58 protein-coding genes, 3 tRNA genes and 1 pseudogene (2 of these 62 running past the window's edge) are annotated in these 54,503 nt (G+C 71.3%); 36 read left to right on the top strand and 26 right to left on the bottom strand.

From position 1 onward, the window contains the following. The 6 genes from M8542_RS22245 to M8542_RS22220 all read left to right on the top strand — a co-directional run. Positions 1-1,179 carry the 3' portion of a helix-turn-helix domain-containing protein gene (locus M8542_RS22245; protein ID WP_257922126.1) on the top strand. The gene continues 84 nt to the left of window position 1, outside the view, so the window shows 1,179 of its 1,263 coding nt (coding positions 85-1,263); its start codon lies off the left edge, out of view; its stop codon occupies positions 1,177-1,179. Positions 1,180-1,195: 16 nt separating this feature from the next. Then, positions 1,196-2,332, top strand: coding sequence for a sensor histidine kinase (locus M8542_RS22240; RefSeq protein WP_372508572.1), 1,137 nt, complete (start codon positions 1,196-1,198; stop codon positions 2,330-2,332). Then, a complete protein-coding gene (locus M8542_RS22235; RefSeq protein WP_257922124.1) occupies positions 2,329-2,961 on the top strand; it encodes a response regulator transcription factor in 633 nt (210 codons plus the stop codon). The genes M8542_RS22240 and M8542_RS22235 overlap by 4 nt, the downstream gene beginning before the upstream one ends. Positions 2,962-3,055: 94 nt before the next feature. Next, positions 3,056-4,462 carry a GlnX family signal transduction membrane protein gene (locus tag M8542_RS22230; protein ID WP_257922123.1) on the top strand — a complete coding sequence of 469 codons (1,407 nt, stop codon included), beginning with the start codon at positions 3,056-3,058 and terminating at the stop codon, positions 4,460-4,462. Then, positions 4,459-5,430, top strand: coding sequence for a glutamate ABC transporter substrate-binding protein (locus M8542_RS22225; protein WP_504970530.1), 972 nt, complete (start codon positions 4,459-4,461; stop codon positions 5,428-5,430). Before M8542_RS22230 ends, M8542_RS22225 begins: the two co-directional genes overlap by 4 nt. A gap of 43 nt (positions 5,431-5,473) precedes the next feature. After that, the gene (locus M8542_RS22220) at positions 5,474-8,134 is read left to right on the top strand and encodes a tetratricopeptide repeat protein (RefSeq protein ID WP_257922122.1); all 2,661 of its coding nucleotides are present in this window, start codon (positions 5,474-5,476) and stop codon (positions 8,132-8,134) included. A 61-nt stretch (positions 8,135-8,195) separates the two neighbouring features. On the opposite strand, the gene M8542_RS22215 is transcribed toward M8542_RS22220, so the two are convergent. Continuing rightward, entirely contained in the window at positions 8,196-8,789 is a 594-nt protein-coding gene (locus M8542_RS22215) for a PaaI family thioesterase (RefSeq protein ID WP_257922121.1), read from the bottom strand. Between the two features lie 279 nt (positions 8,790-9,068). On the opposite strand from M8542_RS22215, the gene M8542_RS22210 reads away from it, so the two are divergent. Further along, entirely contained in the window at positions 9,069-10,367 is a 1,299-nt protein-coding gene (locus M8542_RS22210) for an MFS transporter (RefSeq protein WP_257922120.1), read from the top strand. Positions 10,368-10,719: 352 nt separating this feature from the next. Here M8542_RS22210 and M8542_RS22205 read toward each other — a convergent pair whose 3' ends face one another. From M8542_RS22205 to M8542_RS22190, 4 genes are all read right to left on the bottom strand, one after another. Further along, complete coding sequence (locus M8542_RS22205; protein WP_257922119.1) at positions 10,720-11,193, bottom strand: hypothetical protein; 474 nt, start codon at positions 11,191-11,193, stop codon at positions 10,720-10,722. A 5-nt stretch (positions 11,194-11,198) separates the two neighbouring features. Continuing rightward, a complete protein-coding gene (locus M8542_RS22200) occupies positions 11,199-11,753 on the bottom strand; it encodes a SigE family RNA polymerase sigma factor (protein ID WP_257922118.1) in 555 nt (184 codons plus the stop codon). 4 nt (positions 11,754-11,757) lie between these two features. Then, a complete protein-coding gene (locus tag M8542_RS22195; protein ID WP_257922117.1) occupies positions 11,758-12,066 on the bottom strand; it encodes a hypothetical protein in 309 nt (102 codons plus the stop codon). 158 nt (positions 12,067-12,224) lie between these two features. Then, positions 12,225-13,436, bottom strand: coding sequence for a L,D-transpeptidase (locus M8542_RS22190; protein ID WP_257922116.1), 1,212 nt, complete (start codon positions 13,434-13,436; stop codon positions 12,225-12,227). Between the two features lie 456 nt (positions 13,437-13,892). Here M8542_RS22190 and M8542_RS22185 point away from each other — a divergent pair, with 456 nt between their 5' ends. Further along, entirely contained in the window at positions 13,893-14,096 is a 204-nt protein-coding gene (locus M8542_RS22185; RefSeq protein ID WP_003097368.1) for a cold-shock protein, read from the top strand. A 97-nt stretch (positions 14,097-14,193) separates the two neighbouring features. Here M8542_RS22185 and M8542_RS22180 read toward each other — a convergent pair whose 3' ends face one another. Next, positions 14,194-14,628 carry a hypothetical protein gene (locus M8542_RS22180; RefSeq protein ID WP_257922115.1) on the bottom strand — a complete coding sequence of 145 codons (435 nt, stop codon included), beginning with the start codon at positions 14,626-14,628 and terminating at the stop codon, positions 14,194-14,196. Between the two features lie 864 nt (positions 14,629-15,492). On the opposite strand from M8542_RS22180, the gene M8542_RS22175 reads away from it, so the two are divergent. From M8542_RS22175 to M8542_RS22125, 11 genes are all read left to right on the top strand, one after another. Beyond that, a complete protein-coding gene (locus M8542_RS22175; protein WP_257922114.1) occupies positions 15,493-15,747 on the top strand; it encodes a hypothetical protein in 255 nt (84 codons plus the stop codon). Positions 15,748-15,908: 161 nt separating this feature from the next. Next, positions 15,909-16,685, top strand: a complete 777-nt coding sequence (locus tag M8542_RS22170; protein ID WP_257922113.1) for an SCO6745 family protein — start codon at positions 15,909-15,911, stop codon at positions 16,683-16,685. A gap of 99 nt (positions 16,686-16,784) precedes the next feature. Then, positions 16,785-16,857, top strand: a tRNA-Glu gene (locus tag M8542_RS22165). Between the two features lie 28 nt (positions 16,858-16,885). Then, positions 16,886-16,959, top strand: a tRNA-Asp gene (locus tag M8542_RS22160). Positions 16,960-16,990: 31 nt separating this feature from the next. Further along, a tRNA-Phe gene (locus tag M8542_RS22155) sits at positions 16,991-17,064 on the top strand. Between the two features lie 283 nt (positions 17,065-17,347). Then, positions 17,348-17,557 (top strand): hypothetical protein, encoded by a 210-nt coding sequence (locus tag M8542_RS22150; protein ID WP_257922112.1) that lies wholly within the window; start codon positions 17,348-17,350, stop codon positions 17,555-17,557. A gap of 1,117 nt (positions 17,558-18,674) precedes the next feature. Beyond that, positions 18,675-19,157, top strand: coding sequence for a hypothetical protein (locus M8542_RS22145; RefSeq protein ID WP_257922111.1), 483 nt, complete (start codon positions 18,675-18,677; stop codon positions 19,155-19,157). Continuing rightward, positions 19,154-19,723, top strand: coding sequence for a class I SAM-dependent methyltransferase (locus M8542_RS22140; RefSeq protein ID WP_257922110.1), 570 nt, complete (start codon positions 19,154-19,156; stop codon positions 19,721-19,723). The genes M8542_RS22145 and M8542_RS22140 overlap by 4 nt, the downstream gene beginning before the upstream one ends. 2 nt (positions 19,724-19,725) lie before the next feature. Next, positions 19,726-20,871, top strand: coding sequence for a cytochrome P450 family protein (locus M8542_RS22135; protein ID WP_257922109.1), 1,146 nt, complete (start codon positions 19,726-19,728; stop codon positions 20,869-20,871). Between the two features lie 49 nt (positions 20,872-20,920). Further along, complete coding sequence (locus M8542_RS22130) at positions 20,921-21,271, top strand: YciI family protein (RefSeq protein WP_257922108.1); 351 nt, start codon at positions 20,921-20,923, stop codon at positions 21,269-21,271. Positions 21,272-21,304: 33 nt separating this feature from the next. Then, the gene (locus M8542_RS22125) at positions 21,305-22,102 is read left to right on the top strand and encodes an arylamine N-acetyltransferase family protein (protein ID WP_257922107.1); all 798 of its coding nucleotides are present in this window, start codon (positions 21,305-21,307) and stop codon (positions 22,100-22,102) included. Here the strand turns inward: M8542_RS22125 and M8542_RS22120 are convergent. After that, positions 22,096-24,411, bottom strand: coding sequence for a sensor domain-containing protein (locus M8542_RS22120; protein ID WP_257922106.1), 2,316 nt, complete (start codon positions 24,409-24,411; stop codon positions 22,096-22,098). The genes M8542_RS22125 and M8542_RS22120 overlap by 7 nt on opposite strands. A 41-nt stretch (positions 24,412-24,452) precedes the next feature. Next, positions 24,453-25,193 carry a rhomboid-like protein gene (locus tag M8542_RS22115; RefSeq protein WP_257922105.1) on the bottom strand — a complete coding sequence of 247 codons (741 nt, stop codon included), beginning with the start codon at positions 25,191-25,193 and terminating at the stop codon, positions 24,453-24,455. A 170-nt stretch (positions 25,194-25,363) separates the two neighbouring features. Here M8542_RS22115 and M8542_RS22110 point away from each other — a divergent pair, with 170 nt between their 5' ends. Beyond that, positions 25,364-25,867 carry a hypothetical protein gene (locus tag M8542_RS22110; protein WP_257922104.1) on the top strand — a complete coding sequence of 168 codons (504 nt, stop codon included), beginning with the start codon at positions 25,364-25,366 and terminating at the stop codon, positions 25,865-25,867. Here the strand turns inward: M8542_RS22110 and M8542_RS22105 are convergent. Both M8542_RS22105 and M8542_RS22100 read right to left on the bottom strand, forming a co-directional pair. After that, complete coding sequence (locus tag M8542_RS22105; protein WP_257922103.1) at positions 25,854-26,306, bottom strand: pyridoxamine 5'-phosphate oxidase family protein; 453 nt, start codon at positions 26,304-26,306, stop codon at positions 25,854-25,856. The genes M8542_RS22110 and M8542_RS22105 overlap by 14 nt on opposite strands. Positions 26,307-26,369: 63 nt before the next feature. Continuing rightward, the gene (locus M8542_RS22100; protein ID WP_257922102.1) at positions 26,370-27,563 is read right to left on the bottom strand and encodes an alkaline phosphatase; all 1,194 of its coding nucleotides are present in this window, start codon (positions 27,561-27,563) and stop codon (positions 26,370-26,372) included. A gap of 80 nt (positions 27,564-27,643) precedes the next feature. Here M8542_RS22100 and M8542_RS22095 point away from each other — a divergent pair, with 80 nt between their 5' ends. Continuing rightward, positions 27,644-28,210 carry a TetR/AcrR family transcriptional regulator gene (locus M8542_RS22095; RefSeq protein WP_257922101.1) on the top strand — a complete coding sequence of 189 codons (567 nt, stop codon included), beginning with the start codon at positions 27,644-27,646 and terminating at the stop codon, positions 28,208-28,210. Here M8542_RS22095 and M8542_RS22090 read toward each other — a convergent pair. Continuing rightward, positions 28,170-29,501: a nucleobase:cation symporter-2 family protein gene (locus M8542_RS22090; protein WP_257922100.1), complete on the bottom strand. Its 1,332-nt coding sequence runs from the start codon at positions 29,499-29,501 to the stop codon at positions 28,170-28,172. The two genes, M8542_RS22095 and M8542_RS22090, sit on opposite strands and share 41 nt — an antisense overlap. A gap of 90 nt (positions 29,502-29,591) precedes the next feature. On the opposite strand from M8542_RS22090, the gene M8542_RS22085 reads away from it, so the two are divergent. The 5 genes from M8542_RS22085 (at position 29,592) to M8542_RS22065 (ending at position 33,934) form a co-directional block, all read left to right on the top strand. Further along, positions 29,592-30,731, top strand: coding sequence for a 5-methyltetrahydropteroyltriglutamate--homocysteine S-methyltransferase (locus M8542_RS22085; RefSeq protein ID WP_257922099.1), 1,140 nt, complete (start codon positions 29,592-29,594; stop codon positions 30,729-30,731). Continuing rightward, positions 30,731-31,048 (top strand): NIPSNAP family protein, encoded by a 318-nt coding sequence (locus tag M8542_RS22080; RefSeq protein WP_257922098.1) that lies wholly within the window; start codon positions 30,731-30,733, stop codon positions 31,046-31,048. The genes M8542_RS22085 and M8542_RS22080 overlap by 1 nt, the downstream gene beginning before the upstream one ends. Next, complete coding sequence (locus M8542_RS22075; protein WP_257922097.1) at positions 31,045-31,830, top strand: IclR family transcriptional regulator; 786 nt, start codon at positions 31,045-31,047, stop codon at positions 31,828-31,830. The genes M8542_RS22080 and M8542_RS22075 overlap by 4 nt, the downstream gene beginning before the upstream one ends. Before the next feature lie 104 nt (positions 31,831-31,934). Further along, the gene (locus M8542_RS22070) at positions 31,935-33,164 is read left to right on the top strand and encodes an NAD(P)/FAD-dependent oxidoreductase (protein WP_257922096.1); all 1,230 of its coding nucleotides are present in this window, start codon (positions 31,935-31,937) and stop codon (positions 33,162-33,164) included. A gap of 32 nt (positions 33,165-33,196) precedes the next feature. Beyond that, positions 33,197-33,934 (top strand): Clp protease N-terminal domain-containing protein, encoded by a 738-nt coding sequence (locus M8542_RS22065; RefSeq protein WP_257922095.1) that lies wholly within the window; start codon positions 33,197-33,199, stop codon positions 33,932-33,934. Between the two features lie 96 nt (positions 33,935-34,030). On the opposite strand, the gene gnd is transcribed toward M8542_RS22065, so the two are convergent. Continuing rightward, positions 34,031-35,470 (bottom strand): NADP-dependent phosphogluconate dehydrogenase, encoded by a 1,440-nt coding sequence (gene gnd / locus M8542_RS22060; RefSeq protein ID WP_257922094.1) that lies wholly within the window; start codon positions 35,468-35,470, stop codon positions 34,031-34,033. 85 nt (positions 35,471-35,555) lie between these two features. Further along, a complete protein-coding gene (locus tag M8542_RS22055; RefSeq protein ID WP_257922093.1) occupies positions 35,556-36,476 on the bottom strand; it encodes an MBL fold metallo-hydrolase in 921 nt (306 codons plus the stop codon). 236 nt (positions 36,477-36,712) lie between these two features. On the opposite strand from M8542_RS22055, the gene M8542_RS22050 reads away from it, so the two are divergent. Genes M8542_RS22050 through M8542_RS22035 form a run of 4 tightly spaced genes read left to right on the top strand, consistent with a single transcriptional unit; the run spans position 36,713 to position 39,939 of the window. Next, positions 36,713-37,576, top strand: coding sequence for a helix-turn-helix domain-containing protein (locus M8542_RS22050; protein ID WP_155548665.1), 864 nt, complete (start codon positions 36,713-36,715; stop codon positions 37,574-37,576). A 58-nt stretch (positions 37,577-37,634) separates the two neighbouring features. Beyond that, positions 37,635-38,492: an SAM-dependent methyltransferase gene (locus M8542_RS22045; protein WP_276586804.1), complete on the top strand. Its 858-nt coding sequence runs from the start codon at positions 37,635-37,637 to the stop codon at positions 38,490-38,492. Beyond that, on the top strand, positions 38,489-39,337 hold the full coding sequence (locus tag M8542_RS22040) for an SAM-dependent methyltransferase (protein ID WP_257922092.1): 849 nt from the start codon (positions 38,489-38,491) through the stop codon (positions 39,335-39,337). The genes M8542_RS22045 and M8542_RS22040 overlap by 4 nt, the downstream gene beginning before the upstream one ends. Then, on the top strand, positions 39,334-39,939 hold the full coding sequence (locus M8542_RS22035; RefSeq protein WP_257922091.1) for a class I SAM-dependent DNA methyltransferase: 606 nt from the start codon (positions 39,334-39,336) through the stop codon (positions 39,937-39,939). The genes M8542_RS22040 and M8542_RS22035 overlap by 4 nt, the downstream gene beginning before the upstream one ends. 70 nt (positions 39,940-40,009) lie before the next feature. Here M8542_RS22035 and M8542_RS22030 read toward each other — a convergent pair whose 3' ends face one another. Together M8542_RS22030 and M8542_RS22025 are read right to left on the bottom strand one after the other, a co-directional pair. Next, a complete protein-coding gene (locus tag M8542_RS22030) occupies positions 40,010-40,264 on the bottom strand; it encodes a hypothetical protein (protein ID WP_257922090.1) in 255 nt (84 codons plus the stop codon). A gap of 3 nt (positions 40,265-40,267) precedes the next feature. Next, on the bottom strand, positions 40,268-40,399 hold the full coding sequence (locus tag M8542_RS22025; protein WP_257922089.1) for a hypothetical protein: 132 nt from the start codon (positions 40,397-40,399) through the stop codon (positions 40,268-40,270). A gap of 290 nt (positions 40,400-40,689) precedes the next feature. On the opposite strand from M8542_RS22025, the gene M8542_RS22020 reads away from it, so the two are divergent. Next, entirely contained in the window at positions 40,690-40,944 is a 255-nt protein-coding gene (locus M8542_RS22020) for a DUF397 domain-containing protein (RefSeq protein WP_257922088.1), read from the top strand. A 145-nt stretch (positions 40,945-41,089) separates the two neighbouring features. Here M8542_RS22020 and M8542_RS22015 read toward each other — a convergent pair whose 3' ends face one another. From M8542_RS22015 to M8542_RS21995, 5 genes are all read right to left on the bottom strand, one after another. Continuing rightward, positions 41,090-41,635: a hypothetical protein gene (locus M8542_RS22015; RefSeq protein ID WP_257922087.1), complete on the bottom strand. Its 546-nt coding sequence runs from the start codon at positions 41,633-41,635 to the stop codon at positions 41,090-41,092. Beyond that, entirely contained in the window at positions 41,628-42,770 is a 1,143-nt protein-coding gene (locus M8542_RS22010) for a hypothetical protein (protein WP_257922086.1), read from the bottom strand. Before M8542_RS22010 ends, M8542_RS22015 begins: the two co-directional genes overlap by 8 nt. 16 nt (positions 42,771-42,786) lie before the next feature. Continuing rightward, entirely contained in the window at positions 42,787-43,179 is a 393-nt protein-coding gene (locus tag M8542_RS22005) for a FixH family protein (RefSeq protein WP_257922085.1), read from the bottom strand. Continuing rightward, positions 43,176-44,576, bottom strand: a complete 1,401-nt coding sequence (locus M8542_RS22000; RefSeq protein WP_257922084.1) for a DUF8832 domain-containing protein — start codon at positions 44,574-44,576, stop codon at positions 43,176-43,178. Before M8542_RS22000 ends, M8542_RS22005 begins: the two co-directional genes overlap by 4 nt. 95 nt (positions 44,577-44,671) lie before the next feature. Further along, a complete protein-coding gene (locus tag M8542_RS21995) occupies positions 44,672-45,526 on the bottom strand; it encodes an alpha/beta fold hydrolase (protein ID WP_257922083.1) in 855 nt (284 codons plus the stop codon). Positions 45,527-45,579: 53 nt separating this feature from the next. Here M8542_RS21995 and M8542_RS21990 point away from each other — a divergent pair, with 53 nt between their 5' ends. After that, positions 45,580-46,125, top strand: a complete 546-nt coding sequence (locus M8542_RS21990; protein ID WP_257922082.1) for a CGNR zinc finger domain-containing protein — start codon at positions 45,580-45,582, stop codon at positions 46,123-46,125. Between the two features lie 54 nt (positions 46,126-46,179). Here the strand turns inward: M8542_RS21990 and M8542_RS21985 are convergent, their stop codons facing one another. Genes M8542_RS21985 through M8542_RS21975 form a run of 3 tightly spaced genes read right to left on the bottom strand, consistent with a single transcriptional unit; the run spans position 46,180 to position 48,964 of the window. Further along, complete coding sequence (locus M8542_RS21985) at positions 46,180-47,046, bottom strand: oxygenase MpaB family protein (protein WP_257922081.1); 867 nt, start codon at positions 47,044-47,046, stop codon at positions 46,180-46,182. Beyond that, complete coding sequence (locus M8542_RS21980) at positions 47,046-47,621, bottom strand: TetR/AcrR family transcriptional regulator (protein WP_257922080.1); 576 nt, start codon at positions 47,619-47,621, stop codon at positions 47,046-47,048. Before M8542_RS21980 ends, M8542_RS21985 begins: the two co-directional genes overlap by 1 nt. After that, positions 47,588-48,964, bottom strand: coding sequence for an amidase (locus tag M8542_RS21975; protein ID WP_257922079.1), 1,377 nt, complete (start codon positions 48,962-48,964; stop codon positions 47,588-47,590). The genes M8542_RS21980 and M8542_RS21975 overlap by 34 nt, the downstream gene beginning before the upstream one ends. A gap of 85 nt (positions 48,965-49,049) precedes the next feature. Here M8542_RS21975 and M8542_RS21970 point away from each other — a divergent pair, with 85 nt between their 5' ends. Next, positions 49,050-50,078 carry a D-cysteine desulfhydrase family protein gene (locus M8542_RS21970; protein WP_257922078.1) on the top strand — a complete coding sequence of 343 codons (1,029 nt, stop codon included), beginning with the start codon at positions 49,050-49,052 and terminating at the stop codon, positions 50,076-50,078. 84 nt (positions 50,079-50,162) lie between these two features. Here the strand turns inward: M8542_RS21970 and M8542_RS21965 are convergent. Further along, positions 50,163-50,723, bottom strand: a pseudogene (locus tag M8542_RS21965) (DUF998 domain-containing protein); the annotation flags it as partial. Between the two features lie 35 nt (positions 50,724-50,758). Beyond that, the gene (locus tag M8542_RS21960) at positions 50,759-51,544 is read right to left on the bottom strand and encodes a protein phosphatase 2C domain-containing protein (RefSeq protein WP_257922077.1); all 786 of its coding nucleotides are present in this window, start codon (positions 51,542-51,544) and stop codon (positions 50,759-50,761) included. A gap of 108 nt (positions 51,545-51,652) precedes the next feature. On the opposite strand from M8542_RS21960, the gene M8542_RS21955 reads away from it, so the two are divergent. Together M8542_RS21955 and M8542_RS21950 are read left to right on the top strand one after the other, a co-directional pair. Further along, positions 51,653-51,862 carry a sigma factor-like helix-turn-helix DNA-binding protein gene (locus M8542_RS21955; protein ID WP_257922076.1) on the top strand — a complete coding sequence of 70 codons (210 nt, stop codon included), beginning with the start codon at positions 51,653-51,655 and terminating at the stop codon, positions 51,860-51,862. Beyond that, positions 51,862-52,389, top strand: a complete 528-nt coding sequence (locus M8542_RS21950; protein ID WP_257922075.1) for a Clp protease N-terminal domain-containing protein — start codon at positions 51,862-51,864, stop codon at positions 52,387-52,389. Before M8542_RS21955 ends, M8542_RS21950 begins: the two co-directional genes overlap by 1 nt. Here M8542_RS21950 and yczE read toward each other — a convergent pair. Then, a complete protein-coding gene (gene yczE / locus M8542_RS21945; protein ID WP_257922074.1) occupies positions 52,386-53,027 on the bottom strand; it encodes a membrane protein YczE in 642 nt (213 codons plus the stop codon). The genes M8542_RS21950 and yczE overlap by 4 nt on opposite strands. 61 nt (positions 53,028-53,088) lie before the next feature. On the opposite strand from yczE, the gene yczR reads away from it, so the two are divergent. Next, positions 53,089-54,503: the 5' portion of a MocR-like transcription factor YczR gene (yczR, locus tag M8542_RS21940; RefSeq protein ID WP_257922073.1), read on the top strand. 31 nt of this gene lie beyond the right edge of the window; only the first 1,415 of its 1,446 coding nucleotides appear in the window; it begins with the start codon at positions 53,089-53,091; its stop codon lies off the right edge, out of view.

Raw genomic sequence — 54,503 nt, 5'->3', positions numbered from 1 at the left:
GCGGCGCTGACCGGCAAGACCCCGCCCAGCCGCCCGCGCGCGATCATCGGCGAGTCCTGGCAGCGGATGCGCCGGCTGGGCATGGATCCCGACAGCCGCGCCGCCGCACCCGTCCTGAACTTCGAAGAGCTCGAAGCGCGCCGCCGCACGAGTGGCCTGCTCGAAGCACTGCCGACCCTGCGCGGCGGCCTGATCAGCCTCGCCGAGCAGGCCGCGCACATCATGGTCGTCGTCGACGCGGCCGGGCAGGTCCTCTGGCGTGACGGCAGCGCCGCGGTCCGCCGCCGCGCCGACGGGCTCGGCTTCGTCGAGGGCGCCGACTGGCAGGAGACGGCCGTCGGCACCAACGCGATCGGCACCGCGCTCGTCGCGCGCCGCCCGGTCCAGGTGTACTCCGCCGAGCACTACGTCCGCGCCCAGCACTCCTGGACGTGCGCCGCCGCGCCGCTGCACGACCCGCGTGACGGCAGGCTGCTCGGCGTCGTCGACCTCTCCGGCCCGGCCTCGACCGTCCACGCGACGACGTTGGCGCTGGTCGACGCCGTGACACAGCTCGCGGAGTCTCAGCTGCGCACCACCCACCTCACCGAGCTGGAACGCCTGCGCGGCTTCGCCGTCCCGGTGCTGTCGAAGGTCGGCGGGCGGGCCGTGGTGGCCGACGAGCACGGCTGGGTCGCCGCGGCCGCCGGGCTCGCGCCGGTCGACCGGATCGCGCTGCCCACCGGCCTGGTGCCCGGCGGGGTCTGGCTGCCGGCCTACGGCAGCTGTGCGGTCGAGCCGGTGCCCGGCGGCTGGCTGATCCGGCTCGTCGACCACGAGTCCGCGCCGCCGACCCGCGCCGTGCTCGACGTCCGGTCGCCGCGCGAGCCCGAGCTCACCGTCTCGAGCGCGGCCGGGACCTGGACGCACCGGCTCAGCCCACGCCACGCCGAGATGCTGTATGTGCTGGCCAGCCACCGCGACGGCCGCTCGGCGTCCGAGCTGTCGGCCGACCTGTTCGGCGACGCGAGCCGCACGGTCACCGTCCGCGCGGAGATGTCCCGGCTGCGCCGCCACTTCGGCGGCATCCTCGGCGCCAAGCCGTACCGCTTCGCCGACGACGTCGAGGTGCTGGTCCGGCGGCCCGCGAGCCCCGGCGCCGTGCTGCCGCACTCGCTCGCGCCCGCCATCCGCGGCTGAGCCGGCCACGGGGAAGATGGACGGCGTGCCGAAACGCCCCGCGCTGCCGGACACCATCGCCCCGAGCTGGCTGGTGGTGCAGCTGCTCGGCACGCTCTTCGTCGCCGCGACGCTGCTGACCGCGCACGAGCCGGACCCGCGCATCTGGGCCGCGTACGGCGTCTCGAGCGCGTGCTGGCTCGGGTTCGTCGTCCTCGCGTCCCGGCTGCCGAAGACGGCCGCGGCGCTGCTGGCGGTGGCGAGCACCCTGCCCGCGGCGATAGTCGGCTGGGCCGGGGACTCGAGCGCGATCGTGCTCTCGGTGATCGCGCTGGGCCGGCTCGCCACGCTCACCTCGGTCGGCGTCGGCGCGATCCTCGGGATCGGCCTGCTCGACGTCGTGCTCGCGGTCGGCTCGCACCTGCTCGTCGGCGACTCCCTCCCCGACGCGCTCTCCGACGCCGGCGTGATGCTGCTGCTCGTGCTGATCGGGCTCAACCGCCGCCAGTACGAAGTCCAGGCGCGGCAAGCCGAGGCGCTGCTCGAACAGACCCGGTTCGCGCAGGCCGAGCACGCGCGTGCCGCCGCGCTCGACGAACGCACCCGGATCGCGCGCGAGATCCACGACGTCCTGGCGCATTCCCTGGGCGCGCTGGGGGTCCAGCTCGAACTGGCCGAGGCGCTGCTCGCCGAACGGTCCGATGTGGACGGTGCGCTGAAGTCCGTCCGGCGGTCGCGGCGGCTCGCCGCGGACGGGCTCGTCGAAGCCCGCAACGCCGTCACCGCGCTCCGCCAGGACATCCGGCCACTGGCCGACGCCCTCGCCGCCGCGGCCGCCGAGCACGCCACCGACCACGGGGTTTCGGTGAGCTTCGCCGCCGAAGGCGAGCCCGAGCCGCTGCCGTCCGCGGTCGTCGTCGCGCTCGTGGGCATCGCGCGTGAAGCACTGACGAACGCGGGGAAGCACGCGCCAGGGGAGGACATCCGGATGCGGCTGAGCCACGAGCCCGGCGTCGTCCGGCTCGACGTTCGCAACGCGCTCGGCGAATTCACTCGGACAGGTGAAGGTTTCGGCCTGGCCGGAATGCGCGAGCGTCTGGCCCTCGCCGGTGGCACGCTGGAATCCGGCCCGGAAGACGGCCACTGGCGGGTGCTCGCGGAGGTGCGGAGTTGATCAGGGTGGTCGTGGCCGACGACCAGCAGGCGGTGCGCGAGGGACTCGTCGCGCTGCTCGGGTTGCTCGACGACGTCGACGTGGTCGGCTCGGCGGGCAACGGCTTCGAAGCCGTCGAAACGCTGGCCTGCCACCCCGCCGACGTCGTGCTGATGGACCTGCGCATGCCGGGCCTCGACGGCGTCGCCGCCACCCGCCGGATCCGGCAGGACCACCCCGGCACCGCCGTCGTCGTCCTGACGACCTACGCCGACGACGCGTCGATCGCCGACGCCCTGCGGGCCGGCGCCCGCGGCTACCTGACCAAGAACGCCGGCCGCGCGGAGATCGCCGCCGCGCTGCGCTCGGCCGCCGCCGGCCAGGCGATGTTCACCGCCGAAGTCTCCGACCGGCTGGTCGAGGCGCTCGCCGCCCCGCCGAAGAGCACGGCGGAGCGGCCCGACGGCTTGACCGCCCGCGAAGCCGAAGTGCTCGCGTTGGTGGCCCGCGGGCTGACGAACCAGGAGATCGCGGCCGAGCTGTACATCGGGGAAGCGACGGTCAAAACGCACATCAACAACTCGTTCGCGAAGATCGGCGCCCGCCACCGCGCCGAAGCCGTCAGATACGCCTTGACGCACCGGCTGTGAGATCACGTGCTGATGACGGCGGGCGGTGCCGGTCACCGCGCGCGCGGCGACTCGGCTACCTTCTGCGGGGAAGTCTTTTGGGGAGGAATCGGGGATGACCAGCACTGCGACGGCCCCGGGTCCCTCGGCGCCCGCACCGGCGCCACCGGATGGCCCGGACCGCGGCGGGGGCCGCAGCGGCCTGCTGGGGCTGCTCGACCTGCCCGGACAGGGCGTCCGCGCGGTCGTCCGGTCCGCCGCGACCACCCCGGGCCGGCTCACCGTGATCGCCGTCGGGCTCGTGCTGCTGGCGCTGGTCGCCGGGCTGGTCGCGACGCTGTCGGTGCAGGACCGCGACGACACGATCAGCGGCGTCATCGACCACCGCGAACCGCTCGCCGCCGCCTCCCAGCAGGTCTACCGCTCGCTCTCGGACGCCGACGCGACCGCGGCCAGCGCGTTCCTCTCCATCGGCACCGAGCCGGCAGAGCTGCGGCAGCGCTACGAGCGTGACATCGCCGAAGCCGGCGCCGCGCTCGCGAAGTCGGCCTCCGACTCCTCCGACGTCGCCGCCGCGTCCGGCCCGGTCGACGTCCTGAACCAGCAGCTGCCCGTCTACACCGGGCTCGTCGAAACCGCGCGGGCGAACAACCGCCTCGGCTATCCGGTCGGCGCGTCCTACCTCCGCGAAGCGTCCGAACTCATGCGAGCCAAGATCCTGCCCGCCGCGCAGGACCTCTACCGCGTCGACACCGCGCGGCTGATCGACGAGCAGGACAGCGCGACCGGTTTCCCGTGGCTCGCCACGATCCTCGTCCTCGCGCTGCTCGCCGCGCTCGTCGTCGCGCAGGTCTACCTGACCCGGCGCACCAACCGGCTGCTCAACGTCGGGCTCGTCGTCGCCACGGTCGCCGTCGTGCTTTCGCTGCTGTGGGGCGCGGTCGCGCTCATCGTGCAGGGCAGCCTGGTCGGCAGCGGCCAGGACGACGGCTCCCACCGCGTCGACGTGCTGGTCCGCGCGCGGATCGCCGCGCTGCAGGCCCGCGCCGACGAGACGCTGACCCTGGTCGCGCGCGGCGACGGCGCGGCCTACGAGCGGGACTTCGGCGCCAACGCCGTCCAGATGCTCGGTGAGGACGGCCAAGGCGGCCTGCTCGGCGAAGCCCGCGGTCTGATCACCGACGGCGAAGGCGCCGCGAAGGTCGCCGACGCCACGAAGGCCGCGAACGACTGGATCAAGGCGCACGCGGGCGTCCGCGGCCAGGACAACGCGGGCCAGTACCAGGAAGCCGTCGACTCCGCCGTCCTGGAGGACAAGCAGGGCGGCTCGGCGCCGGCGTTCCGGCGGCTCGACGACAGCCTCCAGGCGGCCATCGACGTCGGCCGGCAGGACTTCCTCGACGACACCCACAACGGCGACCGCGCGCTGACGCTCCTCGCGCCCGGCCTGGCCGTGCTGGCGATCGTCGCCGCGGCGGGCGTCACCATGGGAATCCGCGAGCGACTGAGGGAGTACCGGTGAGCAGGCGGCGAAACACCGTCCGGGCGGGCGTGCTGGCGTTCGTCGCGCTGCTGGCGGCGTCCTGCGGCAGTCCCGGCAAGCCGATGGACCCGGCGCCGGTCAGCAACGCGGCCTGGCCGCAGCCCGCGCACGTCGGCGGGCCGGACTCGAGCGCCGGCGGCGGCGCCGACACCAGCTGCAACCCGCTGGCCAGCCTCTCGCCGAGCAGCACGAACGTCCCCGACAGCTCCACCATGGGCGACATCAAGCGCCGCGGGAAGCTGATCGCCGGCGTCGACCAGACCACCTACCTCTTCGGCTTCCGCAACCCCACCTCGGGCAACCTCGAGGGCTTCGACATCGACATGGTCAACGAGATCGCGCGCGCGATCTTCGGCTCGCCGGAAGGCCACGTGCAGTTCCGCGCGATCACGTCGGGGCAGCGCGAGGAAGTCCTGGAGAAGCACCAGGTCGACATTGTGGTCCGGACCTTCAGCATCACCTGCGCGCGCAAGAAGAACGTGCAGTTCTCGTCCGTCTACTACAAGGCGGGGCAGCGGATCCTGGTCACCAAGGAGTCGAAGGCGACCAAGCTGGCCGACCTGAGCGGCAAGAAGATCTGCGCGGCGAAGAAGTCGACGTCCGCGGCGAAGATCGCGACGGACCCGGCGAAGCCGGTGGCGATCACGGTGGACAACTGGTCGGACTGCCTGGTGATGCTCCAGCAGGGCCAGGTCGACGCGGTGTCGACCGACGACACCATCCTCGCCGGGATGGCCGCGCAGGACCCGACGCTGCAGGTCGTCGGCGGCCAGTTCACCGAGGAGAACTACGGCATCGGCGTGCCGAAGGACAACGAGGACATGGTCCGCTTCGTCAACGCCGTGCTCGACAACGTCCGCAACGGCGGCGCCTGGCAGGACAGCTACCGCCGCTGGGTCGAGCCTTCGCTGGGCGCCGCGAGCCCGCCGTCGCCGGTGTACCAGTGACTAGGATCGAACCCCGCACGTCGTCGGGGTCTGGGAGGTAGCAGTGTCGGAGGAGCCGCGCCGTCCTCGGCACGCCGCGCCGGACGACCAGCAGCAGCAGCAACCGCCGGCGCCGAGCTGGCAGCCGCCCCCACCGGTGCGGTGGGAGACGCCGGAGCCGTCGATCTCCGGCCGCCTCGACGACGGTGATCCGTCCGGCGGGCAGGAGACGGTCTTCCACGCGCCCGTGCGCCGCCCGCCGACACCGCCGCGCGGCCAGCCCGCTCGCCCGCCGATCCCCGGCGCGGAAGACCCCACCCGGCCGCCGGGCAGCATCAACCCGGTGACCCCGCCGGTCCAGGCGGTTTCGCCGGCGACGCAGGTGGTGCGCCCGGACCCGAACGCGCCGCAGCCGACGAGCGTGCTCGCCGCGCCCGCGCCGGAAACCCAGAGCATCATGCCGCCGGCGCCCCGCCCGGACAGCGGGCCGGGCCTGCCGTTGCCGGACCCGGGCACCGAAAGCGTGCTGCCCGAGCGGCCCAGCGAAGGCCGCCACACCGGCACCGGAACCGGGACGGGAACGGGCAGCGGCTCGTCGTCCGGATCCAGCTCGTTCCCCGGCACCTCGCGGCGGACGTCGTCCCGCACTTCGCGCTCGCGGCGCGGCCGGCTCGGCGCCGGGCTGGTCGAAGTCCCGCCGGTGCCCGCGCGCGACCCCGCGTCGGCGGTGCTCGCGAACCCGATGGTGTCGGAGGAAAAGCGCTTCTGCGGCAAGTGCGCCGCGAAGGTCGGCCGCGGCCAGGACGGCAATCCCGGTGCGGCGGAAGGGAAGTGCGACAACTGCGGCACGCCGTACTCGTTCCTGCCGAAGCTGCAGCCGAACGAGCTCGTCGGCGGCCAGTACGAAGTGCTCGGCGCGCTCGCCTACGGTGGCCTCGGCTGGATCTACCTGGCCCAGGACCACAACGTCAGCGACCGCTGGGTCGTCCTCAAAGGACTGATCGACTCCGGTGACCCGACGGCGCTGGCCGCCGCGGCCAACGAGCAGCGGTTCCTGGCCGAGGTCGAGCACCCGAACATCGTCAAGATCCACAACTTCGTCCAGCACCCGGACCGCCAGAGCGAGACGACCGTCGGCTACATCGTGATGGAGTACGTCGGCGGCCAGTCGCTGCGGCAGCTCGCGCTGGCGCACCACCGGGAAAGCCGCCGGCCGGAGCCGCTGCCGATCGGCCAGGTCATCGCGTACGGGCTGGAGATCCTGCCCGCCATGGGCTACCTGCACAGCCAGGGCATGCTCTACTGCGACCTCAAGCCGGACAACGTGATCCAGACCAACGAGCAGCTCAAGCTGATCGACCTGGGCGCGGTCCGCCGGATCGACGACTACGAAAGCCCGCTGTTCTTCACCACCGGCTACAGCGCGCCGGAACTGGCGACGCAGGGCGCGTCGATCGCGTCGGACCTGTTCACCGTCGGGCGCACGCTCGCCGTGCTGAGCTTCGAGTTCACCGGCTACACCAGCAAGTTCAAGACGACCCTGCCCGGCCCGGACGCGGTGCCGCTGTTCGCGCTCTTCGGGTCCTACTACCGGTTCCTGCGCCGCGCGACGCACTCCGACCCGGATCGCCGGTTCCTCTCCGCCGAGGAGATGGCCGACCAGCTCACCGGCGTCCTGCGCGAGATCATGGCGCTCGGCACCGGCAAGCCGCGGCCCGGCGCGTCGACGGTGTTCGGCCCGGAGAGCCGCACCTTCGGCGTCCAGCTGGTGGTGCCGGAGGCGGGGCAGAGCGTGCCGCTGCCCGGCGCGGCCGAGGTCGTCGCCGGCCTGCCGATCCCGCAGGTCGACACCGACGACCCGGCGGCGGGCGTGCTCGCGACGACGACCGCGCTCGACCCGCGTGGCGCCATCGAGGCGCTGGCCGGCGCACCCCGCGAGTCCATCGAGGTGCGGCTGCGGATCGTGCGCGCCCGGATCGAGCTGGGCGAGCTGGCCGAGGCGCAGCGGCAGCTGCAGGCGGCGCAGTACCTGGCGATCAAGAACGGCTTCCCGCACGACTGGCGGATCGACTGGTACCGCGGCCTGATCGAGCTGGCCGGCGGCCGCTCGCGGGTCGCGCACGTCGCGTTCGAGGCCGTGTACGACGACCTGCCGGGCGAGATCGCGCCGAAGCTGGCGCTGGGCGTCAGCGCCGAGGGCGTCGGCGACTACTTCGCAGCCGCGCGGTTCTACGAGCTGGTCTGGCGGACCGACCGCACCTACGTGAGCGCCGCGTTCGGCCTCGCACGCGTGTACCTGGCGCAGGGCGCGCGCAACAGCGCGGTCGAGGTGCTCGAAACGGTGCCGCAGTCGTCAACGCACTACGTCGACGCGCAGGTCGCGGCGATCAGGATCAAGACGACCGCGACCAAGGCGAACGGCCGCGAAACCCCGGTCACCGAGCACGACCTGCTCGACGCGTCGGGCCGCCTCGAGCGGCTCCGCCTCGACGTCGAACGCCAGACCCGGCTCACCGCCGGCGTGCTCGAGGCGTCGTACGAGTGGCTCAAGCAGGGCAAACCCACGCCGGGCGCGCGGGTGCTGGGCTGTTCGCTGGAGGAGCGTGAGCTGCGGTTCGGGCTGGAGCGCTGCTACCGCGCGCTGGCCCGGCTGGCGACCACGATCGACGAGCGTGTGCAGCTCGTCGACCGGGCCAACGCCATCCGCCCCCGCACCCTCACCTGAGCGGCACTTTCGTAGGGAAAGTGACACTTCGAGGGCGGCACTTTCCCTATGAAAGCTCCGGTCAGGGGTTGATTTCCCAGCCGCGCTCTTCGCGCTCGCGCTGGTTCTTCTCGTGCTGCGCGGCCAGCTTCTCCAGCGCTTCGGGGTCGCCGTGGGTGCTGAAGTGGTCGAACGCCACCACGATGAACAGCGCGCGAGCGCTGACCGCGATCGGGCCGTCCGCGGCGTCGAGGTGGCCGTCGGCGCTGACGTAGATCTTGCGCCCGGCGACGCCGTCCAGCCGGGTCTCGATGAACAACGTCGAACCGACCGGGACCGGACGGCGGAAGTCCGTCTCGAGCTTGCCGGTCACCGCCGGGCGGCGCATCAGGTTGCCGACCGCCGAGCCGAGCGCCTCGTCGAACGCGCAGGCCAGCAGGCCGCCGTGGGCGAGCCCGGGCGCGCCCTGGTGCGCCGCGGTGACCGTGAACCGCGAGTGCACGACCTGGCCCTCGCCGACCGTCGAGCGCAGGTGCAGCCCGGCGTCGGCCTCGTCACCGCAGCCGAAGCACTCGTTGAAGTGCACACCGAGCTCGGTGCCGGCCACGGGCGCCTTCGGGTGCGGCACCGCCGGCTCCACCGCCACCGGCGGCCAGGGTTGAGAAACACGACTCATGCGCTGACGTTAACTCGCGGGTAAACCCGCCCCGCGCGCGACCCGCGGCGTAAGCAGGCAACGTATACCTCTCAGTAGCCGGAAAGTTCCCCACCGTAGAAGATTACCGGCTCAGGCTGCCGACCCCGCCGGACCGGGCAAGACTGGGCTGATGAGCTCGAACGGCCCGGTAGTGGGCACTGCACGGAGGAGGTCGTCGCCGGAATGAGCGAACCAGCTACGACGGGCAAACCGTCAGCGGACGAGAGAACCGTAAAACGCGCGGTGTGGGCGTCCGCGATGGGGAACGCCACCGAGTGGTACGACTATGGCGTCTTCACCTCGGGCGCGATCGCGGTGAGCATCGGCTCGGAGTTCTTCCCCGGCGAGGGCAACGCCGTGCTGAAGTCACTCGCGCTGCTGGCGGTCGGGTTCATCGTGCGGCCGTTCGGCGGGGCGTTCTTCGGCCCGCTCGGGGACAAGATCGGCCGCAAGAAGGTCCTCGCGGTCACGATCCTGCTGATGTCCGGCTGCACCTTCCTGGTCGGTGTTCTGCCGACCTACTCCGGCGGCTACAGCATGGGTATCGCGGCGCCGATCGCGATCCTGCTGCTCCGGATCATCCAGGGCTTCTCCACCGGCGGTGAGTACGGCGGAGCGGCGACGTTCATCGCCGAGTACTCACCCACGAAACGCCGGGGCTTCTTCGGCAGCTTCCTGGAGCTCGGCACGCTGGGCGGCTACGTGCTCGGCAACCTCGTGGTGCTCGCCGTGACGCTGTCCCTGTCGGCCGACCAGGTCGACGCCTGGGGCTGGCGGATCCCGTTCTTCGTCGCGCTGCCGCTCGGCCTGATCGGGCTCTACCTGCGGAACAAGCTCGAGGACACCCCCGAGTTCCGGCGGATGGAAGCCGCGGGCCAGAAGCCGCACAAGGCGCCGCTCAAGGAGATCTTCGTCCGCAACTGGCGGATGATCCTCAACCTGATCGGCATCGTGCTGCTGCTGAACGTGGCGGACTACCTGCTGCTGACCACGATGCCGACGTACTTCACCGAAACGCTGAAGATCAACGACAACACGTCGACGCTGATCATCATCGCGGTCGAAGTGCTCCAGATGGCGATCATCATCCCGCTCGGCGCGCTGTCCGACAAGATCGGCCGGAAACCGCTGCTGCTCACCGCGGCCATCGGGTTCCTGGTGCTGAGCTGGCCGTCGCTGAAGCTGATGCAGTCCGGCAGCATCTTCTGGCTGTTCGTCGGGTTCCTGATCGTGGCGATCCTGCTGGTGCTGATGCTCGCGGTGATCGGCTCGACGTTCCCGGCGATGTTCCCGACCCGCGTCCGGTACGGCTCGTTCGCGATCGGCTACAACATCTCGACGTCGCTGTTCGGCGGCACTTGCGGTGTCATCGTGACGGCGTTGATCCAGAGCACCGGCAACCCGGACTGGCCGGCGTACTACCTGATGGCGGCGGCGCTGATCGCGATCATCCCGATCATCAAGATCCCGGAGACGTCGCAGGTGCCGATGGACGAGATCGACACCGAAGGCACCGGTGGTGGCAAGCCCCTGACGGGAGCGTCCGCTCAGCGTTGAGCGGCCGCCCCTGGAATAACGTGTGCCCCGTCCGGATCACCGGGCGGGGCACACGTGCGCTGAGGGTCAGCCGGGTCAGTTCGCCTCGCTCCGAGGAGTGAAGCGCTTGCGGGACCAAGCGGCCAACGCACCAGCGACCACGACAGCGATTCCGGTTTCGACGATCAATGCGGCGAGCACCATGTGCTTCCTCCTCGGTTTCTCGGGCCGGCGGCGCACCGTCCGGCTGAGCAGTTCCTGCGGTGTCCGATCGGACCACCACAGGGCATATCGCCACGAGGATGCCGAGTATTTCGTCAGGAACCCACTTTGAAACGGTGATCTGCGCCACGTCGCTGACCTGCGGAAACAGCTACCGGGAAGCGGTGGTCTTCGGCACTTCGGGCACCGTGTCGGTCGGGTTCGCCGAGGGCGGCGCGGTCGGCCGCACGGTGCGCCGGCTCGTCGACGGCGTCGGCTCCTGCGCCTTCGTCGCACGTGACGGCGGGACCCGGCCCGGCTGCGCCTCCGGCGGCGGCGCGATCGACGTCGCCGGCACGTTCTCCGTGGGTGGTGCCGGCGCGGGAGCGGTGGTGCCGATCGTGGACAGCCCCGGATCGGCGGGCTGCACCGGGTCCGGCGGCCCGGCGCGGTGGCCGGCCAGGAAACCGGCCACCGCGAGGATCACCGCCGTCGCCGTCGAGGTGCCGGCGACCGCCCAGCGCTTGCGCCGTCGCCGGACCCGGCCGCCGCGCTCGATCACGTCGGTGGCTTCGAGGCGCATCGGCGGCTGCTGGCCGCCGGCCGCGCCGGTCAGGAACGCGCGGACGTCGTCTTCGGGGTCCATGTTCGTCACCTCCCCTCCGTGGGCGCGCTGAAGGTCAGCGCACCGTAGTGCGGGCCGAGCCGGTTGCGCAGGGTCGCCAGGCCCCGCGAGGCCTGGCTCTTCACCGTGCCGGTGCTGCAGCCGAGCGCCTGCGCCGTCTCTTCGACGCTCAGGTCTTCGAAGTACCGCAGCACCAGCACAGCGCGTTGCTTGGGGGCCAGGACAGCCAGCGCCTGCCGGACCAGCATGTCCTGGTCGCTCCCGGTGGGTTCCGCCGGGAGCTCCGGCGGGGCGTCGGTGAGCCGCTCCCGCTTCCACCTGCTGCGCCGGTGCTCGGCGAGGAACGTGCGCAGCACGACCTTGCGGGCGTAGGCGTCCAAGGCGTCGTGGCGCGACAGCCTCGGCCAGGCGAGGTAGAGCTTGAGCAGCGCGGCCTGCGTGAGGTCCTCGGCTTGGTGCCAGTCGCCGCAGAGCAGGAAGGCGGTGGACCGCAGGCTGGGCGCGCGCTCGCCGAAGTACCGGGCGAACTCGCCGTCCCACGGCGAGCCCGGCCCGGTCGACGGACGGGAGCGGGAGATCACCTGGCTACCGGGACTTCCCGATGGCCGGCAGGTGCAGGTCACCGGTCGGGCCGGCGGGCACGGCACGCGGGACGCGCTGCGGGCGCGCGGACGGCGCCTTCGTCGCCTCACGCGGCGGCGCGGGCACGGCGGTCGGCGCCTTGGTGGCCCGGCTCGTCGTCGGGATCGCGGACGGCGGCTCGGTCGGTGCCTGGGTGGGCCGGACCGTCGTCGGGGCCGGCGGCTGCGCCTCCGAAGCCAGCGCGATGCCACCGGTCAGGGCACCACCGGCGAGCACGAGCGCGCCGAGGGAAAGGGCGATACGGATACGCAAGACAGCTCCTCTTCTCGCGGGCGCGCCCGGGATCGGCGCGCCTCTGCCCGTAGTCATGCGGCGGGTGTTCGGCGGGGTTGCATCGAGTTTTCGGGGAAACGCGAACGGCCGGGAAGTCCACGCTGGACTTCCCGGCCGCCCGGTCTTCGTGAAAGGTCTTAACCGGCCAGCGCCGACAGCTTCTGCCAGCCCGCCCAGTCGTACGTCCAGTCGCTGTAGTCGCCGTCCTTGGCGCTCAGCGTCTGCGTGCTGCCCGTGATCTCCACCGGGTCACCGGTGAGCACGCCGTCGTAGTACTCCTTGGCCCGCGCCGGCGACAGGTTCAGGCAGCCGTGCGAGATGTTCTTCTTGCCCTGCGCCCAGACCGACGCCGCCAGGCCGTGGATGAACTCGCCGTTGTTGGAGATCCGGACCGCCCACGGCACCACGACGTTCTCGTAGTGGTACTTCGGGTTGCTCATCGCGTACGAGGCCTGCTTGCCCATGACCACGTGCACGCCGGAGTGCGTGACGCGGCCCGGGTCGGAGTCGAGGCCGTAGCTCACCGGGTAGTCGGCGATCTGCTGGCCGTCGCGGATGACCTGCATCGTGTGCTGCGTGGTGTTGCCCTTGACGATCTGCGAGCGGCCGATGGTGAAGCTGGCCGACACGTCCTGCTTGCCGTACGTGCCGTCGCCGATCTTGACGCCGTAGATCTTGGCGTTGACCTTCACCGTGGTGCCCGGCTTGTAGTACTCCTTGGGCCGCCAGTGCACCGAGGTGTCACCGTCGGTCCAGCCCCACGAGCCCTCGGTCTTCGGCGTGGTCTCGACCGACAGCGCTTTCTCCACGGAGGCCTTGTCGGTGACGCGGCTCGGGAAGCTCAGCGCGATCGGCATCGCGATGCCGTACGTCTGGCCGTCGCCGACGTTCAGGCTGGCCGACATCTGGCGCCGCGGCTTCACCGTGGTGAACGCGCCCCCGATGGCCACGTTCTTGCCGTCCGCGCCCTGCGCCTGGCCGGTCCATGTGTAGGTCTTGCCGTAGCCGAGCTGCTCGGTGGTGCTCCAGCTCTTCTTGTCCGCCGACGTCTGCCCCTGGACCTGCTTGCCGTCCGGGTTGGTCAGCGTGACCGAGAGGATCGTGCCGCTGTCGACCTTGACCCCGACCGGCTCGCCGGGCGGCACGTCCTGCGCGCCGCCGGCCGGCGTCACCGTCAGCTTCGCGGGCTGCGCGGTGGGCGGCGGCGCGGAAGTCGGGCCCCCGCCCGAAGAACCGCTCGCCGACACCGTCGGTTCACTGCTGCACGCCCCCAGCGTGAGCACGGCGACCAAGCCCAGTGCCACAGCCGCGCCCCGGCGCAGTGTGGAAGTCCTCACCGTCACACCCATTCCCCTTTGCCCCTTTGGTGCTTCCCCCCTTCGAGACGTCCCGTGGACCTGCGACGTTGAGCAAGACCCGAGTGACTAAGGTCACAGTGGGCCACGGAGGCTTTCACGGAGGGGGCACGGGCGACTCCGAGCCGTATCCGGTGATCACGGGGTCGCTGTGCTGCGCCAGACTAACCGGTGGGTCCGACAGAACGTGGCCGGGAGCCCTACGACGTTCCGGTGACCTTGCCCCGGACCGGCGTTTTTCGCCTCGATCACGGGGTTCAACTTTGGCCAGATCCCGGTAGTCTGCTCTCAGGCCGTCGTTTTGCGTGTTAGTGGCTTCACACTCGCGGAACTTCTGACGCGAGCCATGGAGCCCCACGCTCTTGACTCGACTCGTTGGAACCGCCCGGGACGGTCGGGGTGCCGCTTCGGTGGCATTCGAAGCGGATCTGTGTAACGAGGAGTACAGCGGTGGCGCAAGGCACTGTGAAGTGGTTCAACGCGGAGAAGGGCTTCGGCTTCATCGCGCAGGACGGCGGCGAAGGCGACGTGTTCGTTCACTACTCGGAGATCGAGGGCCGCGGTTTCCGCACCCTCGAGGAGAACCAGCGAGTGGAGTTCGAGGTCGGCCAGGGACAGAAGGGCCCGCAGGCCCAGAAGGTCCGCGCGATCTGAGACAGGCCCACTGCGTGTTTTAAGGCCTGAGCGAAGGGCCCCCGGCGAATCTCCCGCCGGGGGCCCTTTCTCATGCGCTTTGTGGGGTGCTCGCGCCTCAGCGGCGTCCGACGGCCGGCGCGTCGAAGGCGTCGGCGGGGAAGTGGAACTCGTCGGTGAGGTCGTGCAGGTCGCCGGCGTGCTGCCGCTGGTCCTGCAGCGAGGAGGCCTGGCCTTCCCAGTTGAGCCGCTCGAGGATCCACTCCTGAGCGAGCGCCTGGGGCGAGATGTCCCGCTCGGCGGCGATGTCCTTCAGCTGCTGGTTGGCGATGAGGCTCATCCGGAGCTGGATGACCTGAGCCTCACCGAACCGCTTGCCGGTCCCGGTGCTCTCGTTGTCGGCATCGGGCGCCAGGGCGGCGAGGTAGGAGGTGAGTTCCTTGTCCTCGACAACGCCATCGTCCGCAGGCTTAGCGGCACCACGATGGCGTCCGGAGGACGCGGCTTTGAGGTTCGTCCGGCTGCTCAAGCGGCCAAGGGAGGGAAGAGGCACGCCAGACACGATAACGGTTAGGTCTCGCCACACAAACCACTGTGAGCCACGACACGCAGGCAAACATCCCCATTCAGCCCAACCCCCACCCATTCAGCCCAAAGAGAAAGAACGCACAGCAACACCCCCCTAACCCACCGAGTCGATCAAAGCAAAAACCCAAACCAAGACAGCAAGACCGGAACTGCAGGGCCTGCGACGCCCAGCGCGCACGGGACGCGGCTGGCAAGGGCTGGCGCTGCGACGCCCGGCAGGCGCGGAGCGCGGGCTGGCGCTGCGACGCCCCGTGAGCGCGGAAACCGGAATCCGCCGACCGACGGGAACGGGAGAGACACGCTCAGCCGAGAACCGAACAACAGCCGCCAGGGCGCACAGCGCCCGAGGCGAGGCGGGCTCCAAAGAAAGCCAGCCACGCTCCCAAGCGGACAACGCAACCACGCTGGAAGCCGCACCGGAGGCACCGTGGGGGGTCCGGGGGGGCTCGGCCCCCCGGGTCAGCACGCCGAAATGAATGGGCCGAAGCGAAGGGCGAAGCCCGAGCAGGCCCAGAAATGGAGGACCCCCGCGCCAGGGGGAGGAACGCGGGGGTCGGAGGGGATCTCCACAGGCGCTGACCGGGGGTGTGTCAGCACTTCGATTGTTGCACGAGTTCCTTCCTCGGGCGAGTGGAGAGCGGGATTTTTCCGGGCTCGGTGTCACGGCGACCTGGGGTGACGTTCGTTCGGGTGGTGTTCTTCTCCGTCGTTGCCGATTGCGCTGCGTTGAGCGGAGCGTGGCCTCAGGTTCACTCTCCGGGGGGCTGTGTGCGGCGGCCGGCGCTGGTTAGCCTCGCGGCCAAGTTGTTGTGAGCCGTTTGGAGGGGCCATGAGCGGGTCTGTTGAAGTGCGGCAGTTCCTCCTCCGGTACGAAGGTGCCGATGGGGGGAGTGCTCCGTTCGCCGGGGGGTTGCCGGCGCAGCGGAGTGGTTCGGGCGATGCGCAGCGGGTGTCGGATGATCAGGTCCGGCGGGCGCGGCTGGCGGTGGCGAACGGCGCGTTGGGGGTCGAAGACTGCGCGCAGTTGCTGGAGATGCTGGGGCTGGACCTGGACGAGGACGGGCAGGCGCCGGTTCAGCGGTGAGTGGGGTGTCGGCTGGGGGGTCCGGCGGGTGCCGCCGGGCCTGTCCGGTGGGGTTTGTGCAGGTTGTCGCCGTTCTCGGCAAGTAATTCGCAGGGTCTGTCCGGGTTCTTGACGCTAGTTTCGTAACAGTGTTACGTTTGCTGGGTCGAAAGGGGACGGACATGACGACGACCGAAGGTGTGGCGAGCCGCATCCGCGCGGTGGTGCAGGTGCTGGGTGGCCGGTTCATGACGTCGCCCGAGCTGGCGGCGGTCGAGGCGGAGGTGGGGTTGCCGCCGCGCTCGCTGTACGTGCGAGGGCGCTCGGCGGTGCTCGGGGACGTCCCGCCGAAGGTCGCCGCGGAGCTGTTCGGGATCTTCCCGCACTGGCTGTTCGACGTCGTCCTCCCGCCGGCGACGGCGGCCCTCGACGCACCCGCGGCCGTCCGCGCCTACGCGGAGTCATCGGCGCGGTGGTCACGCGTCAGCCTTTCGGCCGTACCGGAGCCCGGCCGCCTGGCCGAGCTGCTGTTCCGCGTCGTGGACGCCGCGGACGCGAGCGGGCTGGCCTTGTTCGCAGGCTGGAAGAACGCGGCCCGGCCCACCGAGGACGTCGAGCGGCTCGGGTTCGCGCTGATGGTCTTCCGCGAGCTGCGCGGCGGCTTGCACTTCGCGGCGCTGCGGGCGGTGGGCCTGTCGGTGCCGGAGGCGGTGGTGGCGGACCCGGAGGGCGGCCGCGAGCGGCTGCTGCGCACGGCGTGGCCGGAGGAGGCCGCGGACGAACTCGTGGCGGCGGCCGCGCGGAAGCCGGATCTGCGCGAGCGCCGGCACCACGCGGAGGCCCTGACCGACGAGCGGATCGACGAGCTGCTGACGTCGCTGACGCCGCCGGAGCGGGCGGAGCTCGAAACGCGCCTGGGTGAGCTGTTTGCGCAGGTCTCGGCGTCGCCAGGGGCTTAAGGAACCCCCGGTGCAAAGCGGTGGCGGCGTGCCCTATGCTTGTAATCGCTCCCGGGGGGACCTGAGAGCGCGGTCGGTCGGTCTACCGAAACCGACCGGGCTCCCATCGTCCAGCGGCCTAGGACTCCGCCCTTTCAAGGCGGCAACGCGGGTTCGAATCCCGTTGGGAGTACGCAGTACTGTAGTAGAGCAAGATGCAAGGCCCTGTGGCGCAGTTGGTTAGCGCGTCGCCCTGTCACGGCGAAGGTCGCGGGTTCGAGTCCCGTCAGGGTCGCAAGATCGTTCGGCTCCTTGCCGGCGTTCCCGGCCAGGTAGCTCAGTTGGTACGAGCGTCCGCCTGAAAAGCGGAAGGTCGCCGGTTCGACCCCGGCCCTGGCCACATCGGTTTACCTGCGAAAACAGGCCCTCCGCCCATCGGGCAGGGGGCCTGATTCATGCCCAGGGTCTCAACGGGGTCTCACGCGACGCCCTTCCAGAAGTACGTGTTGGCCGGCCACCTCTCGCTGGATACTTCGGTCACGTGCTGGTACCGCCGCCGCTAGTGACCGCGTACATGAGCTGTTAGCCGCCGTGGCGGCCGTCGAACGCGTGTTCTGTGGTGCTAGGGGTCGGTGCCCGGACGGGGAAGGTCCGGGCACCGACGCGAAAGCGCGGAGTGCGCGATGGACATCCCGCCAGATCTGACAGGAGCCACCACCTACGCCGCGGCTGGCCAGCCGAACGCTGTCGATCGCTGGCATGTCCAGCCAGACGCGACCGTCATCTACGAACGGCGTCCCGGTGAGTTCGAGGAGTCTCGGATGCTGACCGCCAGCACGCTCCGGGACAGCCCTCTGTGGATCGAGGCGTCATCGGACGGCACCCGATCTTGAGGAAGTCCCGGCCCCAGATCGAGGTTGCGGACGTCACGTCCATACGCAGGCCCGAGATGTACGCCGGCCGGAGTGATGTCGACTCCCACTCGGCTGACGCCCATGCTGAGCAGACACACCGCGGTGAGGACGCACGTGCCGCCGACGACTCGCCAGAATGTCCGTGAGTCCGAGGCGAGGTAGCGAGCGGAATCGATCAGCCCGAACGTAGGGCGCGGCCCTCCTCGGTGCCGCCTATCGCCCGGAGAGAACCCGTGAGCGCCCTGGGCTGGCTGATGCATGTTCTGTCGAAGTAGCCTCATGGGGTACTCCCTTCGTGGGGTGCAATGACAGGAGATGCAGGTCAGGGCCCGTTTGGATCCTGTACGGGTGACGGATTGCCCTCCGTCATCGTCGGGCAGCCTGTGTGGCTGCCCGACCTGCGTCTTCCCTCATGACCCTATGGCCGGGCACGTGGCCAGGGGAGACCTCGACGGCGAGCGGCCGCTACGGGTCGACGGGTGCCTAGTACACCAACGCAGGGGCGATCAGGTTTCACTATCCGCGCTGGTAGCGGCGCATTTTCAGGATCCTGTCGAATCAACTGCTGGATAAGCTCACCATGACCCCCCGCACGCTCGGGTTAAGGCATTCGACGAACCACGTGCTGTGCGGCCTTGTGCGCACGGACGCCCATCTGTCCCGGTGCGTCGCCGTCTGCGCCGAGCGGGCGAGCGGTCGTCTCGCGCCAAGTGAACCTCGATGAGGTGGCCGCGCGCACGAGTGAGGAACAGCAATCGCCGAGCGGTTGAGCGGGGTTGTCTCGGGGAGGACGGTTCGGACGTCACACAGCGTTGAAGTTCCAGGAGCGCCCCGACGCCGTTCGTCTGCGCCGTAAGGTCTCAAAGAAGGTCTAAGCCACCGTCGTCCGCGGCTAACGCTAATGCGTGCCGACCTGCGCTGATCTGGTCCGTGCGTTGCGGTGAACCGACAACCCGAGACCTGAAAAGCGGAAGGTCGCCGGTTCGACCCCGGCCCTGGCCACCGCAACGAGAACCGCCCCGATGATCCGGGGCGGTTTTTTCGTATGGGCACAGCTCGTCTGTCGGTTGGGCTCGCGGTGCGCCAGAATCGGCGGGTGTACTGCCTCGAAGCGGCCATCGGCACCGAAGCGGTGCTTCGACGCGTCGCCGGCCCCCGGCCCGAAGCGCGCGTCGTCGAACTCGGGCGCGGGCTCTCGCTCCTCCTGATGACCGACGACTTCTTCGACGCCGTCACCGACATCGGCGCCGACGCACTCGAAGGGTTCTGGAAAGCGCCCAGGGGCTTCGGCCGGCTACTCGCGGCCGTATCGGCGGACGGCGCCGTCGCCTACGTCGAGGCGGACTTCTTCGGGGGCAGTGGCAGCCAGTGCGCGCAAGTCTGGAACCGGGGCGAAGTCGTGCTGGGGCCGCTGCGGCTCGACGTCGGTGAACGGCCGGCCGTCGGCGGGAGCCCGATTTCGCGGGCGCTGCGGGAACTCGGTGTCGTGCGCGGTGGACACTTCGACGAGTTCGAGGCCATCGGGCTCGGGCGGCACCGGGAAACCGATGCCTGGCTGCCCGCGGGGGAACGACCGTGAACATCTGGGACGCCGAAGCCGCCACCTTCGACGACGAACCCGACCACGGCCTCAAAGACCCCGCCGTCCGCGCGGCCTGGGCCGACCTTCTCCTCCCGCTGATCCCGCCCGCGGGATCAGTCGTCGATCTCGGGTGTGGGACCGGGAGCCTTGCCGTGCTGCTCGCCGAACACGGCCACCACGTCTGCGGTGTCGACCTCTCCGCCCGGATGCTCGACGTCGCCCGCCGGAAGGCCGGCACCGGGAAAGTCGACCTGCGGCAAGGCGATGCCGCCGATCCGCCCTGCCAAGACCACTCCTACGACGTCGTCCTCGTGCGGCACGTGCTCTGGGCCCTGCCCGATCCCGGCGCCGCCCTCGGAAACTGGGTTCGGCTGCTGAAACCCGGTGGGCGGCTCGTGCTCGTCGAGGGGCGGTGGTTCACCGGTGCCGGGCTCAGCCGGGACGACTGCCGGGACCTCGTGCGGCAGCACCGGCGCGAGGCCGACGTCCGGGGGCTGCACGATCCGGCCCTGTGGGGCAAGGAAATCGACGACGACCGGTACCTCCTCCTGAGCCGGAGCTGACGATGATCGAGCTCGACAGCGCTTTCTTCGCCGATCCCTTCCGGCACTACCGCGCCTGGAGCGAACACGGCTCCGTGCACCGGGTCCGCTTCCCCGGCGGGAAAGCCGGCTGGGTCGTCACCGGGTACGCCGAGGCGCGGGCGGCGCTCGCCGAACCGCGGCTGCGGAAGTCCGGGGCCAACGCGCGGTGGGCCGGCGTCGAGGCCACCGCGAGCACCCACATGCTCGACGCCGACCCGCCCGACCACACCCGGCTCCGGAAGCTCGTCAACCAGGCCTTCACCCCGCGGGCCGTCGAGGCGTTGCGGCCCCGCGTCGAGGAAATCACCGCCGAGCTGCTCGACGACCTCGCCGGCCACGCCGAAGCCGACCTGCTCGAGCGGTTCGCCGTGCCGCTGCCGGTCACCGTCATCGGTGAGCTGCTCGGTGTCGCCGCCGAGGAACGCGCCGAGTTCCGGCGCCGGACCGCCGGGTTCGGCTCCGGCAGCGCCGAACCCGCGCAGATCCACCACCTCAAGGCGTTCCTCGTCGAGCTCGTCCGGCGCAAGCGCGCGCACCCGGCCGGCGACATGCTCTCGGACCTCGTGCGGGCCCGTGACGAACAGGAACAGCTCAGCGAACGCGAGCTCGTCGCCACCGCCTTCCTGCTGCTGTTCGCCGGCTACGAAACCACCGTCAACCTCATCGGCAACGGCATGTACGCCCTCCTGCGCAACCCGGACCAGCTCGACGCCCTGCGCGCGGACCTCTCGCTGGTGCCCGCCGCCGTCGAGGAGCTCCTGCGGTTCGACGGACCCGTCGGCTTCGCGACCCTCCGCTACGCCGGCGAACCCCTCGAGCTCGGCGGCGTCCGGATCGAGGCCGGCGAGTTCGTGCACGTCGCGCTCGGCGCGGCCAACCGCGACCCGGCCCGGTTCCCCGACGCCGACCGGCTCGACGTCGGACGCCGCCCGGCCGGGCACGTCGCCTTCGGACACGGCATCCACCACTGCGTCGGCGCGCCGCTCGCCCGGCTGGAAGCGCAGATCGCGTTTTCCCGGCTGCTGACACGCTTTCCGCGGATGCGCCTGGCCGAGGCCGACCTCGCGTGGCACGAAGGCATCCGGTTCCGCGGGCTCACCACCCTGCCCGTTAGGCCGAACGAGTGAACCGCGCACATGCGTGTCCGGACTGGTGGACAGGCTCCGACCACCGGGCATGCGATACCTCCTGACGCTCCACATGAACCCCACCCTCTGGGCCACCCTCACCGACGACCAGAAGAACGCCGTCTACGAAGGACACGGCGAGTTCATCAAGCTCACCACCGAATCCGGCGAGATGGTCGAGACCAAGGCACTCGCCGAACCCGCCGACACCAAGACCGTCCAGGTGAAGAACGGTGTCGCCCAGACCAAGAACGGCGGCTACGTCGAGTCCGAAGCCTTCCTCTGCGGCTACTACGTCGTCGACGTCGAAACTGAAGCGCGCGCGGTCGAGCTGGCGGCGAAGATCCCGGACGCCCAGTACACCGCCGTCGAGGTCCGGAAGATCGTCCACGAAGGTTGACCTCGATCCCGGTCGAGGTTGCATCCTGGAGCCATGACCGATGACTGGGGGATCGACGCCGTCGACCTCGACGCCTACCTCGCGCGGGTCGGGCTGCCGAAGCGCGAACCGTCCGAAGCGGCGCTGCGAGAGCTCACGCAAGCACACGTGGGAGCCATCCCGTTCGAGAACGTCGACGTCGTTCTCGGGCAGCACCAAGGGATTTCGCTCGACGTCGTGACCGCGAAGCTCGTCGGGCGGCGGCGCGGTGGCTACTGCTACGAGCAGAGTGGCCTCTTCGCCGCCGTCCTCGAACGGCTCGGCTACACCGTGCACCGGCTCGCCGCGCGCGTGCAGCCGCGCCGGCCCGGGCCGTACACGCACATGACGCTGGTCGTCGAGGTGGGCGGGCGGAGCTTCCTCGCCGACGTCGGCTTCGGCGCCGGGATCTTCGTCCCGATGCCCCTGGCCGACGGCGAGGTCGTCGACCAGGCCGGCTGGCCGCACCGGCTCGTGCGCCGGGACAGCTGGTGGACGCTGCAGAAGCAGCTTTCCGACGGCTGGGAGGATCTGCTCGACTTCCGGGTCGACGACATGCACCCGCTCGACTACGAGGTCTTCCACCACTACACCTCGACGCACCCGAAGTCGCCGTTCACCGGCCGGCTCGTGCTCATGACGCTCGAACCGGGCCGCTTCCGGAAGCTGCTGGGCCGCGAGCTCACCGTCGAAAACCCCGACGGCACCAGCGAAACGACCGAAATCGCGCCGGACGACCTCGACGCCACCCTCAAGGACTTCGGCATCGAGCTGACGTCCGACGAGCTGCGCAGGCTCCAGGAGATCTACTGAGGGCCGAACAGCTCCGCCGCGGGCACCGGGCGGCCGAGGTGGTAGCCCTGCGCCTGGTCGCAGCCGAGCGAGCGGAGCAGATCCACCTGCTCCGCGGACTCGACGCCTTCGGCGATCACCGTCAGGTCGACCGCGTGGGCCATCGCGATGATGCTCGTGACGATCGCGGCCGCGTCGCGTGACTCGGCGATGCCGGTGATGAACGAGCGGTCGATCTTGAGCGTGTCCAGCGTCAGCCGCCGCAGCTGCGCCAGCGACGAATAGCCGGTGCCGAAGTCGTCGATCGCCAGCAGCACGCCCAGCGACCGCAGGGACGCCAGCACCTCCGCGGCCGCCTCCTGGTCGCGCATCAACGCGCTTTCGGTGACCTCCAGGCAGAGCGCGCCGGCCGGCAGCCCGGTGCCGGCCAGCGCGTCCCGCACCGCCGGCACCAGGTGCGGGTCGTCGAGCTGGCGCGTCGACAAATTGACCTTCAACGTCAGGTCGAGCCCTTGCGAACCACGTCGTGCGGCCAGCTCGCGCGTGGTCGCGCGCAGCATCTCCTTGCCGATCACGTTGATCAGGTCGCTCTCTTCGGCGAGCGGGATGAACTCCACCGGCGAGATCGCGCCGTGCCGGGGGTGCGTCCAGCGCAGCAGCGCCTCCACCGCGACCATCTCGCCGGTCCGCAGGTCGACCACCGGCTGGTAGGCGGGCCAGAGCTGGCCGTCGTGCACCGCGTCGCGCAGGTCCTGCTCCATCCGCAGCCGCCGCTGCATCCGCTCGCGCAGGCCGACGTCGAAGAAGTGGTGCCGGCCCCGCCCGAGCGTCTTGGCCTGGTACATCGCGACATCGGCGTCACGCAGCAGGTCTTCGGCGCTGCGGTGGTCGCCGTCGCCGACCAGCACCACGCCGATGCTGGCGTCGAGGTGCAGCTGGCGGCCGAGGACGCCGATCGGCTCGGCCAGCGCGGCCCGCAGGTGCTCGGCCAGCGCCCGGACCTCGCCCGCCTCGGTGACCTCGCCGGTGACGACGACGAACTCGTCGCCGCCGAGCCGGCCGACCAGGTCGTCGCGGCCGGAGCAGCGGCGCAGGCGCTCGCCGACGATCCGCAGCACCTGGTCGCCGACCGAGTGCCCGAGCGAGTCGTTGATGACCTTGAACTTGTCCAGGTCCAGGAACAGCACGGTGACCGCGCCGCGCTCGCGGACGTCGAGCCGGGAGAGCACCAGCGTCCGGTTGCCCAGCCGGGTCAGCGGGTCGTGGGTGGCGTCGTGCGCCAGCTGCGCGCTGATCGCGCGGGTCTCGCTGATGTCGGTGAACGACGTGACCACGGCCCGCGCCGTGGGGTCGTCGGGGTTGAGCAGCCGCGAGGTCAGCGACACCCAGACGTCGCGCCCGTCCGGCCGGCGCAGCCGCACGACCAGGCCGTTGTGCGCGACGCCGGTGCGTCGCGTCTGCACCGACGGCATCTCGTCCGGCGGGATCCAGTGCCCGGACTCGGTGAACAGCACCAGCGTGTGGCAGGCGACGCCGATCAGGTCGGCCTCGGCGACCCCGAGGATCCGGCAGGCCGCCGGGTTCGCCGCCTCGATCAGCCCGGCCGGCCCAATGACCAGCACGCCTTCGTCGAGGGACGCGACGACCGTGCGGTAGTTCTGCTCGGCCCGCCGCCGCGCGGTCTCGTCCGCGCAAACGAGGACATAGCCGTCGTTCATTTCAGCTGCCGAGACGCGGACCGCCAAGGGTGCGCCGTCGCGTCGCCGGTGCACGGCCTCGGTGACCCCGCCGCCGCGCAGGTCCAGCGGCGCGCCGACCAGCTCGCTCGCCCGCCGCCCGACGGCCTCGGCCGCGGTCCAGCCGTACACCGCCTCGGCCGCCGGGTTCCAGCTGGTCACGACGCCTTCGCCGGTGGTCGCGATCAGCGCGTCACTGACGTGCGACACCAGCGCGGCCTGGAAGCGCAGGGCGTCCGCGGCGGCCTTCTTCGCGGTGATGTCCCGCATCACGACCTGGTAGGCCGGCCGGTCGCCGAGGCGCACCCACACCGTCTCCACCGCGAACTTGCTGCCGTCGAGCCGCGACATCAGCGCTTCGACCGGCTCGCTCGCCTGCCCCGGCTCGGTCAGCCGCGCCAGCTTCTCCGCGACGGCGTCCTGTGAGTCCTCGGCGACGAAGTCGGTGAAGCGCCGGCCGACCACTTCGTCCGCGCAGCGTGCGGCGAACGCGTCGAGGGCGGCGCGGTTGGCGTAGGTCAGGACGCCGTTCTCGTGGACGCAGATCGCGTCCGGGCTCAGCTCGACCAGCTCGGCGAGGGAGTCTGCCTGCATGAGCGTCCGTCCCCCCGGCAGTCGGCGTGTGGCTCGGTCGATTACACCACCGACTCCGGCGCCTGCCTACCCGCCGGAATACCGGCCCGGCCTGCGGATGCGCGCCGCAGCCGCGGGCCCCAGAACACCAGGCCGAAGTGTGCGGCGAACGCGTGGCCGAGCAACGTGACGATCGAGTCGAGCACCCACGGGTCGTCGCTGAGCCAGATCGCCGCGATGAAGGCTTCGGTGACGGCCAGCGCGACGAGCCGCAACCGGCCGCGCAGCAGGAACACCAGCGCGCCGGCCGTGGTGAAGAAGCCGTAGCTGACGCCGATGTCGAGCCAGTGCCCGGCCGAGTTCGGCAGGACGTGCGCGCTGATCAGGGCCATCACCGGCAGCTCGGTGACGAGCGTGGCCAGCACGTGGCCGGAGAAGAACACGGTCGCCGCGCGGCGGGCGCCGAACCGGCGTTCCAGCGGCGCGACGGCGATCGCGAAGATCACGACGTAGGCCAGCCAGCCTTCGTCGGACAGCCAGAGCGCGCTGGTCAGCAGCGACGTCAGCGGCCGCCGCCAGAGGTTGTGGGCGTCGGTGCTGGACAGCTGGAGCAGCCGGTCGGTCAACGCCGGATCGGCGAACTTGAGCAGCAGCGTGGTGCCGAGGAGCAGCACGAGGTAGCCGAAGGTGAACGGGGTCGTCTTCGGGCTCGGCACGAACCGGGCGAAAGGCCGCCAGGAGACCCGCGGCGCGGGGATCTCCGGTCCGGCTTTCAGCAGCATGGGTTGAGCTTCGCCGGTCATGCTGGGAGTCTCCCGAACTCCGGCTGTGAATCCGCTGTGGAATGTCACTCACGGTCAAAGTTCTCGTTACGTGACGAATTTTTGCCGATAACTCACCCGTTCGGGTGCTATGTGCGGTAAAAATACGGCCACGATCTCGGCCGAGAGGCCTTTCGGGAAGGTCTGTCGGGGTGAACGACGAGGTATCGGTCGCCGAGCTGCTCGTGCGCGAGGGCTGGGGCGACCGTCCGGAATCGGGCCAGTCGCGCTGGCGCGTGCTCGCCGTGATGCTCGCCGTCGTCATGGGGTGCGGGGTCGCGGCGGTGCTGGTCGGCCTCAGCGGCAAGGGCACCCAGGACGCCGCCCCGGTCGACCAGATCCACGTCATCCCGTTCCCGCAGCGCACCACCGGCCTCGGCGGCGCCGACCAGGCCACCGACTCGCCGCCGGAGGGCGGCACCGGCGGCGGCGACGTCGTGCCGGGCGTGGGCGTGCCTCGCGAGACTGTCACCGAGGTGCCGGGCACGACGCCGACCACCGACAGCAGCACCGAGACGTCGACGACGACCACGCCGACCAGTGGTGGCCCGGACTCCGCGACCCCTACGACGCCGACCTCGCCGGGCGGCGGTCACCACCCGCCGACGACTCCGCCCCCGCCGCGGCCGACGTGCATCCTCATCATCTGCTGGTGAGCTGCTCTCCGACGTCGCTGAAGTCGCTGGTGTTCCACCGCTCCGGCCGCATCACGATGGCGATGTTGTTCCCGTGGATCGGGTCCATCGCGTCCGTGTAGGCCTCGCTCGTACCCGGCGGCAGGTAGCGCGCCGCCATCTCTTGCCGCTCGGCCTTGGTCATCGGCCACGACTCCACGACCGGACCCTCGACCGAGACGTACTGGTACACGCCGTCCTGCCGCTGCACGCACAGCGCGAACCGGCCGGCCGCCTCGATCAGCCGGGCCTTGCGCGAGCCGGGCGACGTCATCACGAGGACGTCGCCGCCCGGCTCGTAGCGGTACCAGATCGGCGTGGTCAGCGGCGCGCGTCCGGGCTCGGCCGCGATGCCGAGCACGCCGACGTGCGGCTCGGCGAGGAACGCTTCGCGCTCGTCCTTGGTCATCTTGCGCGCCATGGTCTGCTCCTTAAGGCAAGTAGATTTGCCTTAAGGCTAGCAGCTAAAGCCAGGATGGTGGCTTTAACCGGCTGCCCGGACCATCGCGCGGTGGACGTCGGTGTTGTCGAGGGTCCGGTCGAGCGCGGCCGAGCCCGGGCCGGTCGCGGTCACCGGGGTGTCGGCGCCGGTGTGATCACCGGTCGTCCAGTCGACCGTGAACTCGAGCTTCGAGCCCGGCACCGGGAACGGGCCGTCCTCGTCGCCTTCGTTTCGCCCGTCGGCGTTTTCGATGCTCAGCCCGCCGGTCTCGTGGTCCCCGCCGACGATCACGAGCGTGTCCGGGTGGGACCGGACGAACTCGAGCACCACGGCGACGGTCGCGTCGAGCGCCCGGCCGGCGTCGATCACCGCGTGCGCGTTGTTCTCGTGCGACATCCCGTCGATGCCCTCCTCTTCGAGGAAGAGGAAGAACCCGCGCGGGTTGGCCGACAGCGTGTCGAGGGCCTTCTTCGCCATCTGGACCAGCGGCACGCTCGGCGCGTAGCGGCCGACGCCGTCGGGGCCGTAGTCGACCATGTCCTCGTTGGCGAACAGCCCGAGGAGCCGCGGCGCCCGCGTCTGCCGCAGCTCCTGGGCGTTGCGGACGTAGGTGTAGCCGGTGCGCTGGGCCTGGGCGACGAGGTTGCCGTGCGTGCCGCTGCTGCCCTCGCCGGGCTTGTCCGGCCACGCGCCGGGCTCGCCCTTCGGGAACCAGTAGTCCTCGCCGCCGCCGAGCAGGACGTCCGGCCAGCTGTCGGTGACGTACTGCCGGGCGATGTCGCTCTGCAGGTCGCGGCTCGGCACGTGCGCGGCGAAGGCGGCCGGCGAAGCGCCGGTGACCTGCGCTGTCGTGACCAGGCCGGTCGACTTGCCCGCCCGCTTGGCGTCCTCCAGCACCGTCCGCAGGGGATGGCCGGCGGGGTCGACGCCGACCGCGCCGTTGCGGGTCTTGTGCCCGGTCGCCAGCGCGGTGGCCGCGGCGGCGGAGTCGGTGACGACCTCTTCGGGGTCGTCCGGGCTCGTGTGCACGAGTCCGGTGACCGGCAGCCGGTCCATCGCGAGGTCGCCGTGCCGGCCGACGGTCGCCAGCCGGATCAGGTCGCGCTGGCCGAGTCCCATGCCGTCGCCCTGGATGTAGATGATGTTCCGCGCGTGCGCGGCCGCCGGTTCGGCCGCCGACGCCGCCACCCCGCCGCTGAACAAGACCAGTGCCGCTACGAGAACCCCGGACCGCATCGCGCCTCCCCGTTCTAGTTAGGAAACTTTCCTAACATAGGACGGCGGGAAACGCGAGGCCGTGGACCTAGGATGAGCCGATGACCCGACCCGGCGGCCGCAGCGCCCGCGTCCGAGACGCGGTGCACGACGCCGTCGTCGAGCTGCTCGCCGCGGGCGAGATCGACGCGGCGATCCCGAAGATCGCCGAACGCGCCGGCGTGAACCCGACGAGCGTCTACCGGCGCTGGGGCAGCCGCGACCACCTGCTGCTGGACGCCGCGGTGACGCGCCTGCGCGCGACGTCCCCGATCCCGGACACCGGTTCGCTGCGCGGCGACCTGAGCGGCTGGGCCGAAGGCGTCGAACGCTCGATGCGCGACCGCCACGGCCAGATCCTGCTCCGCGCGCTGGTCGCGACCCTGCGCCCGGACGAGAAACCCCTGGAGTACCTCCAAGCCCGCGGCGAGGACCTGCAGGAGGTACTCGACAAGGCCGCGGCGCGCGGCGAGGCGGTGCCGACGGTCGACGAGGTCTTGGACTTCGTGCTCGCGCCGCTCTACCTGCGGGTGTTGTTCCGCCGTCCGATCGAGCCCGGCACCGGGGAGAAGCTCGTCGAACGGTTGCTCACGGCGCTTCCAGCAGGTCCGGCTCCGAGCGCCGCCTGAGGTGGTTGAACAGCAGGTTCAACACGAACGCCAGCACCGCCGCCACCGTGATCGAACTGCCGCAGATCGTCTGCAGCCAGGCCGGGAAGTGCTTGAAGAAGTCCGGGACGAACGCCGGCAGCAGGCCGACGCCGAGGGCCACCGCGACGATGAACGTGTTGTGGTTGCCGGAAAACTCCACCGTGCGGAGGTTCTGCGCGCCCACCACCGCGACCATCGCGAACATCACCACCGCGACGCCGCCGACCACCGGCTCGGGGATCGCCGCGATGAACGCGCCGATCTTCGGGACCAGGCCCATCAGCAGCAGGATGCCGCCGGTCACCGCGACCACCCAGCGGCTGCGGACGCCCGTCATCCGCACCAGGCCGACGTTCTGCGCGAACGCCGTGTCCGGGAACGAGTTCATCACGCCGCCCAGCACCGCCGAGACGCCGTCGGTCGCCAGGCCGCGGGCGAGGTCGGCGTCCGTCGGCGGGCGGCCGGTGATCTCGCCGACCGCGATCATGTCCGCCGTCGACTCGGTGAACGTCACCAGCATGACCACGCACATCGAGAGGATCGCCGCGACCGGGAACGTCGGCGCGCCGAAGTGGAACGGCGCCGCGAGCCCGAACCAGCCGGCCGCCTGGAGCCCGTCCCAGTGCACCAGGCCCATCGGGATCGCGATCACCAGCCCGAGCGCCAGCGCCAGCAGCGGCCCGACCTGGTTGGCGAACCCGCGCAGCACCCGCGTGAACAGCACCAGCAGCGCGAGCACGCCGAAGGCCAGCCCGATGTGCGACGGCGCCGCGAAGTCCGGCGACGCCGGGTCGTGCCCGGCGATCATCTGCGCGCCCGGGCCGAGCAGGGAGACGCCGATGACCAGCAGCAGCGTCCCGGTGACCAACGGCGGGAAGAACCGGATCAGCTTTGCGAACGGCTTTGCGATCAGCAGCCCGAACACGCCGGAGGCGATCATCGCACCGTAGACCGCCGACATCCCGTACTGGGACGCGATCAGGATCATCGGGTTGACGACAGTGAACGTCGCGCCCGCGACCACCGGCAGCCGGATGCCCAGCAGCTTCCCGATGCCGACCGCCTGGATCAGCGTGGCGATGCCCGCCACCAGCAGGTCGGCGTTGACCAGCAGGCCGATCGTCGCGGTGTCCAGCTTCAGCGCGCTGCCGACGATCAGCGGCACCGCGACCGCGCCCGCGTACATGATCGCCATGTGCTGCAGGCCGAGGAGCGCCAGCCGGCCGGCGGGCAGGCCCTGGTCGACCGGGTGGACCGCGGGTTTCGTCATGGACAGCCCCTTCGCGTCGGCGGACCTGGCCGCCCGATGATCTCACTTCCGGGGGCGGCGGAACGGTCTCGGATGTGTGACCATCGGTGCATGACTTCCGGCGGCACTTCCCAGGTGGGCCCGCCGTTCCGCGCCGATCACGTCGGGAGCCTCCTGCGGCCCCCGGTGCTGCGTGACGCGCGGCGGCGGCACGAGAGCGGAGAGATCGGCGCGGAGCAGCTCCGCGCGGTCGAGGACGACGCGATCCGCGACGTCATCAAGATGCAGCGGGTGGCCGGGCTGAGCTCGGCCACCGACGGCGAGTTCCGGCGCGCCTCCTGGCACATGGACTTCATCTACTCGCTCGGTGGGGTCTCGAAGAGCGACGAGCGGCTGCACGTCAAGTTCCACAACCTGGCCGGCGACCTCGAGTTCAGCCCGCCGGGCCTGCAGGTCGACGGCAAGGTGCGGCTCGACGAGCCGATCTTCGCTTCGCACTTCGAGTTCCTGAAGTCCCATGTGGACGACGGCGTGACGCCGAAGCTGACCATCCCGTCGCCGAGCATGGTCTACTACCGCGGCGGCCGGGCGGCGGTCAGCGAGAGCGTCTACCCGGACCTCGAGGAGTTCTTCGCCGACCTGAGCGCGGCGTACGCGGCGCAGGTCTCCGCGGTGCACGACCTCGGCTGCCGATACCTGCAGCTCGACGACACCAGCCTCGCCTACCTCAACGACCCGGCGCAGCGGGAGCTCGTCGCGCGAATGGGCGGCGACCCGGACACCCAGCACGTGCGCAACATCGCGACGATGAACGCCGCGCTGGCCGGCCGGCCCGAGGACCTCACGGTGACGACCCACCTGTGCCGCGGCAACTTCCGGTCGTCATGGGTTGCTTCGGGGAGCTACGAGTTCGTCGCCGAAGCGCTCTTCGGCGAGCTGGCCGTCGACGGTTTCTTCCTGGAGTTCGACGACGAACGCTCCGGCGGCTTCGAACCGCTGCGGTTCGTGCCGAAGGACAAGAAGGTCGTCCTCGGCCTGGTCACCACCAAGCGCCCGGAGCTCGAAGACCCCGACGTCCTGGTGCGGCGCATCGAAGAGGCGTCGCAGTACGTCGACGTCGACCAGCTCTGCCTTTCGCCGCAGTGCGGGTTCTCCTCGACCGAGGAGGGCAACGACCTCACCCCGGACGACCAGCTGCGCAAGCTGGAGCTGATCGTGGCCACGGCCGACCGCGTCTGGGGCGGCCACTGATGATCACCTGCGTCGTCGACTACGTCATCGACCCCGCCAAGCTCACCGACTTCGAACGCTTCGCCGCCGCGTGGATGCGGTTGGTGCAGCGGGAAGGCGGCGTCCACCACGGCTACTTCCTGCCGTCGGAGGGGGCGAGCGACGAAGCTCGCGCGCTGTTCAGCTTCGAGAGCCTCGCCGCGTACGAGCGCTACCGGACGTTGTTCGGCGTCGACCCGGACTTCATCGAGGCCGACAAGATCCGCGACGAAAGCGGCTGCGTGGTGCGGTACCGGCGGACGTTCATGCGTCCGCTGCTGCCGGACGACGAAGAGTGAGACACAGCGCGAAGCGGCCGCCGTCGGTCGTGGACCGCGTCCTCGACCTGCTGGGCGCGTTCACGGCCGACCGGCCGCAGCTGACGCTGTCCGAGCTCAGCCGCCGCGTCGGGCTGCCGCTGTCGACGACCCACCGGATCGCCGGGGAGCTGACCCGGCGCGGGGCGCTCGTGCGCGACGAAGCGGGCCGGTACCGCGTCGGGTTGTGGCTGTGGGAAGTCGCTTCGCTCGCCCCGCACGGCGCCGAGCTGCGGGAGAGCGCGATGCCGTTCCTCGAGGACCTTTATGAGGCCACGCACCAGAACGTGCAGCTCGCGGTGCTCGACGGCCCGGAAGTCGTCTACGTCGAACGGATTTCCGGCCGCGGCGCGGTCAACGTCCTGACGCGCGTGGGCGGCCGGCTGCCCGCGCACGCCACCGGTGTCGGCCAGGTGCTGCTCGCGCACGCCGCCGCCGAGGCGCAGGAGGAAGTCCTGGCCGGCCCGCTGAAGACGTTCACCACCAAGACGATCGACTCGCCGGAGCGGCTGCGGCGGGTGCTGGCCGACGTCCGCCGCGACGGCTACGCGATCAGCGACGGCCAGATCGAGCTGATCGCGTTGTCGGTGGCGGCCCCGGTCTACGACAGCACCGACGAAGTGGTGGCGGCGATCTCGGTGGTCGTCCCGGCGGAGGGCACGGACCCGCGGACGCTGGTCCCCGCGGTCCGGGCCGCGGCGCGTGGGATCTCGCGCGTGCTCGGGGCGCCGCGGGCCCTGCGGACGGCGGGCGGCCGCGAGTAGCGAGTCTGCCGCGGCTCTCGTGAGTGTTCAGGGCGGTTAGAACCGCCCTGAACACTCACGAGGCTTCCTCGACGAGCCGGGCGGGTTGTGATCGGATGGCGGGCATGGGTGGACAGAACACGGTGGTCGTCGTCGGGGCGGGGCAGAGCGGGTTCCAGGCGGTCGCGTCGCTGCGGGACCGCGGTTTCGCGGGCCGGGTCGTGCTGGTCGGGGACGAGCCGGGCGTGCCGTACCAGCGGCCGCCGCTGTCGAAGGCCTACCTGGCCGGGACCGCCGGGCTCGAGCAGCTGCACCTGCGCGGTGCCGACTTCTTCGCCGAGAAGGACATCGAGCTGGTCGCCGGCCGGGTCGCCTCGATCGACCGCGACGCGGCCCGCGTCCGGCTCGAGGACGGCGCCGAGCTGGCCTACGACCACCTGATCCTGGCCACCGGCGCACGCAACCGGACGCTGCCCGTGCCCGGCGCGGACCTGCCGGGCGTGCTGACCCTGCGCACCCGCGACGACGCCGACCGGCTGCGCGAGTCCCTGACCAGCGCCGAGCACGTCGTCGTGGTCGGGGGTGGCTTCATCGGGCTGGAGTTCGCGTCGCACGCCGGTCGCCCGGTGACGATCGTCGAGGCCCAGGACCGCCTGCTCAACCGCGTCGCGACGCCGGAGATCTCCGCCTACTTCGCCGCGCTGCACCGCGACGCCGGGCACACCGTGCTGCTGGGCCAGGGCGTTTCGGCGGTGCACGGGGACGACCGGGCACGCGAAGTCGAACTCTCCGACGGCTCCCGGCTGCCCGCCGACCTGGTCGTGATCGCCGTCGGCGTCGTGCCGGAGACGGCGCTGGCCGCGGCGGCCGGGCTCGAGGTGGCCAACGGCGTCGTCGTCGACGCGCACCTGCGGACCTCGGACGAAAAGATCTTCGCCATCGGCGACTGCGCGAACTTCCCGTGCGTGCAGGCCGGCGCGGCGACCCGGCTGGAGTCGGTGCAGAACGCCGTCGACCAGGGCCGGTCCGTGGCCGCGGCGCTGACCGGCGGGGAAGAGCCGTACGCGAGCCTGCCGTGGTTCTGGACCGACCAGTCGGGCGCGAAGCTGCAGATCGCCGGCATCCTCTCGGGCGCCGACCGGACCGTGGTCGCGGGTGATCAGGAAGCGGGCAAGTTCTCGGTGCTGTCCTTCCGCGACGACGTCCTCATCGCGGTGGAGTCGGTGAACCGGCCGGCGGACCACATCGCCGCGCGGCGCTTGTTCACCGCCGATCCGAAGCCTGCCTACGCGGATCTCGAGGTGAGCGAGTTCGACTTGAAGGCCCACTGGAAGGCAGCGTCAACTCGCGGTTGACGATAGAAGATCGTCAACCTACAGTTGACGGTATGACCCTACCGACCAACATCAAGCTCGACGACCTCATCAACGCCATCAAGGGCAACAACGACCACGACGCACTGGCCCAGCTGTCCGACGCGGTCTACGTCGGACAGCACCTCGGCGAAGTCGCCGACCACCTGATCGGTCACTTCGTCGACCAGGCCCGGCGCTCGGGCGCCTCCTGGACCGAGATCGGCCAGAGCATGGGCGTCACCAAGCAGGCCGCCCAGAAGCGGTTCGTGCCGAAGGTGGACCCCGGCGGCGACCCGAGCGGCAGCATCGAGCGCGTCTACGGCCGCTACACCGACCGCGCGCGGCACGTGATCGTCGAGGCCCAGAAGGCCGCGGTCGAGCACGGCAGCCCGGAGATCGACAGCGTGCACATCGTGCTGGGCCTGCTCACCGAGCCGGCCGCGCTGGCCGCCGGGGCGATCCTGGCCCAGGGGATCACCCTCGACGCCGTCCGCGAAGCCGCCGAAGCGCGGCTGCCGGAGCGGGCCGACCCCGCGCCGAACCCGGTGCCGTTCTCCGCCGGGGGCAAGAAGACTCTCGAACTCACCATGCGGGAGGGACTGCGGCTCGGGCACAACTACATCGGCACCGAGCACATGCTCCTGGCGTTGCTGGAGCAGGGCGAAGGCACCGGCTTCGAGGTGCTCGACGGCCTCGGCGTCAAGAAGGACAAGGCCGAGGCGAAGATCGTGGAGGTGCTGGCGGAAATCCTCGCCGCCCGCGGGCAGTGAGGCCGCTGCTGGCCACCGTGCTGCTCGCGCTGCTGCTGGTGACGCTGCTCTGATCGGGATGGACCAGGGGGTCTTCCCGATCAGAGCAGCACCGGCTCAGGCTTCGGACTCCGGGCGGCCGTCGGCGGCCCAGGCCGTGTGGAACGAACCTTCGCGGTCGACGCGGCGGTAGGTGTGCGCCCCGAAGAAGTCGCGCTGGCCCTGCACCAAAGCCGCCGGCAGGCGTTCGGCGCGGAGGCCGTCGTAGTACGCCAGCGCCGTCGAGAAGCCCGGCGTCGGGATGCCCAGCTGGACCGCCGTCGAGATCACCGAACGCCACGAGTCCTGCGCGTCCTCGACCGCCTTGCGGAAGCCACCCGACGTGAGCAGGGTCGGCAGCGCGGGCTCGTCGGCGTAGGCCGAGGTGATGTCGTTCAGGAACTTCGCGCGGATGATGCAGCCGCCGCGCCAGATCGAGGCGACCTTGCCGAGGTCGATGTCCCAGCCGTACTCCGTCGCGCCGGCCTGGATCTGGTTGAAGCCCTGCGCGTACGCGACGACCTTCGACGCGTACAGCGCCTGCTCGACGTCGTCGGCGAAGCGCTCCAGCGACGAGCCCGTGAGCGGCGAAGCCGAGGGGCCGCCCAGGCCGCGGGCCGCCGCGCGCAGCGGCTTCGAGCCGGACAGCGAACGCGCGAAGACGGCCTCGGCGATGCCCGAGATCGGGACACCCAGGTCGAGGCCGATCTGCACCGTCCAGCGGCCGGTGCCCTTCTGCTCGGCGGCGTCCTCGACGATGTCGACGAACGGCTTGCCGGACGCGCTGTCGACGTGCGCGAGCACGTCGGCGGTGATCTCGATCAGGTAGGAGTCGAGCCGGCCGGTGTTCCACGTGCGGAACACCTCGGCGATCTCGGCGGGGGAGTAGCCACCCGCGTGCCGCAGCAGGTCGAACGACTCCGCGATCAGCTGCATGTCGGCGTACTCGATGCCGTTGTGCACCATCTTGACGAAGTGCCCGGCGCCGTCCGCGCCGATGTGCGTGCAGCACGGCTCGCCGTCGACCTTCGCCGAGATGTCCTCGAACAGCGGGCCGAGGGACTCGTAGGACTCCTTCGAGCCGCCGGGCATGATGCTCGGCCCGTGCAGCGCGCCTTCCTCGCCGCCCGAGACGCCGCTGCCGACGAAGTGCAGCCCGCGCTCGCGCAGCGCCTTCTCGCGGCGGCGCGTGTCGGCGAAGTGCGCGTTGCCGGCGTCGATGATCACGTCGCCCGCTTCGAGCAGCGGCGCGAACTCCTCGATGACGGCGTCCGTCGGGCCGCCCGCCTTGACCATGATCACGACCTGCCGCGGCCGCTCCAGCGCGTTGACGAACTCCTGCGCCGAGTACGCCGGGATGAAGTCGCCCTCGTCGCCGAACTGCTCCACCAGCGCCCGGGTCCGCTCCTCGGACCGGTTGTGCAGGGCCACCGTGTGGCCGTGCCGCGCCAGGTTGCGGGCCAGGTTGCGGCCCATGACCGCCAGCCCGGTGACCCCGATGCTCGCCTTCTTGCTCATCCGCATCCTTCCAACGACTCTCTCGATTCAGACCCTAGTCCGATCGAGGCCTCATGGGAGGCCACGGAGCGACGGCTCACTCAGTTCAGGAGAAGCAGCGGATCGGGCCGCGGTTGATCGCGACCATGTCCGTGACGGCGGCGACGAGGTCGATGTCCGCACCCCACTCGGCGCCGTCCAGTTCGGCGTACGCGCGGTGCAGGTTCCCCGGCAGCCGCTCCTGCTCGGTCAGGGACTCGAACTCACCGAGATCGGCTTCCTTCGCCGCCTCCAGCGGGGACAGCCCGGCGGCCTTCCCGCGTTCGGCCGTCCGCTGGACGAACTCGAGGTATTCGTCCACTTTGTCCACCACGTCGAGTCCGCAGGGGCCGCCGTGACCGGGCAGGATCACCTCGGGCTCGAGTTCGCGGATGATGTCGAGCCCCTTGCGCCAGCCGGCCACCGAGCCCATCAACGCGAACGGGCTGCCGCCGTTGAACACCAGGTCACCGGCGTACAGCACGCGCTGCCCGGGCAGCCAGACCAGGACGTCGTTGGTGGTGTGGGCGGCGTGGCCGGGGTGGATCAGCTCGAGGGTGACGTCGCCGGCGTGCACGGTCAGCCGGTCGTCGAACACCACCTCGGGCGGCCGCGACTCGAGCTCGCCCCAGTCGCTGCCGACGAAGATCCCCTCGAACGTCTGGATGCCCTCGGCGACCATCAGCTCCCGCGTCTTGCGGTGGCCCAGCACGGCCGCGCCCTCGACCAGGTAGTTGCCGTTCGTGTGGTCGCCGTGGTGGTGGGTGTTGACCAAGGTCGTCACCGGGCCGCCGCCGGCCGCCTCGACGGCGGCCAGCAGCGCGCGCGTGCGGCGCTCGGTCGAGCACGTGTCGATGAGCACGGTGTGGTCGCCGGCGTCGACGAACCCGCAGTTGTTGATGTACCAGGAGCCGTCCGGCTGAACGTAGCCGTGGGCCTGGTCGGCCAGCCGGGTGACGGCGGCGGCGGAGGGCGAGCGATCGGTCACGGCGCTCACTATGCCCGAGCCCGGGCTCCGCCGGTTGGCGGAATAATTCGGAATTTCACTGGTCCAGGCGAGTGATCTCCCAGGTGACTGGCATTCCGCGGCGTTTCCTGGAACGCTGCGCGATGTCATCATCGAGATCCGCAAGGTGAAGTACTAGCCTGGGTGGGTTCGATAGTTCGCGTGCGACGGCGGCCGGTGGCCGTCGTCGCTTGGTAGTGGTCCGGGAGAGCAGGGCGATGGCCAGCACCGTCACCTCGCGCCGGAAGCAGCTCGGAAACGAGCTCCGGCATGCCCGCACCGCGGCGCGGATGACACAGCAGCAGGTCGCCGAGGTCCTCGGCTGCACCCAGGGCAAGGTCAACAAGATCGAGTCCGGTGCCGTCGGGGTCAAGCTCGGGGATGTGCGCTCCATGCTGAACGCGTTCGGGATCAACGGCGAAGAGGCCGACACGCTGATGAACCTGGCGCGCGCCGCCGCCGGGCAGCGCGGTCACTGGTCGGGCTACCGCTCGGTGGTCCCGCACTGGTTCCGCACCTTCACCGACCTGGAACCCGCGGCCGCGGAGATCCTCACCTGGCACGGCGAGCGCATCCCGGGTCCGCTGCAGTCCGAGCACTACATGCTCAAGCAGTTCACCGAAGCCGGCGCCACGGACGTGACGTCGCTGGTGCGCAACCGGCTCGACCGCAAGGCGGTGTTCGAGCAGCAGCAGCCGCCGTACTACCGCTTCATCATCAGCGAGGGCGCGCTGCGCCGGGCACCCGGCGGGTACGCGCCCGCGGTGATGCTGGACCAGGTCGAGCACCTGCTCTCGCTGGAGCGGCACCCGCGCGTCTACGTGCACGTGCTGCCCTTCGGCGCGCGGCTGGCCGCGGTGCCGAACGACTTCACGATCATGCGCTTCCCGGACCGCACCCGGGACTTCGTCTACATCGAGCACTCGGCCGGCGGCCTGTACCTCGACGACGTCAAGGACTTCAACATCTTCGTCGACTCGTGGGACCGGCTGCGGGGCGCCGCGCTGGAGCGGCAGGAGACCCGGCAGTTCCTCAAGGAGCTCGCGGAGGGTTACCGCGGCCAGATGCAGCAGCTCCAATAGGGCGAACGGCCCTCCCAGCTATCCCGGCCGGTGAACAACTTTCGGTAGAGTCCTTCTGTTGCGCTGGAATCCACCGGAAGTGGACATCGTGGACCCCGACTTCCTCCCCGACGCCGTCGATCTCGACCGGCCGAACGTCGCGAGGATCTACGACTGGGCCCTCGGCGGCACCGCGAACTGGGCCATCGACCGGCAGTACGGCGAGCAGGCGGTGCAGGCGTTCCCGCTGGCGAAGGCGCTCGCCCGCGGCAACCGCGACTTCCTCGGCCGGGCGGTGCGCTACTGCGTCGCCCAAGGCATCACGCAGTTCCTCGACCTCGGCTCCGGCATCCCGACCGCCGGCAACGTGCACGAGGTGGCGGAGGACCTCGTCGACGACAGCCGCTGCGTCTACGTCGACAACGAGCCGGTGGCCGTCGCGCACGGGCGGATCCTGCTCGACGAGGAAGGCGACCCCGGACGCCACGCCGTGCTGCACGCCGACCTGCGGGACGCCCACGAGGTCTGGACCGCAGCGCTGGCCACCGGCGTGCTCGACCCGGACCGGCCGATCTGCCTGCTCAGCGTGGCCGTGCTGCACTTCCTGCCCGACGTCACCGGCGTGCGCGAGGCCATCCGCGACTACCGGACGCTGCTGGCGCCGGGCTCGGCGTACGTGCTCTCGCACGCGACCGAAACCGGCGTCGAGGGCGACGAGCTGGCGCAGATCCGGCGGCTGGTGAAGCTGTCCGAACGGTCGAGCTCGCCGGCGGTTTCCCGGTCGCTCGACGAGATCGCCGCGTTCTTCGGTAACTTCGACGTCGTCGACCCCGGGATCGTGCCTGTGGGAGAGTGGCGCCCCGAGCCCGGCGCCGCCCCGGTCCCCCTCGCGAGCGTGGTCGGCGGTGTCGGCCGCAAGCCTGGAGGACGGAAATGACGACGCAGGATCCCGAGGCCCCCGAAGGCGTGGACCTCGAGCGGCCGAACGCGGCCCGCATCTACGACTGGTTCCTCGGCGGCGACGCCAACTGGGCCATCGACCGGCAGTTCGGCGAGCAGGCCGTCAAGGCCTTCCCGATGATCAAGACCGTCGCCCGGGTCGGCCGCGACTTCCTCGGCCGCGGCGTCCGGTACCTGGCGCGCAACGGCATCGACCAGTTCCTCGACCTCGGCTCGGGCGTGCCGACGGTCGGCAACGTGCACGAGGTCGCCGCGGCGGTGAACCCGGACGCGCGGTGCGTGTACGTCGACAACGAGCCGGTCGCCGTCGCGCACTCGCAGATCCTGCTGGAGAAGGAAGGCGTGGCCGACCGGCACGCGGTGCTGCAGGGCGACCTGCGCGACCCGGCCGACATCTGGAAGCGCGCGCTCGACACCGGCGTCCTCGACCCGAACCGCCCGATCGGCCTGATCATGGTCGGCGTCCTGTACTTCCTCGGCCCGGACGAGCCGGTGGCCCAGACCATCCAGAAGTACCTGTCGCTGCTGCCGAAGGGCTCGTACTTCCTGTCCTCGCACCTGACCAGCGACGGCATGGCGGCGATGGCCGACTCCGAGAGCCGCGAGTCGATCATCAAGCAGTACACGAAGTCCAGCACACCGATCCACCTGCGCTCGCGCGCGGAGTTCTCGGAGTTCTTCGAGGGCCTGGAGCTGGTCGAGCCCGGCATCGTGTACCTGCCGGAGTGGCACCCCGAGGAGATCGAGTCCAAGGCCACGAAGAAGCTCGCGAACGACCCCGCGTTCGTCGGGCACATCTGCGGCCTCGGCCGCAAACCGTGACCACGGCCTACGACGCCGTCGCCGTCCAGTACCAGGAGTTCGCCCGCGAGATCTGGGACAGCGACCCGCTGGACCGGGCGGCGTGGACCGCGTTCGCGGACTTCGTGCGCGGCCGCGGCCCGGTCGCCGACCTCGGCTGCGGGCCCGGCCACCTGACCGCGCACCTGCGTTCGCTGGGCGTCGAGGCCTTCGGCGTCGACGTGTCGGCAGCGATGGTTTCGCTGGCGCGTGCGGCGTGGCCGGAGCTCCGGTTCGACGTCGGGTCCATGGCGGCCCTGGACCTGCCCGACGCCTCGCTCGCCGGAATCCTGTCGTGGTACTCGGTGATCCACACGCCTCCAGCCGAGCTGCCCGGGTACTTCGGCGAATTCACCCGGACGTTGGCGTCCGGCGGTCACGTTCTGTTGGGGTTCTTCGAGTCCGGGGACGGCCCGGTCTCGGAGTTCGACCACAAAGTCACCACGGCGTACCGCTGGCCCCTGGACTCGCTCATGGCTCTGGCCGCGGACGCGGGGCTGGTCGAGGTGGGCCGGATGTACCGCGAGGCCGTCGAAGGCGAACGGCCCTTCCGCCAGGGCCGGTTGCTGCTGCGGAAACCGTAGCCCGCGACGGCGAGAGCCCCGGTCCCATCAGGGAACCGGGGCTCTTGTGGTGGTACGGCAGTTCAGGGCTTCAGGCGCGCGAACCGATCCGGCCGCGCAGCAGGGGCGTCAGGTCGATCGACGCTTCGAGCGGCCGGGTCGTCCGGACGCCGTCGGAATGGCGCTGCAGTGGGAGGTCCTGGTCGGCCGCCCACGTCGTCGTCTTGCGCAGCGGCGCCTGGATCAGGCTGAAACCGAAGCGGTTCCGCAGCTCGTTGCCGATGCCGCGGCGGCCGCGGTGTTCTTCTTCCTCGCGGCGGAACAGCGAGTTCAGCCGGACGGCCATCGTCTACACCCCCAGCTCTTCGATCGCGGTGCGGGAAAGCGCTTCCCCGCCTTCGGGTCGGGCCGGCGGGGTCGCGGCGCGGGCTGATCCGCCCACGGTGTGCGCGCCGGGTGGCGCGCTGTCCTCGACGATCACGCTGACTCCTCCCCCATGAGGTCCTGCGGTGGTGGGTTTGGTCGGTCGTCAGCCGGTCGCCCGCGTCTCGGGGAGACCGCCCGTCGCAGGCAGCCAGTCATTCACCGACACCAGCGCCCCGGCCGATGCGATTAATCCTACTCCTGGAATAATCTTCATGTCGAGGCCGGACCTAGTTGATCACCCGCTTGGCCGTGCGGCGTACTCCATTGAGACACTGAGTAGCCGGGAGCGGGTACTTTCGACCAGGTCACGGCCGCGCCCCCCATCGATCCTCGGAGGTACGACCCATGGCGGATTATCCGTCGTTCGCGGATTACGATCCGAACACGGCCGTGTCCCTGTTCGAAGAGGCTGCCTGGGAGAAGTCGTTCGCCAGTGAGCCCAACGGTGGGAGCTGTGTCGAGATCAACCTCGGTCGCGAAGGCCTGATCGGCGTCCGGGACACCAAGCTCGCGACCAGCCCCGTCTTCGTCTTCGACACCGCCGAATGGGAAGCGTTCCTGGTCGCCGTGAAGGCCGGGCAGTTCGACCTGCCCGCCTGAACAGTCCCTCACGCGGGTGATCATGATCACCCGCCCGAGTGCAAGCTTCGAATCTTCGACGAACGTGACGGCCCCCTTCCCGCTATGGAGAAGGAGGCCGTCACGACGCCCCGGATACGCCCGGGTGCTGATTGTGAGGGGAATCTCACCCGATTGCCGGAAGCTCACCGCCGCGGAGCCGGCCGCGGGTCCGGCGCCAGGCCACGACCACCAGGACCACGAGGCCGATCAACGGCAGTGTGCTGATCGCCCAGCTGAGGCCCATCGGCGGCCCCGGCTGTTCCAGCACCGGCAGCGCGCGCAGGTCGCCCGCGCCGGTGCCGGCCGGGCCGTTGACGGTGAAGTGGAACGTCCATTCGCCGGGCCGCGGCATCGACCGGACGTCGAGGCCCCAGACGTCGCGCTTGCGCGGGTGGCGGACCAGCGGCTGGGTCCGGTTCTTGCCGCCCTCCGGGTTGATCATCGTGAGCGTGCCGGACTTGTCCTCGATCCCGCCGTCGGGGATGAACGTGAAGTCCAGCGACTGCTGGGCCTTCAGCGGCCAGGTGCTGAACCCGATCGTCATCCCGTACGGCCCGGCCTGCACGTGCTCGGTGTGCACGATGTTGACCGGCTCGTAGGCGTTCGCCGGCGCGGCGGTGGCGAAGAGCAGCCCGGCCACGGCAGCTAGAGCCATAAGTGCCTTACGCATCAGCGGTTTCCCCCTTCTTCGCGGGCGCCAGCAGGCAGAGCATCCCGCCGAACCGCCACCCGGCGAACCCGCCGAGCAGCCCCAGCAGACCGCTGAGCACGGCGGTCGTCGTCAGGTACCAGGCCGGCGGCACGTGCGCGCCGGTGTAGAGCATCGTCCGCTGCAGCGGCAGGCTGAGCCCGATCAGCAGCCCGGCGATCCCGCCGACGAGCACCGAAACGCGGCCCGCGCGCCACCCCCGGCGTCGGCCGAGCAGGAAGCCCAGCTCCATCAGCGCGGCCACCGGCAGCAACGCCATCGGCGTCAGCGACGGCATTTCCGGCACCCCGGAGATCGCGTCCCGCATCGGCAGGCCGACGAGGTCGGCGTAGGCCTGCGCCGCCCACGGCGAGAACCACCAGAACAGCGCCTGCACGGCCGCGACCATCGCCGCGGTGCCGACCGCCCCGCCGGGACGGCGGAAGAAGCCCGCGCCGACCGCGACCAGCAGCACGGCCATCATCGAGCAGCCGACCGACACCGCGTCGGCGTAGTCGTCCGGGACCTGCTGCAGCCCGAGCGCGAGCACCGGCCCGAAGGTGAGCAGCACGGTCAGCGACGCCAGCGTCCCGAGCCGGCCCCAGCGGTGCTCCCGCGCCGCGGCGAACACCGCGGTCGTGCCGATCAGCGACACCGTGATCGACAGCAGCAGCCCGATGTGCGGCGGCGAGTCGATGACCGCGTCGAAGCCGTAGAGCCCGTGCCACCACTGGTCCCACAGGCCGTACAGCAGGAACGTCGCGGCGCCGACACCGGAGACGAGGTAGCCGAGCGGGGCGGCGAACGTCCGGCCGAAGACGTTGACCACCCGGCCGCCGACCCGCGTGTCGATCGGCCGGCCCGCGCGGCGCGCCGCCGTCGTCATCAGCACGACGGCGAGGCTCGCCAGGCCGACGACCGCGCTGCCCGCGTACAGGAACAGGTGCGGCAGCGTGAAGAACGTGTCCGGTCCGACGTCGCTGTGCCACTGGATGTCCCAGGTCAGCCCGACCAGCGACAGCAGTGACCCCCCGAGCACGACGTTCGCGGGCAGCAAGCCCGTCCGCGCCGGTTTCGCGACCGCGGTCGTCCTGACCCCGGATGCGGTGAGATCCATTTCCCCCGACCCTCCTTTACTTGACCAACAACGGAAAAACGACTTGGGCGGGCCCGCCGGGGCCACGCAGGGAAACGGTGATCTCCCACTGCCCGGACATCGGCAGCGAGACGTTCGCGGCGCGGAAGCGGCCCGGGCCGTCCGGGCCGGCGGGCACCGGCGCGAACGCGTGCCCCATCTGCGCCATCACCGGTTCGACCGTGACGGCCTCGGGCGCGGGCCCGGTCACCGCGACCGCGAACGTGTTGCCGCCGATGCGCGGCGCGTCCGCGGAGAACTGGACCGTGTACGGCCCCGAAATCGCCTGCTGCGTCGTGGCTTTCGCGTCGCTCGCGGGCCAGAGCAGCCAGGCGACGCCGGCCACGACGACCAGCGCGACGACGCCGATCAGCACCTTGGGGCGGTTCATCGGCCGGCTCCTGTCGTCGGGACGTCGATCACGGCGGGGATGGTGAGCACGCGGTAGCCGCGTTCGGCCTGCAGCCAGATCCGGTACCGGCCGGGCGCGGCGAAGGTGTAGGTGAAGCTGACGTCGGGGCCGTAGGCGGCGACGGTTTCGTCGGGCCGGTCGAGCCGGCCCGCGACCGGCGGGATCATCGCGTGGACGTGCGCCCACGTCGGCGCCTTCGCGGCGGCCGCGCCGACGTCCGGCCCGGTGATCGGCCCGGCGACGATGAGGTGGCCCAGCATGCCCAGCCACGGCTGGAGGTCCTGGGTCCTGAAGTGCGCGGTGACGGTGGTCGGCGTGCCCGGGGTGACTTCGAGGTCGACCGGCGTGCCGTCGACCGTCCGCGGCCCGGCGCCGGCCGGTTCGGGCGCGGGCGCGGCGGTGCCGGTGAGGTCCACAGTGGACCGGGCGAGCTGGACCCCGCCGCCGCGCCGGACCAGCTCCGCGGCGACGGCGTACGTGCCCCGCTCCGGGTCGGCGAGGTGGACGCGGAAGTCGCCGGGGCCGACGCGCACCGGGTGCAGGTGGCTCAGCCGGCCGGACGGCGAAACCAGCACGAGGTGCACGAGCGCGTTGTCGTGGACGAGCAGGTCGTCGACCGGACGGCCGGTGGCGCCGTCGGTGAGCCCCAGCGCCAGCTCGTCTCGGCCGGCTTTGACGGCCAGGTTCACCGGCGGCCGCGAGTAGTCCACTGTGGACAACTGGGCGTTGGCGTACGGGTCGGTGACGTTGTCGAACGTCGGGTCGAGCTGGCTGCCGGGCGCGGGCGGCTGGGGCGTGCTCGCCGACAGCAGCGCGCCGGTGACCGCGACGGCGATCGCGGCGACCACCCCGCCCGCCGGGATCAGCGCGTACGCGGTGCGTTTCGCCCGGACGCCGACGATCAGCGCGAGCAGCAGGAACGCGCCCGCGGCCACGAACCCGCCGTAGGTCGCCGTCTCCCACGGCGGCACGACGCGGGCCGGGACGATGAACGGGATCGTCGCGGTCGGCCCGGCGCCGTCGCTCAGTGACAGCTGCCACGGTCCCGGCTTGTCGACTTGGAGATTTCCCGCGTACACGCCCGGTTCGGCGCCGAGCACGACGTCGCCCCGCGAAGTCACGACGCCGTCGGCCGCGACGGCCAGGTGCAGTGTCCCGGGCGCGGTGCCCTGGTGCGTCACGACGTCGACCCGCAGCGGCGACGGCGTCGTGTCGACCCGGCGGATGATCACGGTCAGCTCGCGCGCGCCGAGCGTCTGCGCGACCTGGATGTCGGTGCCGCTCGGCGCGCCGTCGGCGTGCGCGGTCCCGCTGCCGGCCGCGATCCCCAGCACGGCCAGCAGCACCAGCAAGAACGTTCTCGGTTTGGTCCCCATCGTGGTTCGAACCTAGCCACGGCGAGGGGTGGCGGGCGTCACGGCGGGGAGGGAACTCCGGTCCCCAGTGCGGGGGACCGGGGCCCCCGGGGATCTCAGGGGTGCAGGAACTTCCGCAGGTGAGCGACCACTTCGCCGGGTTGTTCTTCGGGCAGGAAGTGTCCGCACTCCGCGATCGCGGCGCCGTCGGCGTCGGTCGCGTACTCCCGCCAGATGTCGAGCGTGGGCAGGGTGCCGAGCAGGCCGTTCGCGCCCCAGAGCGCGAGAAGTGGCTGGGTGACGCGCTTTCCGGCGGCGAAGTCGGCGTCGTCGAGCTCGGCGTCGTCCGGGAAGGAGGCGCGGTAGTCGTCGAAGCCGGCGCGCAGCGCGCCGGGCTGGGAGAAGGCGCGGACGTACTCGGCGACGGCGGCCGGGTCGAGGCTGTGCCGCTGGTAGGTCCAGCGTTCGTAGAAGTAACCGAGGTAGCCGGCGATGTCCTGCCCCGCGAGCAGTTCGGGCAGGTCGGGCTGGAGGTGGAAGAGCCAGTGCCAGTACGCCTTCGCGACGCCGGTGTCGAGGCGTTGCCACATCGCGCGGGTGGGGGCGATGTCGAGGACGGCGAGGCGGTCGACCTGGTCCGGGCGGTCGAGGGCCCAGCGGTGCGCGACGCGGCCACCGCGGTCGTGCCCGACGACGGCGGTGCGGGGGAAGCCGAGGTGCTCGGCGAGCGCGGCGACGTCGGCGGCCATGGTGCGCTTGTCGTAGCCGGTCCGGGGTTTGTCGGTGCGGCCGTAGCCACGCAGGTCGGGCGCGATCACCGTGTGCGTCTCGGCGAGCGGGCCGAGGACCCGGTGCCAGCAGTGCGACGTCTGGGGCCAGCCGTGCAGCAGGAACAGCGGCGGGCCCTCGCCGGCCCTGACGTAGTGCATCCGGAGTCCGTTGACCGTGGCCATCTTTTCTAACCGGTTCATGGGGTTAGAAGGTAGCCGTACTTCTAACCGTTCGCAACGGTTAGAATGGGCGGATGGAATGGGTCTTCGATGGCGGGCGGCCGTGCCTCGACCTGGTCAACACGCTGCGCAGCCGGCACGACGACGGCGTCGAGCTGCTCACCGGGCCCGACGCGCTCGCGGAGTGGCTGGCGCGCGCCGGGTTCACGACGGGCCCGATGCCGGTGACGGCGGGGAACGTCCTCGCGGCGAAGGCGCTGCGCGAGGCGATCGACCGGGTGCTGCGGGAGCCCGAGGAGATGGACGTCGACCTGGTGAACAACGCGGCGGCCGCGGCACCGGCACCACCGCCGCGCCTGGTGCTCGCCGACGGACGGCTGCGTCGCGAGGTCCCGGCGCCGAAGGACCCGGTGGCGTCGGCGTTCGCGGCGTTGGCGGCCGACGCGATCGACCTGGCCACGGGGGAGGCCGCGGTGCGGATCTGCGCGGCGGACGACTGCGGGCTGCGGTTCTGCGACGCCTCGCCTCGGCGCAACCGCCAGTGGTGCTCGATGTCCCGCTGCGGAAACCGGGCCAAGGCCCGCGCCCACTACGCCCGAGCCAGCGCCCGCGAAGACTGAGCGGCACTTTCCCTACGAAAGTGCCGCCTCGGGGGTGCCGCTTTCACGTGAAAGCTACGCGCCCGAGCCGGGGCCGTGGCCGTGGCCGTCGATCAGGCGCTGGTAGGCCTTGGGGTGGGCGCGGAACCAGACGTTGAGCTTGCCGATCCACCGCATGTGCGCGGTCCGCAGCCCCGCCGGGATCGGCGTCGCCAAGATGCGCACCGCCGAAGCGAAGCGCCAGAAGCGGCGGTGCTCGCGGAGCGTCCACTGTAGACCGAGACGTTCGCGGAGCGCGGGCGGCAAAGTCGCGCGGAGCAGGAACATCTGGGTCCGGCCGTGCAGCCGCCACCACGAGTCGGGTAGCCAGCGCACCGGCTTGTCCACCGTGCGGATCGTCTCGAAGAGCTGGTCGATCGTCGGGTTCCCGGCGAACCCGGCCACCATTTCGTCGTAGTAGCGCTCGAAAGCCGCCCAGTCCGGCGGCAGGTCCCGCTCGCGCACGCCGAGCATCCGCCCGACGTCGCACATCTGCGCGTAGTACTCCTCAAGCTCCGAAGAGGACAGTGGTCGCCCGAAGAACCGTTGCGCGTCAACGGGAACCTTCACCAGTGTCGCGTGTACCCAGGCGTAGGCGGCCGGGTTCAGCGCGCTGTACCGCCGTCCGTCCATGGACCCGGTGAATGACCGGTGCAGCTCCCGCAACCGGCCGGCTTCCACGCGGGCGCCCGCGGCGCCGCCGTAGACGTAGATCGACAGCGACGCACCCGTCCGCATCAAGCGCGTCCACGGGTCCGACGTGTAGTCCGAGTGGTCCCGCACCCCGGCCGCGACGACCGGGTGCGCCACCTGCAGCACCAGCACCTGCCCGGCCAGCAGCCCGTCGCGGAAGTCGCCGAAGTACTTCCAAGCCGCCGTGCCACGGACGATCGGCGCGGCCATCAAGCCCCGCGGATCAGCATCATCAGCGGCTCGGCCACCGGGGTGTCGGCCTCGCCGGTCGCCAGCCGCCGCAGCTGCAGCCCGGCGATCAGCGCGACGACCGGGCCCGCCAGCCGCCGGGGCTCCGGCACGCCGAGTGCCGACAGGATCGTCACGGCCAGCTCGTCATACGCCGCGAAGCAGCGCGAAGAAGCTTCGTGCAGTTCGGGATCCCTGGCGGACTGCAGGTACAGCTCGTGCGCGCCGAGCTCGTCGGCGCCGAAGGGCAGCTGCGCGATCACGTGCTCGACGACCGACGCCGCCTGCTCGACACTGAGGCCCTGCGCGCGGTAGCCGTCGACGATCGCGCCCAGCTTCGCCGTCTCTTCCTCGACGAACAGCAGCATCGCCTCGCGCAGCAACACCGTCTGGCTGGGGAAGTGGTAGGTCAACGTGCCCAGCGACACCCCGGCGGCGGCGACGATCCGGCGGTTCGTCAGCCCGCCGACGCCGTGCTCGCCGACGACCGACAACGCGCCGCGCAGGATGGCGTCCCGGGTGCTTACCAGCTTGTCTCGGGATGCCGCTCCGGCCACCGTTCGACCTCTTCCAGTTGCGCGGCGAGGGAGATCAGCCGCTCCTCGGCGTGCGAGGGGCCGAGCAGCTGCGCGCCCAGCGGCAGCCCGCCGGCCGTCTGCCCGGCCGGGACGTTGATCCCCGGCCAGCCCAGCACGTTCCACGGCCAAGCGTACGGGCAAGCGGCGATCATGGCCTGGTCGGTCTCCCAGCCGGAGAGGCCGTCGAAGGTGCCGATCGGCGGCGGCGGGGTCGCGGTGGTCGGGGTCAGCAGGACGTCGACGCGCCCGAACACCGAGCCGATCCGCCGGTGCAGCCCGGGCTCGAGCGCGCGGGCGAGCCGCAGCGCGGGCCCGGCGAGCAGCCGGCCGTGGCCGGCGTTGCTGCGGGTGCGCTTGTCGAGCCCGGTGCGGTCGGGGACGCGCAGCGCCCAGTCGCGGACACCGGTGAGCGAACGCGGCAGGAACGTCAGGCCGATCAGCCCGTAGTCCGGCTCGACCTCGACGATCTCGTGCCCCAGCCCGGCGAGCGACTCCGCGAGCCGCCGCACGTTCGCCTCGACGACCGGGTCGAGCCGGGTCTTGGTGGCGGTGAACGGGATCCGCGTCGACAACCCGATCCGCAGCTTGCCGGGCTCGCGCGCGGCGGCGGTCCGGAAGGTGGTGCCGGTCGCGGCGACGACGTCGAGCAGCAGCGCCGCGTCGCCGACCGTGCGGGCGAGCGGGCCGAGCACGGTCAGGCCGTGGAACAGCTCGCCGCCGGTGGGGATCCGGCCGCGCTGGGTCTTGACGCCGACGAGCCCGGTCCACGCGGCCGGGATGCGCACCGAGCCGGCGCCGTCGGAACCGAGCGCGGCCGCGATGACCCCCGACGCCACCGCGGCCGCGCTCCCGCCTGAAGAACCCCCGGGGGTGTGGCCGGTGTGCCACGGGTTGCGCGTCGCGCCGAAGGCCGGGCCTTCGGTGAACGGCCATTGGCCCAGCTCGGGAGTGTTGGTCTTGCCGATGATGACCGCGCCGGCCTCGCGCAGCAGCGCGACGGCGGGCGCGTCGGTGGTGGCGCACGGGAACTCGCCGGCGCAGCCGAACGCGGTGGGCAGCCCGGTGAGGTCGACGTCGTCCTTGATCGCGACGGGCACGCCGAGCAGGGGCTTGCGCTCCCCGGCGGCGAGCCGCTCGTCGGCCTCGGTGGCTTCGGCGAGGGCCGCTTCGTCACGCAGGTGCTTGAAGGCGTTGAGCGTGGGCTGGCTCGCGTGCGCCCGGCCGAGCGCGGTCGCGGTGAGCTCGGCCGAGGTGACTTCCCCGGCGGCGAGCTGCGCGGCCTGCGTGGTGAGACCGGTGAAGTCCAGGCTCGTGGCGGTCATGGCACCTCCCGGGCGCTCTCGTTCGTTCGAACGAACGTTACCGGATACCGACGGTCTCCGGCTACTCCCGCTCTATGGTGGGCCGATGACGTTCGACTTCGCCGGATTCCCCGACACCGCCCTCGACTCGATCCCGCGCGTCGACCTCGGTGGCTGGCCGACGCCCCTGCACGAAGCGCCGCGGCTCGGCGAAGCGCTCGGCCTGCGCAACCTCTGGCTCAAGCGCGACGACGTCCACCCGCTCGGCGCGGGCGGCAACAAGCTCCGCAAGCTCGAGTTCCACCTCGGCGCCGCGCGCGAGGCGGGCGCTGACACGGTGATCACGTTCGGCGCGCTGCAGACCAACCACGGCCGCCAGACCGCCGCCGCGTGCGCGAAGCTCGGGCTGCGCTGTGAACTCGTCCTCACCGCGAAGGTCCCGCGCGACGGCGAAGCCTACGAACGCGGCGGGAACATCCCGCTCGACAAGCTCTTCGGCGCGACCGTCCACGTCTGCGCCGACGGCGAGGAGACCGGCCGCACCTACGACCGGCTTGTCGCCGAAGCCGCCGCCGACGGCCGAAAGGTCTTCACCGTCCCGGTCGGCGGCTCCAACGACCTCGGCGCGCTCGGGTACGTCCGCGCCACCCGCGAACTCGCCGGCCAGCTGGCCGAACGCGGTGTCGAACGCGCTCACCTCGTCGTCCCGCACGCCAGCGGCGGCACCGCGGCCGGGGTGACCCTGGCCGCCGGGCTTCTCGGGCAGCTCGGCGTCGGCGTCGCCTGCGTCAGCCACCCGCTCGACGAGGCCACGGAGAACCTCCGCGACCTCGTCGCCGGCGCGGCGAAGCTGCTCGGCGTCGACGCGCCGCCGTTCGACCACGTCCGCCTGGGTGACTCGACCCTCGGGCCCGGCTACGGCATCCCGACCGACGCGGTGTGGGACGCGCTAAGGCTTTTCGGGCGCACCGAGGGCGTGGTGCTCGACCCGGTGTACAGCGGCAAGGTCGCCGCCGCGCTGGTCGAATGGGCGGGCCACTTCGCCCCCGACGACCACGTGGTGTTCCTGCACACCGGCGGCATGCCCGGCCTGTACGGCTACGCGCCCGAATTCGCGGCGGCCGTCGAAGGCTGATTCGAGCCGGGTCGCGACCCGCAGCAACGTGCCCAGCAGCACGACGTCGGCGAGCAGCAGCAGGCGTTGCATGACGCCGATCGGGAAGGCGTCGGAGATCTCGGGGAACGGGCCGATCCCGGCCTCGCTCAGCCGCACGAACACGAAGCTGAGCGCGAACAGCCCGAACGCGACGGCGCTCAGCCGGATCGCCCGCACGACGGCGACGCGCTCTTGGCGTCCCCGCAACGGTTCCAGCAGCGAGATCGCCGCGCCGGGCAGGCTGAGGAAGGCGACCAGGCACGCGTAGAGGTGGATTTCGCCGCTGACCGGGTCCGGCGCTTCCGGGTAGCTGGCCGGGAACACCGCGGCGGCGGCGAGCCCGAGCGACCAGAGCATGAGCAGCAGCCGGGTCGTCTTCGACAGCGGCACCCCGGCGACCTGCAACGCGCCGAGCACGGCCAGCGACCCGATGGCCAGCGACAGCACGCTGGCGGCGAGCATGCCTTCGCCGCGGTCGGTCACGGTGTAGCTCGACAGCGTGTCGTACACCGGGTTGTGCGAGCTGATGATGTGCAGCACGACGGCGGTGAACAGCCCCCAGCCGATCGCCGCCACCGCCACGAGCCGCCACGGTCTCGTGCGTTTCCCCTGTTCCGTCCCCATGCGCTCCAGGTTCTCGGAGAACGGGACGGCCGTGATCAGGGAAGACCCTGAATTCGCCCCGGAGAGAAGTCGACGAGGACGAGCGCCTGGTCGTCGTGGCGCTTCGGGCGTGGCCAGCGTTCGCCGTCCGGGTCCTGTTTTTCGGCGGTCCGCACGGCGTCGAGGACGGCGTCCGGCCCGTCGGCCCGGGTGATCGCGAGGACCTCGCGCCAGTCGAAGAGGGCGTACTGGTCGACGCCGATGGAGACGCCGTCGCTGGCGAGGAGAACGGCTTCCACCTTGCTGCGCTCCCAGCTGCGCCGGACGGCGTGCGCGGCGGCGCCCGGGTCGGCTTCGGCGACCCAGAAGCCGTCGTGGGCGTTGCGACGGCGCCGGACGTCGGCGCCGGTCTGCAGCATGCCGCGGCGTCGGAGGCCGGCGAGCCGGTCATCGGATACGACGTCGACACCGAAGTTCCCGAAGCCGACGACGGGGCTGTCGGCGAGGACGAGCGCGTCGACGCGGTCATCGAGCCAGCGGACGGCGGCCACTGTGCTGGACGGCGACTGCTGCGGGCGGAGGCCGTTTTCGCTGGTCACTCGGGCGATGGCGCTGGTGAGGATTTCGGTCAGGTCGGCTTCGGGTGCGGTGTGGAGGTCATCGGCGAGGCGGCGCGCGAGGCGTTCGGCGTACCAGCCGCCGGGAGGTTGCGAAGGGTCGGACGAGGTGGCGCCGTCGAGCACGAGGACCGCGTTGTCCAGCACGACGACGTGGTCTTCGGTCGGGCGGGGGTGGCCGTCGGCGCCCACCCCGGCCCGCTCGGCGATCACGATCTCGGGCATCACCCGACTGTACGTCGGGAGGGTCGGGGGTTCGCGATGACGCGGTGGGCGGGCGCTTGGTTGTCAACCCAAGTTGACACAGCTCCATTGTCAACGTAGGTTGACAGCATGACCGAAGCGACAGACCTGGCCGCAAGGGCCGGCGACCGAGACCCCCGCGTGGGGCTTCGCGCCGTCGCCGCGCTGAGGCGGCTTGTCGAACAACTCGAGGCCGTCCAGGTCCGCAGTGCGCGGATCGAGGGCTGGTCGTGGCAGGAGATCGCCGCCGAGCTGGGGGTCAGCCGGCAGGCCGTGCACAAGAAGTACGGGAGGCACTGATGTTCGAGCGGTTCACGAGGGATGCGCGGCTCGCGGTGATCGAGGCGCAGCTGGTGGCTCGGCAGTCCGGCTCGGTCGAGGTCGGGCCCGCCGATCTGCTCGCCGGGCTCGTCAAGACCGGCCTGCCGCTGCTCACCGAGCTGGGCGTCGACACCGGCGACCTGACCGCCGAGCTCGAGCGCACCAGACGCCGAGGTGGGGTCAGCGACGCCGACGCCGAGGCCCTCACCGAGTTCGGCATCGACGTCGAACGCATCGTCGAACGTGTCGAGCAGACCCACGGCGAAGGCGCCCTCGCCGGCCGGCTCGGGCCGGCCAAGCGCGGGCACGTCCCCTTCACCGCCCAGTCGAAGAAGACCCTCGAGCTGAGTCTCAGGGAAGCCGTCAAACTGGGGGACAAGCACCTCGGGCAGGAGCACATCCTGCTGGCGCTGGCCCAGCAGCGCGGCACCGACGAGCTGCTCGCCCGCCGCGGCGCCGACTACGTCACGCTGCGCCGGGTCGTGCAGCAGCGCAAGGCCGGTTAGTGACTCTCCTCGGGCTCATTCTGTTCGCGCCACGTGGTCAGCGGCAGCAGCGCCTGGGTGAGCGGGCCGATGGCGAGGGCGTAGAGCACCGTGCCCACCCCGACCGTCCCGCCGAGCAGGAATCCGATCGCGACCACGGTGACCTCGATGCCGGTGCGCACCAGCCGGACCGACCAGCCGGTGCGCCCGGCGAGCCCGGTCATCAGGCCGTCGCGCGGACCCGGGCCGAGCCGGGCGCCGACGTAGGTGGCCGTCGCGACGCCGTTCAGTGCGACCCCGCCGGCCAGCAGCGCGATCTGCCAGCCGAGTTCGTGCTGGTCGGGGAGGAACGCCCGGACGACGTCGACCATCACCGAGATGACCACGACGTTCGCGATCGTCCCGATCCCCGGCCGCTGCCGCAGCGGGACCCACAGCAGCAGCACGACCACCGAAATCAGCCCGGTGACCGTGCCGAACGTCAGGCCGGTGTGCTTCATGACGCCCTCGGCCAGCACGCTCCACGGTTCGAGGCCGAGGCCGGCGCGGGTCACCAGGGCGACGCTCGTGCCGTAGAGGGCGAGGCCGCCGAGCAACTGGGCGCTGCGGCGGACGGGGTCGCGGGAGATCCGGACGGGCCGGAGATCGATCTGAGCCACCTCAGTACTATCGACCGCAAGTGGCCTTGTAAACCATAGCCAATTCCAGGATATTGGCCTTATGGAAGCCACTGTCCCACTGGGTGGACGCATCTCCGGGCCCCGATTGGCCGTCATGCTCGGCTCGTGGCGGCAGGGCTCGCGGCAGGGCGCGGCCGACCTGGCCGCAGCCCTCGAACTGCAGGTGCTCGACGGCCAGCTCCCGCTCGGCACCCGGCTGCCCGCCGAGCGGGAGCTGGCCGACGCGCTCGGCGTGAGCCGCACGCTGATCGGCGCGGCCCTGGACCGCTTGCGGGACAACGGGTTCGTCGCGAGCCGCCGTGGTGCGGGGTCGTGGATCGCCGCGCCCGGACGTCGTCGCCGCGGCCCGCTCGCCCCGGCCGGCAGCGGCTCGATCGACTTCACCCACGCGTCCTCGCCGGCCATCCCGGGCACGGCCGCAGCCGTCGACGCCGCCCGCGTCCGGCTCGCCGACCACCTCGGCGACCACGGCTACCAGGAGCGCGGGCTGCTCGCCCTGCGCGAGCGGATCGCCCGGCGCTACACCGAACGCGGGCTGCCGACGACTCCCGCGCAGGTGATGGTCACCAACGGCGCGCACCACGCGTTCGTCCTGGTCCTGCGGATGCTCGTCGGCCCCGGCGACCGGGTGCTCGTCGAGCAGCCGACCTACCCGAACGCGCTGGAAGCGATCCGCGCCGCGCACGCCATCCCGGTGCCGGTGGCGCTCGACCCGACCGGCGAGCGCGGCTGGGACATCGCCGGCGTCGACGCGGCGCTGCGCCAGGCGTCGCCGCGGCTCGGCTACCTCGTCGTCGACTTCCAGAACCCGACCGGCCTGCGCCTCGACGCCGGCGGCCGCGAACGGCTCGGCGCGGTACTGGCCCGCGCCCGGACGCCGGTCGTCGTCGACGAGACGCTCGTCGAATTGGACCTCGAGGGCGACCCGCTCGACGGCCCGCCGCCGCTGGCCGCGTTCGCCGGTGACCTGGTGATCTGCGTGGGTTCGGCGGCGAAGACGCACTGGGGCGGGCTGCGGCTCGGCTGGATCCGCGCGTCGGAGGACCTGCTCGGCCGTCTGGTTTCGGCGCGCTACGCGGTCGACCTGGGGTCGCCGGTGTTCGAGCAGCTGGTGCTGACCGAGCTGCTGGCCGACGAACACGCGCCGGCCCGCCGCCGCGCGGAGCTGCGTGGCTACCGCGACGCGCTGGCCGGCGCGGTCCACCGGCACCTCCCGGACTGGACGTTCACCCCGCCGAAGGGCGGCCTGTCGCTGTGGTGCCGGATGCCGGAGCCGGTGAGCTCACGGCTGGCGGTGGCGGCGGCGAGCCACGGCGTCCAGGTCGCGCCGGGCTCGCGCTTCGGCGTCCACGGTGGCCTGGAGCGCTGGCTCCGGCTGCCGTTCTCGCTGCCGCCCGAGACGATGGACGAGGCGGTCCGCCGGCTGAGCGCCGCGGAGGCGTCGGTCCGCGGCAC

Origin of the sequence: Amycolatopsis iheyensis, assembly GCF_024703995.1 — a bacterium.
GTDB classification, from domain to species: Bacteria; Actinomycetota; Actinomycetes; order Mycobacteriales; family Pseudonocardiaceae; genus Amycolatopsis; species Amycolatopsis iheyensis.
This window is presented reverse-complemented; position numbering and strand designations above follow the sequence as displayed.

Bases quoted from the DNA above. Each gene is read 5' to 3' on its own strand.
- M8542_RS22010 (WP_257922086.1), bottom strand. From the start codon at position 42,770: ATGGATCTCACCGCATCCGGGGTCAGGACGACCGCGGTCGCGAAACCG.
- M8542_RS22020 (WP_257922088.1), top strand. From the start codon at position 40,690: ATGGCGGATTATCCGTCGTTCGCGGATTACGATCCGAACACGGCCGTG.
- M8542_RS22000 (WP_257922084.1), bottom strand. From the start codon at position 44,576: ATGGGGACCAAACCGAGAACGTTCTTGCTGGTGCTGCTGGCCGTGCTG.
- M8542_RS22080 (WP_257922098.1), top strand. From the start codon at position 30,731: ATGATCACCTGCGTCGTCGACTACGTCATCGACCCCGCCAAGCTCACC.
- gnd (WP_257922094.1), bottom strand. From the start codon at position 35,470: ATGAGCAAGAAGGCGAGCATCGGGGTCACCGGGCTGGCGGTCATGGGC.
- M8542_RS22030 (WP_257922090.1), bottom strand. From the start codon at position 40,264: ATGGCCGTCCGGCTGAACTCGCTGTTCCGCCGCGAGGAAGAAGAACAC.
- M8542_RS22135 (WP_257922109.1), top strand. From the start codon at position 19,726: ATGATCGAGCTCGACAGCGCTTTCTTCGCCGATCCCTTCCGGCACTAC.
- M8542_RS22040 (WP_257922092.1), top strand. From the start codon at position 38,489: ATGACGACGCAGGATCCCGAGGCCCCCGAAGGCGTGGACCTCGAGCGG.
- M8542_RS21955 (WP_257922076.1), top strand. From the start codon at position 51,653: ATGACCGAAGCGACAGACCTGGCCGCAAGGGCCGGCGACCGAGACCCC.
- M8542_RS22115 (WP_257922105.1), bottom strand. From the start codon at position 25,193: ATGACCGGCGAAGCTCAACCCATGCTGCTGAAAGCCGGACCGGAGATC.
- M8542_RS22150 (WP_257922112.1), top strand. From the start codon at position 17,348: ATGGACATCCCGCCAGATCTGACAGGAGCCACCACCTACGCCGCGGCT.
- M8542_RS22210 (WP_257922120.1), top strand. From the start codon at position 9,069: ATGGGGAACGCCACCGAGTGGTACGACTATGGCGTCTTCACCTCGGGC.
- M8542_RS22240 (WP_372508572.1), top strand. From the start codon at position 1,196: ATGGACGGCGTGCCGAAACGCCCCGCGCTGCCGGACACCATCGCCCCG.
- M8542_RS22095 (WP_257922101.1), top strand. From the start codon at position 27,644: ATGACCCGACCCGGCGGCCGCAGCGCCCGCGTCCGAGACGCGGTGCAC.
- M8542_RS22105 (WP_257922103.1), bottom strand. From the start codon at position 26,306: ATGGCGCGCAAGATGACCAAGGACGAGCGCGAAGCGTTCCTCGCCGAG.
- M8542_RS22175 (WP_257922114.1), top strand. From the start codon at position 15,493: ATGAGCGGGTCTGTTGAAGTGCGGCAGTTCCTCCTCCGGTACGAAGGT.
- M8542_RS22170 (WP_257922113.1), top strand. From the start codon at position 15,909: ATGACGACGACCGAAGGTGTGGCGAGCCGCATCCGCGCGGTGGTGCAG.
- M8542_RS21960 (WP_257922077.1), bottom strand. From the start codon at position 51,544: ATGCCCGAGATCGTGATCGCCGAGCGGGCCGGGGTGGGCGCCGACGGC.
- M8542_RS21970 (WP_257922078.1), top strand. From the start codon at position 49,050: ATGACGTTCGACTTCGCCGGATTCCCCGACACCGCCCTCGACTCGATC.
- M8542_RS21950 (WP_257922075.1), top strand. From the start codon at position 51,862: ATGTTCGAGCGGTTCACGAGGGATGCGCGGCTCGCGGTGATCGAGGCG.
- M8542_RS22015 (WP_257922087.1), bottom strand. From the start codon at position 41,635: ATGCGTAAGGCACTTATGGCTCTAGCTGCCGTGGCCGGGCTGCTCTTC.
- M8542_RS22215 (WP_257922121.1), bottom strand. From the start codon at position 8,789: ATGAGTCGTGTTTCTCAACCCTGGCCGCCGGTGGCGGTGGAGCCGGCG.
- M8542_RS22205 (WP_257922119.1), bottom strand. From the start codon at position 11,193: ATGGACCCCGAAGACGACGTCCGCGCGTTCCTGACCGGCGCGGCCGGC.
- M8542_RS21995 (WP_257922083.1), bottom strand. From the start codon at position 45,526: ATGAACCGGTTAGAAAAGATGGCCACGGTCAACGGACTCCGGATGCAC.
- M8542_RS22130 (WP_257922108.1), top strand. From the start codon at position 20,921: ATGCGATACCTCCTGACGCTCCACATGAACCCCACCCTCTGGGCCACC.
- M8542_RS21990 (WP_257922082.1), top strand. From the start codon at position 45,580: ATGGAATGGGTCTTCGATGGCGGGCGGCCGTGCCTCGACCTGGTCAAC.
- M8542_RS22050 (WP_155548665.1), top strand. From the start codon at position 36,713: ATGGCCAGCACCGTCACCTCGCGCCGGAAGCAGCTCGGAAACGAGCTC.
- M8542_RS22190 (WP_257922116.1), bottom strand. From the start codon at position 13,436: ATGGGTGTGACGGTGAGGACTTCCACACTGCGCCGGGGCGCGGCTGTG.
- M8542_RS22085 (WP_257922099.1), top strand. From the start codon at position 29,592: ATGACTTCCGGCGGCACTTCCCAGGTGGGCCCGCCGTTCCGCGCCGAT.
- M8542_RS22065 (WP_257922095.1), top strand. From the start codon at position 33,197: ATGACCCTACCGACCAACATCAAGCTCGACGACCTCATCAACGCCATC.
- M8542_RS22120 (WP_257922106.1), bottom strand. From the start codon at position 24,411: ATGCAGGCAGACTCCCTCGCCGAGCTGGTCGAGCTGAGCCCGGACGCG.
- M8542_RS22070 (WP_257922096.1), top strand. From the start codon at position 31,935: ATGGGTGGACAGAACACGGTGGTCGTCGTCGGGGCGGGGCAGAGCGGG.
- M8542_RS22125 (WP_257922107.1), top strand. From the start codon at position 21,305: ATGACCGATGACTGGGGGATCGACGCCGTCGACCTCGACGCCTACCTC.
- M8542_RS22230 (WP_257922123.1), top strand. From the start codon at position 3,056: ATGACCAGCACTGCGACGGCCCCGGGTCCCTCGGCGCCCGCACCGGCG.
- M8542_RS21975 (WP_257922079.1), bottom strand. From the start codon at position 48,964: ATGACCGCCACGAGCCTGGACTTCACCGGTCTCACCACGCAGGCCGCG.
- M8542_RS22100 (WP_257922102.1), bottom strand. From the start codon at position 27,563: ATGCGGTCCGGGGTTCTCGTAGCGGCACTGGTCTTGTTCAGCGGCGGG.
- M8542_RS21985 (WP_257922081.1), bottom strand. From the start codon at position 47,046: ATGGCCGCGCCGATCGTCCGTGGCACGGCGGCTTGGAAGTACTTCGGC.
- M8542_RS22005 (WP_257922085.1), bottom strand. From the start codon at position 43,179: ATGAACCGCCCCAAGGTGCTGATCGGCGTCGTCGCGCTGGTCGTCGTG.
- M8542_RS22090 (WP_257922100.1), bottom strand. From the start codon at position 29,501: ATGACGAAACCCGCGGTCCACCCGGTCGACCAGGGCCTGCCCGCCGGC.